We start from the raw sequence: 56189 nt of genomic DNA on the forward strand, positions 1-56189 counted from the left end.
GGGAGTTACCGTAGGCATCGTTACAAGGTGTACGGATATCCTCCGGGGTCGAAACCTGTTCAGGGCCGGTACAAGGGCTTTTCCACGAGGTACTCAGGGTCTTTTGAGGAAGCTCCTGTCGATGCTTTCGGAAGGGAAGATGGTGAAATAGTGGTTAATAAGGAGGAACTGGTTCACCAGCTGGTCCAGGAGTATGGTGAGGGCCAGTTCTATGTCTACAAATTCGGCGGCAATCCTGAGCAGGAAACCCTGTTCAAGGGTTTTGTAGAGGTGGTATCATGATAGAGTTCGCTGAACATCACTTGCTGATCGCACTTGCAGCAATGATCGTCATCCAGGCCCTGACCGTAGTGAACGGTAGAAAGTTTGGAGGCGTCATCATGGGTTTCATCGTGGGTACGTTGATCGGTGCGTCAACCTTCTGGATCGTCCTGATATTCTTACCTCAGGTGATTTAACACAGTGAGATGGACCGATGTCAGAAACTATGGAGTAGTAGTGATTCTTCTAATCATCGGTAACTCGTTTTTAGAGATTATTCCTTGGGTTCCGCACTTTGCAGGCCTCATGGCGTTGCTCGTCGGAACATTCGTTTACTACAAGATGGGCGGTTCTGGATGGGATTTCACGCTGGACAATGTGGGATCGGCTTCGGGAGACTCTGAGTTGGAGGTGCAGGTGGAACCCGAAGAAGCACCACGAAAATTGAATCAGAAGGTCAGAGATCATCCTGCACGGAAGGAAATCACGATTGACCGGACCAATAGGGACAGCAGTGAATACAGCGATGTAGCCCGCGAAGTCACGATCAACGGCAAAGAGAAACTATTCTGGGGTGTTATCGCAAGGCCTCGAGACTCTAAATACAGCGAGAAGATGCGGTACATCTACAATCTGACCGACGACCGGATTTACAAGTACGATGGCGATATCCCGAGTGTCGAGGGACGGCTTGACCCGTTCTACGGCTACACATGGCTCACAAAGCGAGGAGTTAACGCCAAACGGGATTCTGCAAGCGGCGGAAGGAACCAGATCATCTTGGACCAACGTGACTCCGATAAATCATCAAGGCCTAGAAACGGGTCTGGAGGTGAGAGTCAGCAGTGAGTGTTCTCGGTCCGTTATGGGATATCGGGGATGACTACCATCGTAACCGTTTGAAAGAGGTTGAAGAAGAAACTGAAGTCGACTACAGCAACGGGATCCCGGTTGCTCGGAACGTTGAGACGGGAGAGCTCATCCGCATCAAGTTCAACGATACTACGAGAATAGCTGCCTTCGGTGCTTCAGGTTCTGGGAAAACGGTAGGTGCGAAAGCGATCCTCTCCCGGATCTACGACCACGGCTGGAACGTGATGCACTTCTCGGATGTGAAGCACGATTTCCAAGATATCTCCTATAAGGGAGGCGTCAGTAAGGAGTTGATCAGGAAGACAGCAGGTCTTGTTCCTGGAGAAGAACCTCACAGTGTTCCACGGAAGATCTTCCAGCCGTGGTTTTTGGCCGACGAATATCCAAAAGGCAAGCCCAGTTACGTAGAGCAGTTCACACTCGGGTTTGAGGATATCGAGGAATCTGATTTCAAGTCTCTCGTCGATCCTACATCTGAAGCTCAGAAACAGACATTGAATAACTTGATTTCAGGCCTTGATTTGGAGGACGAGACGTTCTCCACTATCAAGTCGGAACTGGATCACTTGGAGATTGAGTATTCTGGAGGTGACGCATTGAAAGGTGCTCTAAAACGGAGCATTGAATCACTTCAGAATGATAACATCCTCAGCTCCAGGCTCAGGAAAGATCCGTTCCGGTATGTTAGTTCTTGGAGGTGCCATACCTGTGATGAGTATGTTTTCCCGGACAAGAAGGGCGGCCATGAAGGACACAATTTAGAGGAGAGACGGGCTGTTCTTTCCCTAGGGTTGGAGAATTACGATAGGTATACGCCTGATGAGAAGGAGAAATTCCAGTTCTATGTTGCCTCGATGATGGATAACTTCATACAGGCCTTGCGCCAGGACCGGATTCAAGGACCTTACGTGGTTTTCTGTGATGAGTACCATGAGGTGGTTCCTCGTGATGAAGAGTCACCGGTTAAGGATAAGTTCCAGAGGATCCTCGATGTCTCCGGAAGACAGAACGATATTGCGACTTTGATTTCTACGCAGAGGCCTTCGCAGGTTCCAATGCCTGGAAAGAAGTCGCGGTTCGACTTTATCGGAGATTTGGATCATATCTTCATCTCCGAAAATCTGAACGCAGAGGAGTGGAGCGAGGCATTGAATGCCTTCAACTTTTACAATCCGTCGCACCAGCAGAAATGGAAGGACAAGATCTCGTCGATGGATACCCACCAGTTCCTATATGTGAACCCGAACAAGCACGACAGCGTGGAGGACTGCCCTGTAGTGGAGTTTCTAAGTCCTCTTTGGAGCCACACTGGATGAGGCCTCTTGTTTTTTAAGTAGTAACTTTCAATTCGTGGATAGGAGGCTCGTTTTTCCATGGCACAGAAATACAGAGTAAAAGCTGGGTGTGAGGAATGCGGTAATATCTGGAAGACCCAGGCGAAGAGTGATCGTTCAACGCCTAACGAGTGTCCTGAATGCGGCAGTACGAAAACCTACAGTATCGATAGTTGGCCGGTGAATACGTAACGTGCTTGATGCCTTGGTAGAGTGGGCGTTCTGGAATGCGAATATCGTTGTGATCGCAGCGTATCTGGCAGCAATAGGTTTAAGCTGGAAGCGTATTCCGGCGACTGTACCTTTCCTGCCAGGTCTGTACGTTACAGGAGCGATGTTTCTGGGTGCTTCGCTGTTTTACTTTTTCGCAGTTCCGGACCCAAGCACACCGGTAGAACGGCTGCTTCGGCAGATCGGGGATGCAGTATTTTTCGGTATTGCAGTACTCGGTGTCAGAGAAGCGGTGAAGATTAAAAGAGGGTGATACAAGATTAGGACGACACGAAAAGGATACTCAGGACTTCAAATCTTAGGGGTAGTAGCAGTACTTGTTGCAGGAGCTTTTGCTGTTTCTAATTTCGTAGATCCCGGCCAGTTGAACGTCGTAGATACGGATGATGGTTGCTGGCGTCCAGCTCCACCGCTTGATAACAATACTTTCAGCTCAGAAAATGAGTTGAGAGATTACGCTTCACAGAACGATATCGACATTCCCGGGAATATCTCGTTCAAAACCATCAATGACACTCTGTACCAGGAGTGCAACAGGATAGGTGGTAGCAGTGGGTAAGAAGCTGAAGGCCTCGATTGTAGCAGTATTCTTCTTATCTTTGGTTGCTTCGAGTGCTGCTTCTGTGGACTCTGTTGATACTATTACTTTTGAAGAGGGCAGTCAGAAACTGCATATCGGCTATACTTCCAGTTTTACAACTGATAAGATCAACGTGTACCTTGGTGAGGACGATATCGAGTCTGAAACAGGTGCCGTAGCAGAGGACCCGATCTCATTCAGTGTCTCTAATCAGGAGACCTACGCAAAGTACCCGACTCAGGATACAGGTCTTGAATCGATCACTGGTTGGGACGCAGTAAAGACTACTGTAGGTTCGAAACAGGAAGTCTGGGATTGGGTTACGACGAACTGTGCTGATGTGGATGATGCCGGAGAGACCACGATTGACGGGTATGGTACGACTGGTGCTGATGCTGTAGCAAACAAGTGGTTCAATTACTATTCTTACAGCTACAGTTATGATCTGTACTGCTGGCAGAGAAACGACTACTATGGGAATGTGGCTGATATCGGTTCTCCTGATGAGATCTTCCGGACAGAGTGGAGGCTGCAGTCCGGAGACAAGAATCCGCAGACGGCTGTGATCACGAACGGTGTTGGCGGTGCAGGAAGAACTTCTAACCTTGGTAGACACGCAACAATCCGCTGGGATGGAAGCCTGAAAACCGGTGAGAATCCTCCTCCGGTCGATGATGAACTAGCTCTCCATAGCAATAACTACGAAAATGGTTGGAGAGTGATAAGTGAGGATAGATATGATGAATATACAGACTGGGTTCAATTAAAGGCCTATGAGAAACTTGAGACATGGGCCTCAAGTGATGTGCAAGATTTCACTGAAGACAATATAGAGAACGAAATGAATAATAAGGCTGAGCAGGCTGCTTCGGAGTTCACTGAGTCACCGTTATCTGATTCAGAGGTCCTGGACTCGAGCTTCCAAGACGGTGTATTCAAAGTGGATATGGCCCGTACCAATCAGTACCCGGAATTTGATATAGAGATAGATGCTGGTCAGCAGGCCTATGCCTCCGTGTACAGGCCTGTTGGGAAACCTGAGATTGTCGGTACTTCTGGTGCTGAGTTCGGTGAACTCGGTCAGGGGACATTCTCCGTCCAGGTTAAGAATGCTGGACAGGATGAAGGCAGTTTCTCGGCCCGTATCGATTCCTGTGGTGACTATTTCAGCGGGAACAGTTTACAGAATACTAAGGAGGTCTCTCCGGGTGAGACTGCGTCGTTTGATTTCCGGGTTTCGTTTACTTCGACGAGCTTGACTCAGAGCGAGTTCTCTGACCAATGCAGGGTAGTTGTGGAGGATACTGGTAGTGGTGAAGAGGTATCGGCCAGTGTCTCTGTCACGGCGACTCAGGAGGACGAGTGTACACAGGGAGATGAGACGAAGCGTGAGGAAGAAGTCAACGGTGAAATGGTGGATACCATCTACAGCTGTACTAACGGCCTGAAGCTTGAACAAGACGAGGTCTGTGATGTAGATGAGGAAGCACGGTACATTGACGACGATGTTCAGTGGGAATGTCGTGATAAGGATTCTCCTCCAGGAACCGGCGGCGGTGGCTGGACTGTTCCAGGCCTTGGATGGCAGGTAGATAATCCGTTCGGAGGCCTACAATCTATTTGGAGCGGGAACGCTGGTGCATTGACGTATGCACAGCTCCTGCTGTCCTTCATAGGGTTTCTCGGAGGATTTGCTCTTGGAGGGGTGTTCATCGGTAAGTACGTTGACGGGCTTACAACCGAGTTTATCCCAGTCGGTGATTCGGCTGTAAGACTTGGGTTAGGCCTGATAATCGGCGGACTAGTGTTCGTGACCGTGTACCAGTTTGTGACGGATCCTCTTGGCTTCCTGCTCACCGTGTTAGGCCTGATTGGGATCGGTTATCTGTACATCAATGGGAGTACTCCGGATATCACCTTGTAGCAGGAACTCCGGTTTCTTTGCCCTTGTTTTAAAAGTAGTAGTTGTTATACCGTTTATAGAAATGTATCCTTTTTTCCAAAACCGGTTAAAGGCAGGCGGGGACCAATACAGGGCCTTGCTTGGAGAGGGTTTTGACCTTCGCTATTCGGATCTGCCCAGGAATGGTAGAAAGAACACACTTGGTGTTCGATGGCTTGGAGCCGGCCAGTTGAGAACAGGTGTGAATAATATACGCCTGGCAGCGGCGACTCCGATAGCATTTCTAAATTCTTTGGGTCGAAGTCCTATGCTTCAGCAGGTTCAGTCCCTTGCTTGACCCAATCTCATGGAGGTGACAAATTAAATATGGATGCAAAAACAGGAGTAGCACTTAGTCTCGCAGTAGCAGTGATCGTGGCTGTAGGAGCCGGTACCAACGGCTTCGGAATGCTGAACGTAACCGGTGGTGACAACGGTGGAGATGATACTCAACCAGCTCCCTCTGGCGACACAGTCTCAGTCAACGACTGGGGTGTAGATGGTGAAGTAACCCTTCCACTTGATGTATCGTCAGCAGAAGTGTACAAGTTCGAACCTGGTGTAGATGTCCCGGATGTTGGTGATTACGACGACTTCTCGATCAGTGATGCAACAAGCGGTCTTCAGGCCGGAGTTGACTATGAAGTCGTGGAGATCAGCAACGGAGACACAGCGACTTTAAGCGAGGTACAGCACAATGATCAGCCGTACCAGTTCGTCCTAGTGGACAACAGCGATCCAAGAGAGTACCACTACAGTTTCTGGCAGGAATCAATGCCTGAGGAAGTAGGAACGGCATTTGCCGAAGCTGGAAAGACGATCAACCTGGACGACAACGCCAACTTTGATCAGTGGGCAACGTATGGAACAGACTCTGCTGGTTACAAACTTTCTGACAGTAAGTACTTCAGCGCTGGAAGCGATCTAACCATTGAGAGCAACGGTTCTAAGACAGTGACACTGGAGAGATCTGTCGAAGTAACACAGGGAGTTGCCTACCTCGGAGACGTCGAAGTCACGGGCTTCAACGATGGTGAAGGAATTTCCGAAGTCGATATCTCAGTGATGGTCGATGGAAAAGAAGTCTACAGTGACAGTCTGAAGGACGGTTCCACAGGACCTCTATCAGATGAGACCTCAGTCAGAAACGCTCTCACGAACAGTGACGCAGATCTAAGCATGGATCCACAGATGGCAAGTGATACTGTGGAGATCCAGGTCGAAGTTACTGGAGAGTTCGACACTGACGAGAATGTCGACGGCGACGGCCAGATCGGGCCTGGTGAGTCGATCATCAGCCTGAACGCTTACGACATCTTCGACAACGCAGTCGGAGATGGATCTGCAGTCTCTTTCCAGGGGTAACTCTGGATGAGCTGTAGGTTTATTGGCCCAAGTAAAAGGCCTCACTTCCCCCCTTTTCCCTTTTCTTTTTAATTACTATATGAGTTCACTTGTGTTCATATCTATCTCCGATTTGTCTAATACCTGATGTTTTATAACTAGTTCTGAATAATTTCTCCTTGTAGCAGTGAGTCTTCCTGACTTAAAATATGTAGCTGTAGCATTGTTCGCACTACTGGGTTTAGGCCTGATTTCGTTCTCTCAGTTTTCTCTCTCCACTGTTTCTGGTCAAAGTACTGTAGATCTGACCTCGAATAGTGACTGGACGGGATACAGTAGTTTCTATGAAAGTGCTGAGATCTATGGATATTCTATTTCTATGGAGAATATGGGGAACTACGGTGGAAACACAGCCAATGTAGCAAAGTTGAATTTTGATGGAGAGAGCATAATGTTAGATGCGGGAGAGAACTATATAGAGGACGGTATTAAGATATCAAATGTTCGTGGCACCGGACAATGGATGTCTGGTAGTTGTGAATGTTACTTGGCCATCAGCTACAGCTTGGGTATCGATGTTCCTGATGACCGGTTTTCTATCGAGATGAGTGAGGTGCAGGTCAGTGATACAGGTCCTGGACAGAGAAGTGTTGAGTACAACGTTTCGGTCCAGAATGATTGGCACCGGTTGAATGTTGGGCGTCTCTATGCTGATGTCGCCGGCGAGGAGATCGTTTTGATGGAGGATGCGTTGTTGCCGAGCGGGACTACCGAGTTCACAGTTACAGATTCCATCAGTGACTACAACAGTTCCAAATACATTGTTGAGGAATCGATGGAGAAACAGACTAAAGTCGTTATCGAGGATCCGTCTATACCGGACGGAGAGAAAAGAATCTACGGTGATAAAGGAAGTAAGTCACCTGATTTCAACTTGGAGGATATCGAGACAGAACCGGTTTCCTTCAATGTGGATTACCAGTTCTGCGGTGAAGCTGCTACCTATAGAGATGGGGAGTGTGTTCTCGACGAGGATCTTCATTTACGGGGTGATACCTGCTTCCTGCCGGAGAACTATACGATTGTTACGGAGACCTTCAGTCCTGGAACCTACGACAGAAGCGATGTAGCACCTGACCCTTCTTACTTTTGCAGTAGGCATCCAGCCATCGTAACAAATGACGGAGTGCAGAGTGACAGGATCTTAGGACCTTACAAATCTCTTGTCGATAGTGAAGACTTCACTGTTCCGCAGGGTCAGACCTACACCCTGTTCTGGGTAGTCAATGCGAATGAGGTAGAGGTGAACAGGGTCTGTGAGGAAGGGTCTCTGAATAAGACGACCGGTAATTGTGTCGTGAAGCCGGGCGTGGTCCACAAATGCTCCGAGGGTCAGTGGAGTGCTGAACAGGGCAGCTGTGTAGTAAACCCTGATACGAAGAATATCTGTGAGAAAGGCCGGTATAACAAGGAACTCGGTGTCTGCGTATTCAACCCTCCTAATCAGGCCTCGTGTGATAGAGGGGAGTATGATCCAGATCAAGAGAGCTGTGTCTATACACCAGAGACGGAAGCTGAGTGTGATAGAGGAGAGTTCCAGTCTGATACTGGGACTTGTGTCTATGAGCCTCCTGTAAAGCCGGAGTGTCCGATCGGTTCCACACTGGGAGACGATGGTGTCTGCTATAGTCAGGCCTCTGTACAGCAGGTTTGTCCTGACGGGGTTAACGGCAGTATTCAGGGCGGTCGTTGCGTGACTGACGCTGTTACTGTTGCGCGGGATAATCCGTTGTCCAGCTTCCGAGTCTTCGTATTCGACGCTCAAAACTGGTTTGAGGAAAATATAGTCAAATCGTTGCCTTGGATAGGGTAGGTGATCCGAGAATTTATAGAGCAGTTGCTGTGGCAACCACGGTCTTTCTCTTAATGAGCCTGTGGATGATCTCCTCGCCTGATTTTAGTGGTGATGCTGTTATTGAGAAAGAGAACCTGACTTTTCATCTTGAACAAGGTTACAGGTTGACCGGTGAAGGTGGAGAGGCTCTCAAGGCCTACGGCGCTACCTATCCTGAGAATGGTTCGCATCAGGTCCGTTTAGCTACTAAGTGGACTCGAACTGGTATTTACTATACCTGTCTCCACGAAATGCAGCATGTAGAATTAAGTTCTGAGAACCTGTCTTACAGCGAGGAGCACTCTAAGATCGGGATTTTCCCAAGGTATGACTCTAGATGTAATTTCTTGCTGTGGCAGAGTCCTCTATAATCCCAGTGTTTTATAACTTATTTTATCCCGTTTTTAAGTATGGGTTCTCACCGAAAGATCTCCTACCTAATAGCGATGGCTGTACTTTTTTGTCTGTCAATATCTTCTGCAGCTGCTGAAGATCTTACCGTCTCAGACGGCCAGACTACAACTCTTTGTGGCAATGTTACAGACTCCAACGGAGATCTCTACGAGAACGCGGTGATCAATGGTACGGTCGAAGTCTGCGAATATGACGGTAGCTCGGGGGGAAAGCTCAATCTCACTGTACAGAACACCATCAAAGTACACGGCACAATCAACGCAACAGGAGCAGGATACCAAGGCGGTGAGAATAATACAATATCAAGATCAGGATATGCCAGTTATAAGGATTATCAACCAGGAAACTCCGGGTCAGGTCAGGGCTCTGGTGGAGCTGGCGGAGCTGAATACGGAGACCCAAACGCTGCCAACGGTGGAGGCGCAGGTTTTGGAGGAGAAGGGGTTAAAGGAGGAGACCCTGCTGATGGAGACGGTTCTGGAGGGCCAGCCGGTTCAACCTACGGTACAAAAACTCTTGATGACCTATACTTAGGATCTGGAGGAGGATCTGGAGGAGTTGCCATAGAGTCAGGAGAGTTCTACGGGACTGCGGTTTCAGGATCAGGAGGAGATGGAGGAGGAGCAGTCTATCTAAATGGCTACAATCTCAGTGTATCAGGTCAAATAGCTGCTAACGGCGAAAAAGGCCGTAGAGGAAGGATACACAACGAATCCTCATATGGGGTGACTGTATATGCTGGAGGCGGAGGTGGAGGTTCCGGAGGAAGTATTAAAATTCATGGATACGACGTTAACCTCCGCTCTGGCTCTGTTATTAATGCTTCCGGCGACTATGGCGGAAAAACCACCTGGGGCCAAAAAAATACAGAATATGGCTGTTGTAAAGGTACGGGAGGAGGAGGACGTATCTCAACAAGTTATGGCCAATATGAGGCCTCTGGAACACTTGATGTGGAGGGCGGAAATCTCGGAACAACCTATGAAACAGCCGGATATCCGGGGAACCATACGATCACAGATGCACGTTTAGAATGGACGATAAATGACTCGAAGAAACTAGTTTTAGAATTTGATGACTGGGGCGAGAAAGACATTGCATCCCATGCAGCGGTGGACTTTGGTGATGTTTCTGAGTTCACTAATAGTACTCTTGTAGTGGAGAATGTTACGACGCCGTTTGAATGGCAACCAAATATAGTGGATCAGAAAGGCCTGAAAACAGATAAAGACTGGAACATCAGTGTTGGTACTGAACTTGATCCGTCTAATTCCGGTCTTAAACACATTGTCCACAGCAGGTCTAATACAAGCACTCAGGTTCTTCGTTCGACAGCAAGAGTCGATATTCGGGGTAGCCGTATCAATTATTCAGTTAAAGCCACACCTCCGTCTGGTAACTTCACATCCTACCTTGGTGAGGATAATGTGTCTACTCAGCAGGGCGAGAAGGGTACAGTAGATCTTGAATGGGACTGGGGTATAGATGAGATAGAAACTACAAATACGCTTGAGTTCCAGAGCTACTCGGTATTCGGGTTAGCGAACAGATATGCCTTGAGGTTTGAAAACACGGGGGAAAGGGATTTTGTAGTCCCTTCAGGTTCTTTAGAGCAGAGTTTGAAGCCTGTCCCGCCTGAAAATGCGGAGTACTGTTATGACTGCGAGGATAACACATTCAATCTTTCAAGCGGTGAAGAAAGCTCGGAAATTCACGTTAGAACGTACAGAGACAGGTTTAACAGAAGTATTGGAGAGTGGTATGCTACTCAAGATTCGGTGGCAGGGGACACAGTCTCGATCACTCTCAAAGAAGTGAACTTCTCCTACAACGGCAGTGAGACTCTCACCGATTTAGACTGGAAGGGATACTCATATGTTCTCTCAAATATCCTCACATTTGGTTCGATCCCTCAAAACCTAGGTCTGACAAATGACGAAGTAAACCTAATCAGAGGTGAGGGTTCAGAAGGATCCGGACTAGAGGATTCTTGTTCGGAGATCAATCCAGACAAAACGTACACTGCAGGAAATTCGTACCAGGTGGAAGACGTTGTTACCTGTAGCGGCAACCTCGTCACAGGGGAAAGGACAGGGATTGAGTTAACGGATTCTACCGGAGCACCCAGTGTAGGAGAAGCGCTTGATTACTCGATGACGGTGAAGGCCGAGAACCTGTTGAATAGAAGCATTAATGTCTCTGTGAACAATTCTATGTTCCTCCCAGAACACTCGGAACTCCAGTCTTCAGAGACCTCTAGTATCGATTTAGCTGCTTCAGGAGAACAGGGAGATACCTATGAGAACAGCAGTGTCCAGTATCGACAAGAGACGGTTCACAGGACTGGTGCTGATTGTCCAAGTGCTTGGAATAAAAGTGGGTCGGTGTGCAGTGTAAGACTGGATGAGGACAATACTACAGAGTACAAGTACAGGCATTATGTCGAGGTCGAAAACGACAACGTACGTTCTCTTCCGATCAAGGGACAGGTGGATACCTCCAAGTTTACGGACTACAACAATCGAGAGAACGTTACCTGGAACATCAACGGGACACAGGACAACGTCAGATATGATCCTGCCCAAGGAAACTGGACCGTGGAAACCGATTTTGGCAACAGCAGCCTTCATCAGGGAACATGGTACTTTGAAACCAGTTACGGCGTAGAGGACAGTACTGAGGGCTACCTAGGCGGTAGTCGTCCATCAGGTGAAAATGAGACGAATTATTCTGTCCAGTTCACGAGTCAGGAGTACTACACCGTTGCCCCCGGATCAAGCTCAAGAATCTACTTCACGGTCTGGAACTACGAGAAGGATGAGAACACAATTTCCATAGAGACACGGGATACGCAGGCCTGCAGCTACTTTTCCTTGCAGAGTAATTTTGTAGGAGATGAGTTCAGCAAAAACACATCTCTCAACATACCTGGGACCAGGCAAGATCTTGGAGCTGGCGGTGCCGATGTTATATTAATGGCTAAAGTTAATCTTCCTAATAGGACGGAGCTTCAAAACCAAGGCCTTGGTGACACCTTCACTTGCCGGTTCGATACAGGTGCAGGGATCGGTGAGGCCCAGCCTCTTAACTTGACAGTAAACGCTGTAGATACCACGCCGCGTTGGGTGAAAGGAGTTCGGCAACTGCTTCCGGAACTGCCTGATACTGAGTTAGTAACTCAACAGGAGATCTGCCTGCCACAGGGAGGAGAAAATACTTCCCGCCTGCAGCAGGTGCAGAGGTATTTGGAAGAAGGGCAGTGCAGCGGCCAACTGTACACTATTCCAAGGCCTACAGGTGAGGCCTCGGCCTTGATCTTTGGAGCTTTCGTATTCGCAGCAGGTATCAGAAGCTACCGTGGAAGGGTGATCTAAACAAGTGGGAGCAGTTACAAGCATACTCGTACCGGGAAATAACAGCGAACTGGATTTCGTCAATATTTTCGGAATCCTGGGAGTCCTGATTTTCTCCAGTATCATGTTCGCCGTATACGGTACTCAAAGCGGCAACATCGATCTCGTGGTTCTCGGGGTCATCTTCGCCTTGATGGGTGTCGCCGGCGTCCTGTTCGTCGAGTTCGGCGCAGGATCATTCTTTACAAGCAGTTCTACGATCGCCGAGGCATCGTTTTCAATGTGGGTGGGTATGCTCGCCTTCAATATCCAGACCTTGGTTGCTGGGATCCGTTTGAACGCTTTTGCTCCGCCGACTCAGGGCTATGCGTTTTCAGCGTTGTCCAGCCAGCAACCCAGCGTGAAGGGGATTGTGAACGGTGTCTGGGCACCTGGCGGTGAGAACTTGGCGTTGCTTGGGTCCGCTGCTGCACTCGTCATGATTATCTACCAGAAGACGGAGAACATCTTTCTCTCTATCGTGGCGGGCACTACGCCATTTGCCGTGTTATTCGCGTCTCTGCACGGTGAGACAACTCCATCGTTCTGGGTTTTCGCTGCCTCTGTAATGTTCGTGATGGGAGTATACCTGTTCGGAACAGATCTCGGTGCCGAGCTGCCGTTAGCCCAGTACATTCCGGTCACATTTGGATTGTTCTACGGCGTGCATAGAGGGATCAATATCTCGAACTTTGGAGGCCTTGGCAACTGGTATACTACGATCCTGCAGGCTCCAGAGCCGTTGATCTACGTCTCTTACCTAGTGATCATCTTGGACGCGGTGATGGCCTTGTTCGCCGTGTTATACGTGGCTGACAAAGTGTACACTGTTAGGGATATCTTGGGCTAAAGAAGAAAGGAGGAGAGGGAGGTTACTCCTGTACCGGTTTGATGATGTTTTCTCGGATGTCGGAGAGGTTGTCTTTGAATGTTTTCTCATTCATCCCTGTCACCTGTGCCAGTTCATCATGGGTGACTGTCTGTTTTCTACCAGTGTCTTCGACTGCGGCTTTGAGACAGGCTCCGGCGACCGCTGCTTTGCTTCGAGACATTCCGGGCCTGCTTTCAACGACTATGCAGTAGGCCTCTGCCGCCTTCAAGACTCGTTCACCTGGGTCAAAATGCAGCTGCGAAGAGATGTACTGTAGATAGTCCTTGCTACGGATTACCGGTACGTCGACATCCGGCATCTTCCGCAGTTTCTTCACGTTCTCCCGTATCCTGCGCTTCATGTTGTCAGGGCTGGAATCGAAATAGTGATCCTCCTTTCTCAGATAATCCAAGATCATCTTCTGAGTCCGAGGCTGACCCTCGATTCTTGAAGCTACGTGGACGGCTGCCGGCGGAAGATGCTGGTCATTCGGCTTGAAATGGTCTCCGTACTCTTCCAGGAGTTCTATCGCCTGTTCCAGGATGTCTTCACTCAAGTCAAGGCCCAAACAGATATCTTGGATTTTTTCGGGCCATCCTTCTACTCTGTCGTCGCCTGTTTCAACGTCCAAGATCTGGCTTCACCTCTTCGAACTCTTCACGTATCTCGATTTGAGAACCCTCCAGATACCGCCTGAAGTATTTGACCTGGAGGTGAAGTGCTACAGAAAGAGGAACCGTCAACACAAGGAACTGAGCCCTGAGCAAAAGACCAGGATAGAAAAAGTCCGGATAGACTGTGTAGGCGAGAAGAGAGATGAAAAGGTTGGAGATTATGAAGGCCTGAGCAGTGCCTTTGAGTAAGGAGTAGATCTGTTGCTTCACTCGTTACCACACTCCCTGTCTATGACCTTCTTGATGGTTTTCCCGTTCCTGTACCAGTGGCTTGGAATTGTACCTGAGACGAAGGCGTTGTGCTGTTCTTGGCTGTCGTCCTTTCTCGTCTCTATTTTATGCGTGACTGCTTCCTGACTCTCGTATACAGATTCTCCACCTGCTGGACACTCTGTACAGATTATTTTGTGCTTCCTGTCGTAATACAGGTTGCAGAACTTGAACGGGCCGAATACCTTGAAACGGTCTTCTTCCTCTTCTTTCTCGATTCTCTCTAATCGGTTCCCGTCCTTCGCCTTGTGATTTGAGAGCTGGTTCCACACTGCCTGGTACTCTTCATCCTCAGCCGAGGCTCTGGATCCGAATAGTATCTTGGTGGCTTCAGGGACGGATATCGGTCCATGCTCCTTCCGGTACTCCTGGAACACCTTGAGGACCTCTGCCTCGACGCTGAGATCCTCGTCCTTTCTCAGTTCTTCGAGGCTGTACCGTCCGTCGTTGTCACTCAGATCCGGTCTATCGTTGTCTGTACTATCGCCTTCTGACTCGGGAACCTCTCCTGCTTCGGTGGGTTCCGGCTGTGGAGCTTCTGGCTTTTCTGAAACTTTTGTTTGAGGAGTCTCATCTTCCTCGACCTCCGTGGCTGTCTCTGATTCAGCTTCACTGCTTTCCGAGGAGTCCTGGTCTTCTGATTCTGGGAAACGGTATTTTCTGCTGCGGCCGTCTTTCTCTTTCTCTAGTTCATCCCTGAAATCCTGCATCACGTTCTGGACAGCTGTGTAGGCGTCCGTGCCTGACTTCGCTTTGTATCCGAACAATTTCCCACAGATCCCGGAGGTACCGATCGGCTGGTTTTCTCTGATGACCTGCTTTATTTCGTCGGCCCTCTGTTCCGTGCTCAAGTTTCTGAAAGCGGAGACAGAACGGAACAGGCCTTCAGCTGCTTCGTCTTCCTCCTGGTCTATGGTATCGCTTTCAGTAGTGTCCTCTTCGTCTTCACTCTCGTCGACGTCGTCTTCTTGCTCTGCTTGTTTTTCTGAGGCCTCTTCTTCTCTTGTCTCACCGTGTGATTCGGTGAACTGCTGGTTCAAATTCTCGACCTCATCTTCGACGTCGTCAACGTACTCTTCCAGTTCCCGCACTTGGTCACGTATCTCTCCGAGGTGCCGGGAAACATCCTTCGGCAGTTCCTCTAATGATTCTTCCAGTTCCCAGATCCTATCCATGACTTCTCCAAGCTGGCTATCCTCACCTCCTCCGAGTTCATCCTCGACCCGGTCAACTCTCTTATCCAAGGCCTCCAGATGATCCTCTACAGTACCGAGGTTCTCATCCAATTGTTTAAGCCAGCCGAGTAAATCCTTGTCTGCTTCAGGTAAGACCTCCTGCGTCCCCTGGTCCTCTACCGATCGGGAAAGTACGTCTGTGTCGAAATCCTGCCGGCGGGCCAAGAGCTCGAGGTTCGCAATAACTGTCTCCAGGTCCTCTTCCTCCTCGACCTGGATATCGGCCTCAAGAGCTTGTGGTACATTGATTTTGATAGAAGGTTGTTCAGCCGTGTCCTCGTTGTTGACGGCCTGCTTAACTCGTGAATGATCGTCTTCGTCGTCTGCCAAAAATATCTACACCTTTCTGCGTGTTCCCTGCAATTTGTTGGAGGAGGTTCTTCACTCGGTATTTTCGAGGTCTACCGGTGGAGGGTTTTCTCCAAGTTTCCATTCCCATGCTGGACGTGAGCTTTGGCTGGGTACTGTTTCTGTCTCCACCCAGTCTTTTTCCACCAAGGTCTCACGTACATCCCCAAGGGTTCGATGCAGAGATCCCTGTGAGGCGTAGGGGTTTCCGAGTTCTTCTATGATATAATCTCTTAGAGAGTCCGTGGTCAGAGATCCTTCCTCTTTCAAGGCCTTGACTACCTTCTCTGCGAGTTCCTGTCTATGGCCTCCGAGGTCAGAAGGGCTCTGAAATGAGTTGTTTGACATGGTATTAGAAGGTATAATTGTTCTTATATATGTTTTCCATAGAAGTCTTTAGTTTCAATAGAACACTATAGAAAGTAGGAAAAATAATTCCAAGATTCTCAACTCTCAAAACACAGCTACAGAGAAAAACAGAAAAGCAGGTTAGAAAATGGAGTGTTTTACAGATAACATAGAGTTAAACAAAATAGATAAAAGGACCACATCACCCCTACACTACGTGACCCAATGGGACGAAAGAAAAACAAAGACGTTGAAGACCTCAAAGACAACTTCATAAACTGGATAACCACAAGAAAAACCGGGAACTCCATAGACACAGCAAAAACCTACTGGAACCAAGTCAAAGACCTCCCGCACTCCAACCTGATAGAGGACTCCCAGATCCTAATACAGTCCAGGATCAACGAAAACATCGATAATACCCACCAGCAAAGTTCTGCCCGCCAATTCCTGGAGTACCTCTTCGAGAACGAAAAGGAGAGAATCAGCAATGGAGACTACTCCATCCCGTACCTACTGGAGCACTTCGATGAAGAAACAGTGAAGCACAAGCTGATGTCAGCTAAAGAAGCACAGGAAGTAGACAGTCTTGTAGAAACAGATGACGTCGAACCTGAGGATATATACGATGTCTGCTCAAGCCTTCTCAGAACCAAGAAAAACAACATCAAGGTCAACATCGAGATCGACCAGTCACAGAAAGGCGACGACAAAGGCCCCAACATCAACTACCACTTCATACCCAAGAAAGAACTCGTACAGCTCCTGCAAGCTGCCAAGCCGAAAAGAGCGAAGTTCTGGTCTCTACTCTACTTCCTCGGCTGCAGGTACGGAGAACTGAAACGACTAGAATACAGCCAGATCAACTTCGACTACGGGGAACACGGAAAACTGGAGATCCCTGCCGAGAAGACGAAAAGTAAGGCCAAGAGGCAAATCGAGTTCGAGAACCCTGTGACTCCTCGCCTATTGAAGGATGTGTTCGGGAAGACTGAGGACAGTAAGGGATACGTCGGTACGTGGGAGGACCAGAACAGCATCGAGTGGGAGGACGTGTGCTTCCCTGAAGTGAAGAACAGTAGTGAGAACTACCAATTGGGGAAAGAGAAGGACGGAACCCTGTACGGCCTCGCCATGAAGGAAACCGGTTTACAGCAGCCCAGAACAATTCACTCTTTCAGGCATACCCGGATCACTGACCTGATCAAAGGAGAAGAAAAGGACTGGGAAGTGGTTCAGGATCGGGCAGGTCACTCAGACCCATCCACGACAAAATACTACCAAGAAGCTACGTTCGTAAGGCCTCCACAGTCCATCGAGCAGTACTGTGACCAGAACGATATTGACCTCATGGAGGTGATAGAGAGTGAAAGCTGATGTAGAACTGAGCATCGATTGGGAAAAGGATGTAGTGGAAATAGATGAAAAGACGGTTCGCTGGTTGTCTTCGATATTTGAGCGCGTGGAGTCTCCTCAGGACTACCCCTTCCGAGAAGTCAACATCACTGAGCACATCTTAGAGAAGCAGGAAGGAGGGCGTTATCACGGCTGGCTTGTCGTAACAGGCGTTCTGTCCAGTCTTGAGAAACTCGATGACGAAAGCAAGGTAGCTATAGAGAAAAATATCGGGGGAGGGAGGAAGAGGCCTGACGCTATTATCAGAAGCCGTTCTGCAATCGTTGAAGCAGGCGGTGTATCAGCAAACTCCCTTGAAGAAAGAGGAAAGCAGATCGTCTTTGCATTTCTCCAAGATAGAGACCACTTCTCGAATCTATTAGACTGGAAAATCATCAACGTCCCTAAGGACTTCTTCCCTGGCGATAATGAGTTGACTGAAGATAAGATAGATAAGGAAAAGCTGGGGGAATTAGAGGTTCTGAAACCTGAGACAGTGAATTTAGAGATATCTAACTCAGAGCTTGGGTACTACCTGCCGGGCGTGACCGGAGAAAAATACTCAGCAAACTTCTCTACTTTAGGATCTTACCAAGAGGTGGTTTGATGGGGATAATCCATGCTATGGGTTTGGACTATCACGAGGTGCTTGATATCGAAGAGATAGAAATCAAGGAGACTTGGGTAAAAAAGAGCGAGAAAGCCCTTCCAAACAGAACGAAAGTAGAACATGGAAAAAGCGATGTCTATGACTCTGAAGAAGATCTCTATACGTCTCTGGAAAATAACGCTGAGCTGTATCAGAGGTATAGAAAGGCAGACAATCTCCAGATGGAATTAAAAGGTGGTAGGAACCATGCCCAGCTTATGCTTCAAATACATAGCTATCTCTACGGAGAATACAGGCCTGACTTAGTAGAGAAAAAGAACATGGATCTCCTCGATTATGAGAATAAGGTTGTAGGTGAGGCGGGGAAAATTTCTGCTGGAGGTACTGCAGGTGCGAGGTTCGCTCGGTTTCTTGGATTCAACGTCTATGACAAGCAGCCTGAGAAGTGGAAAATGGTTCACAACCCATACGGCACAGATCATTTCAAGGTCTACAGACCCACGGATGAACTTCTAACGGCGCTTGCTAACCGCCCTAGTGCTCCTTATGACGGCTGAACTGAGGTTTTCTTGCTCCCGATCGGTTATCCTCTCTCTTTTTCTTTTGATGGTTGTTGAGGATCGCAGTTGTGGAAACATATATAAACAAATAATTCCAATTTACTGGTAACAGGATCACAAGACCTCCCGAGGCACTCTGTCAAACAGATTGCTGATGACGCTGGAGGCATAGTCCTGGAAGGCCTTGTCGAGTCTTTCTACCCAGTCTATAGCTGTGGAGGAAAACCATTCCCTCCCCCTCTTTGGATCTCAGTTACACAGCATGAGGCCTGGTAGAGGCTCTGTGCAAGGTATTCTTTTCTGGCCTCTCTCAGGTCCGGAGTTGTACAGCTGCAGTTTCAAGGGTAACCTGGAAGGTGCCGCAGCTGGCCACTCCATTCCTAATCACCTAATCCCTCTGTTTGATCCCAGAGGCCTTTCCAAGGACTTGAGACACAGGCTTGGGAGGCAGAGCCCTAAAGTAGCGAAAATCCGTGGCTGTAAGCAGGATCACATCCTGCCTGTCCCTCCTTTGCCCCCCAGTTGTTCACAGGAAAATAGCTCACACGGGCATGTTAAGCCCTAGTACTGCCGAGAACCGGCGTGTGATGACACGTTGATCTCTAATCGGGATCAAGTGTGGGCAGACACCACGTAGTACACCTCCCTGAAGGACTGCGGGGCCTACTATTCAAGCCACCTTAGCTCAGCCTGGTTAGAGCGGGAGGCCTATTCGGACGAAGCCGTAAGTAGTTGCACAGGACGCGAGTTCTGTGGTGAACACGGCGGACACCTCCATGTCCCGAGTTCAAATCTCGGAGGCGGCGTTTCATCAGCCGGATAACTGGTCTTAGACCCTCAGGAAACGATGGTCCAAGGCCTGACATAGCCGTCACCTGGCCTATAGTCCGGCTGTGCCATATTGTTTCAGCGGTAGGTAGCTCAGTCTGCTCAGAGCGTCTGGTGTGAGAAACAGGAGCGGAAAACCCTGTCCGGCGACGGAAACGGTTCCACACTCTGGAGAAACACTAGGATCGACGAGGGTTGGATTCCCTCCCACCGCATACCCTATGAGGTGTACGACGTAGAATCTATGCCGCCGAACACGAACGCAGCTCTTGTCGGATATGCGATGGTCGGGATTGAGGCAGCAGGCCTGACCCGGCTTGTCCATGGGTTTTCCCTGGGGAAATTGGGATATCTCTTAGGTATAATCTGCGTTACAGCTTCGTTCATTGGCTGGTTCTACTGGATGCACCTCTACGGACTCTACGACGACGTTCCAGAAGGTGAAACCGTAATTGACTGACGACTTACCCGACTTGGACCGTGAGGAGTTGCTTCGCCGGCTCCCAGAACTACAGAAAATCGAGGACGAAAAACTGAGAGAACAGGTCATCAATATATTTTTGGAACATTGCCCGTCGTATTTCTGGCAGTGTCCGGCCTCTTCCTCCGGCAAACATCATCCGCCGGATACCCGAGGCAGACACGGACTTTGGCTCCACAGCGTTCGAGCGTTCCATGCTTTCGAGGATTTGGCCCGTACTGATGTAGAGATGGGACTGATCAACGAGAAGGAATTGGACTATGGCCGTGCTGGAATCCTTCTCCACGACATCTTCAAGCAAGGTCACGAACCGCGTGACGAACAACATACTCGGGAGAACCATGATAGGATTGCTGCCCGATATCTTGGTCGGAAGACTGACCTGCCGGACAAAGTACTTGGATTGATAGACAGCCACAACGGGGCTTGGTATGAGGGAAAGAATCCGGAGAACGAGTTAGAACGCCTGCACCACCGGGCGGACTACATAGTGTCACGAAAAAGATGTCACTACGAGATCCCGGATCCGTGTGAGGAACTGCAGGAAGTCATCCAGGGGCGGAAGACCGACGAAGAAGAGGAGATATTGGAAAGGCTTGCTTCACTTCAGGAAGCGTCGAAGGCTATTGATTTCGTCGAAGAGTTCACTCTTCCCGGTCGAGGAAAGGTTCCGTCATACAGCCTATCTAAGATTGTAGACTACATCGCCAACGGAGGGGAACAGTAATCGAAATCAGAGATACAAGCCTCGAGGCCTACAACCAGCTGAAAAGGGACGAGAAGATCTCGGAGCGTTATGACTTCGCCTACAAGAAGATGCTCGAGTTCTACCGAGAGAAAGGATACTGGCCTACTGCGAAAGAAATGGATATCTATGTTCGTATAGAGAAAGAGTACGGCCCGGCGATCTACAACGGCGGTAACTACCTGAAGCCTCGTTACAGCGAACTACTTCCTCGCTCAGACAAAGGCCCAGATCTTGTGGAGTACGAAGAGAAGAGGGAGCAAAAATACTGTAAAAAGGCTGTGCATGGCGATGTGGACGATATCCCGGAAGACAAATTCGATGACATGGATGGAAATAAAATGCCTCAAGCGCACTCTGTGAAGCCCTTAGAAGAAAACGCTGAACAGGAGGTTGAAGAGCTAGGTTCGGATGATGAGGAGAACGAGTCTGATGATTCTGTGATAGTCCCTGAAGAGGAGTTAGAAGGCTCCGATGAAGTAGAAGAGGAGGAAGATGAGGAAGAGGACCAGGAGTTAGATACTGGTGACGTGATCTTCGGCGGTGAAGACGACGTCGACGAAGAAGAATCCACCAGTCATGACGACGAGGAGGACTCCGGTGAGGAAGACGGCGGACAGGATTCGATATCGATAGACGGCACTGAGTACACGGAGAAAGAGGATGGTCTCTGGGTCAGTGAGGACGGCGAGGACTATGTTTTCCCACCAGGCAAGGATGAAGATGATTACGACCTCGACGAGTACGGAGACGATTCAGAACCAGATAAGACAGCTGGGCAAGATGGCAGCGAGGAAAAGGAACAAAAAGAGGCCTCACTCAACCAATACTGAAGGTGAACACATAATTTCATTCCACGTAGAACATCCAGATCGACTGGGAAACGCTAAAATCTGTACAGAAGAAGGTAAAGGTGCGTTCTGACTTTGGAACAGGTTCTCGACGACTTCTACATAGGAGAATCACAGAGTGCGAAGAAGCCGCAAGGAACGTTTCAGGTCTCGGGTATCCTCGATCTGTCGCAAGAGTATAGTGGACAACGACTGCATGAAACCCGTTACACGTACAGACCTCTGGACCAAGAGAGACTGGAATCCGTGAGGACTGGAGTAAGGGAAGCACTCGACATACTTGGAACAGATACAAAGGCCTTGGTCGTAGCTGAGGACGTGGAGGATGCTCTTCTCGTAGTGGCCGGAGCCTTGGCGATCCACTGTAACACCTCAGTCAGTGACGCAAAATACTTCCTAAAACAGCGATCTTCTATCTCAGAGGTAGAGACAGAGCTTCTTCGGAAAGTGGAGCAGGCCTGCCAACTCGTACTGGGCGAGTGCGTTCACTGCGGAAACCTGGTGCCGCCACATAGAAAGGCCTTCTACGGCGACAAGGTTTGTCATTCGGTCTGCGGTGCATGGTGCGCTGAAGCATCTGAAGAACCGGGAGAGTTCGAGCTGTGCAGAGGCAGCCAACTAAAGAGGTGATATCGAAGTGAAAGATGTCCTGGTCCAAGAAAGCCGCGAGGATATCAAGGGCAAGTTGGCACCGAATTTTGACGGCCGGTTCTGCTACTTCAGAGGTCTCGACGGAAAACCTGAGAGGACGAAGCCTGGTAAGAAGATCTTGTATTCTACTGGTCAACGAGTCATAGCAGAATCTACTATCATCGAGGTTGAAGAGGACTATCTCCGTTTTGACCCGTTGACTCCGGTTTCCAGGCCGAACCCGGCAAGTCCAAAGGCGAAAGGCCTCAGATACGTCGACGCTGGCGACTGCGGGAAATACGATATCAAGATCATGGGTATCGAGCACAGCTACAGGAATACTCACAAACTGGTCCGTGGCATCCTCGAAAAAAGGCCTCAGGCCAGGAACGACCGAGATCTTCTCAAACACATCATCTGGACCAAGGCCCAAGACTTGGATCTCAATGACTCCAGTGAGTTCCAGGAACGAATCGAACCGGGGTATATCCACAATGTTGCCAATCAGATCCAGCTGCAGAACTGTGCCTACCCACCTACCGACCCAGAAACCTTGAGGTCGATGTTCAAGCATTCGAGTAAAGTTAACCGGCACTTCCAAGACTTCGAGGATTACGTGACTTCGGCAGTACAGTTCTACGACAGAGAAGATATGGGTGGTGTGGCGAAGAAGATCAACTCTGCTTTTTCCTTTTCCAGCTCCAGTTCTTTCTCGGATTCAGCAGGTATCGATATGGAGGAAGTGAAAGAGAAAATAAGGCAAACGGTCTGACCGGATTTCTGCCTTACTTACCCTACCCCTTTCTTGACGGAGACCCTGTTCGATGCACCAAACCAGGTCACGCGGATCGGAAGACGCAGAATAGTTAGTTTTCCAGTCACAATTTCAACTATCTAGATGCCCGGTAGCTATGATTTCGATAGAACTGTAGAGTTCAATCCAAGGAAGGAGGAGTACCGCACCAGCATTCACCAAGAAGGAGAGGAGAAGGTGAGCATGGCCGTCATCGAAACCGTGGCCACAGTCAAAGAAGTAGATCCACTGGAGCTGGAAAAGCTGGATCAAAGTGTTGACCCAGAATCCTTGGAAGCCATATTCGAGGATCGAGATGCAACAGGACGTAGAGAAGGCCTCGTCCGGTTCCATTTCGAAGGCTTCCAAGTGGATGTAGACTACAACAAGGGAGAGATCCGTCTTCAACCAGGCAGTGAAGTTACTGGCTCCTCGTAGTCCTTGGTTCCGCACCAACGGCAGTTATCTAGTTCGCAGTCTTCCATGATCAGGGCGTCACAGTTGTCGCAGTGATCTGCTTCCTCGTCGAGCCTGTCATGGTTCTCCGGGATATCTTCATCTGGAATGACTGTGGTGACTGTATTGTCTTCGGAGACGAGGAAAACTGCTCCTATGTCTTGGTTCCAGAGGCCTCGGTTGTATCCGCCGGAGAGGTTCACACGGACACTGTTATCGATGTGTTCCTGGTTCAGATCTTTAGAAGGTTGGATACGCATCGTCCAGCGCAGCTTGACATGCTCCGTGATTCTGTAGTCTGTGCCGTTCTTAGTGACGTATTCGATCGGTTATCAAGCCTTACTTTATATTGTATATTTATCAGAACTTGTTTTTATGTTTTAGCACTAAAACGGCAAGGAAGCTCCACCGTTCACGGTGGAGAGGATGTCACTCAAGACGGAGACTTCCAGAACTGGTTGAACAACACTCAAGGCGACGCAGAATGCAGCCTATTGAAGACAGAGTACGAGAATACATGTTCTAATTCTCCACAGGATGCTCCCAGCGTAAAAGACGAAGCACAGTCAGAGTCTTGTGATTGGCCACAGACAGTTCCAAGTTGTGCAAGTGTTAATTAAATCCTAGATTCAGAAACTCTTAGCCACGAAGTAGTCCCCAATTCACTAATATCATAGTCTCCTCCTTGAGCAGTTACTACCTTATTATTTAGTTCCAGATTTGAGTACCCATGTCTCACGTCATTATTTTCTAGAAATGTAAGAGCATTATCAGCAGCCTGTGCCTCATTGAAAGACCATGCGCCATTCTTTAGTCCTTCCTCAAAGTCCACTGAAGACATCCCAATTTCTGGTTGATAGGAGCTCGTACCTGTTGACGGCATCAAAGCATACCCCGGTCTTTTCATAATACTCAAACTGTCCTGAACATCTAACTCTTCAAGACCTCTTTGCGTTACCTCAGGAAGTTCATACCTATTATCATTGGTTTCCTCAAGTACTCTGAACATGAGATCTCTCTCCCGAGATGTCGAAGTCGTATCTCCTCCTAGAACTACAACGTGCCTATCATCTCCAACAGCATGAAAACCATCTTCTCCAGCGTATACCTCAAAATCCCCTCTCTCATGCTGCATTGTATACCCTGAATCCTCTAACTGCTGTACAATATCCTCCTCAGAAACATTATTCGGTAACTGATCTACTTTGAATCTTGAAAGCCAAGGATCAGCAGCATGCTGAATATAAGTCTCAGGAATATCTGTATGATAAAAATCGAAGACTTCATATCTTTCATCAGCACCTATATCATCCGCCAAAGTAGTATCGTGAATTTCAGAAACCTTTGATGGACTATAGGCTACAGCCTGCAGATATTCTCCCTGGTCATCAGGGAATATCATCCATTCTGTGGCCATATCGACAGGATTGGCATGTTCGGATTCGGGTAGACTGTAGTCAGGTTCGGGCTCGGCAGTCTCTTCTGGAGTAGTATCCACATCAGAGTTGTTTTCCTCATCAGGCTCATCTGAACCGTCAGAGCCATTTCCTCCAGCACATCCTGCAAGGCCTGTTGCTAGAGCTGCTGCACCTGTTTGAAGCAAGTATCTGCGTGGGACTTGGCTGCTATCTGAAGTCATTTACCCGGTATTTGTTGAGCAGTGGCACAAAAAAGAGTTGGAGTGGGTTTTGGCAGAGTTTTTCTGACACCGGGTTTGACTGTCTGAAGCAGATACAAACATGATAGTGCTGCACGCTTCTTTCCCGATCCAAGGGGAGAAACTGGACGAGGCGTTGGAGTTGGCGGACAACCTCGTCGACGAGTCGAACCAAGAACCGGGCATGATCGACTATCGGGCAACACAGGATATCCAGGACGAAACCGTGATTCGCTTCTTCGAGCAGTACGAGGACGGTGAGGCCTTCGAATCACACACTCAGACAGATCACTTCCAGGAGTTCGAGGAAGAATTGGGAGATCTCTTGGCTGGTGAACCTGAGATCCTCCGGTTCGATGTAGCTGAGGCCTCGGAACTGGAACTGTAGAACAGTCTATTGCGAACTATTTTACCGACTTAATTGGTAACTATGTTGCATGGGAGACGATTCGGGCTCAGAGAATAGTTCTAGCAGTGATTCCAGCGGGAAGGACTCTGCAGAGCTTTCTGGCGAGAAAAATCCGCGAGCAAACGCTGCACAGAAGGACAGCAGTAGTTCTCAGGAGGTAAAGAAGAGCGGAAGTAAGGAGTCTTCTGGCGACTCAGCACCCAGTGCAGACGGAGAAAGCATTCCACGCAGTGTCCGTCAATCGAGCAGTTCTGACGGGTCAAATAGTTCTGACAGCGATTCCGGTTCTGACAGCTCTGAGTAGGCTACGGTATTCATGGCTTTGCTTCCCAGCGACATCATCTTCTACGTCGTTCTGATTGCTCCGGGGTTCGTGGCCGTGATGACTGCCGTGAGTCTGGCAGCTATTGAAGACGAGATCTCTCAGCCGGTTCTACTGATTTGGAGCCTGGTATCCAGCGTCATCATTGACTCTCTGTTTCTCGAAGCCTATCAGGTTCTTGAAGGCCCGATTGAGTCATTTGATGTACTTCGCACCCTCTTCTTCACACCTTCTTTCCGGGCTGACCTGATCTTGTTGATCCTGTTTTTCTCGGTCGTCGTGGGCATCGTGTACGCTGTGGGGATTTTGGCAGATCTTCCGGGGCGGCTTCGACGCGGGATCCAGTCAACGGCGCATATCAAGTACAATCCTCGTCAGCCTTGGGAGAACTTCATGAAGGGCGCACGGTCAATCCGCATCAAGACAAGCGATGACGAGCTGTATACGGGGGATGTTGTCGAATGGAGTCGTGCTGGTAAGCCGAAGGAAGTGAGGGTTGACCACCCCTACAGATACAGCTTGGAGGAAGAAGACTACGAATGCGTTGGTGGAGATTCTATGCTGTTCTTGGAGGAAGATATCGACCGGGTGATGCTGCGGGAGGAAGACGACCGGCCTTCTATGATTCAACGTATCAGTTCGACGCTGGGCCTTTCTCCTGACGAAGGAAGTGGGGGTCTCGGTCTTTCCACATTGAGGGATGGATATGAGCAGTACAGGGAGGCGGATTCGACGATTACCTACCTGTTGATGAGCTTGGTGGCGGCAGTCTTTCTAATTGAGATCTTGGTTACTGGTTTCCGAGGTCTTGGGAGTATCCAGGTCTTCGCTACCGGTGTCTTCGGTGTCTACCCGTGGATCGCATGGCCTCTTTCCCCGGTCCTCCACAAAGGTATCTTGCACTTTGCTGCGAGCCTTGTCGGCCTCCTGGTCGTAGGTGTTCCTATCGAGACGCACTGGAATTGGAAACGCTACACAGTCTTTCTCGTACTAACAGGGTACGCAACGATATTGGCTGGTGCAGCAGTCCTTGGATGGTTTTCTGACCAGCAGGTGGCTTTCTACGGGACGAGCGGGATTATCTACGCTCTGGCCGGGTATTCTCTTACGCATCTTCCTCGCAAACATGATGAATTGAGTTTGGTGGAGAAGTTCGCTGTTTTCATCGGTGTCGTCGCCCTGCTTTCAGTGCTTATCGATCCATTCACCGGGCCGTTCTTTGAACCTCGGTGGATCAACGGAGGACATACCTCTGGCTTCCTGATTGGCGCTGTAATTGGTTGGTTTAGCGGGAACTGCTCTTAGAGGAATCGGAGGAGCTTTCGTATCGTGAGGAATCCTGTTGCGGCGATTAGGAACAGGGCGAACCCGTGGATAGCATTCCTATTCTGCTGGTAGTAGATCTGCAACCATTCCGGGAGGCTGCGTTCGATGGGGACGGGTTTGATGATGGTGAGTGGTCCGTCTCCGTCGATGATTCCGGTCCCGGTGCTTGGCTGGGTCTGGTTTTGTGTTTGGTTGCCGGTGATGTCTTGGTAGCAGGGGCTTCCGGCCCAGCAGATCTCTTCGACGTCGACTGTGGTAGAAATTGTTTCGGTGATAAAGGCTGCTGTGTTGAGGCCGGTGGATACTCCGATGTCGGTGGATATCTGTGTGGAGGCGTTGGCCTGTGAACCAGTGTTTGCTTCTATGTTGATCGGGGTGAGTATTTCTGCGAATTTCTCTGCGTAACTGGAAACGGTTTCTGTAACCTGTATTGTGGCAGACTGCTGGTTTGAGGTGTTTGCCTGTGTCTGCACGGTCTCAGCCAGTGTGTAGTTGGTGGATAGGCGGGTGTGTTCTGTGACCGTGGCTATGGTGTCGTCGACGACGTTGACTGCGGAGTCTACGGCGTGATCTACAAAGGTCTGTGAACGGGCCTCTGTGCCAACACCGACTGTAGAGTTGAGGAACTCGCTGGCTGAGACACCGAGGACCTCCATATCTGTGGTGATGTCGAAGGCAGTGGAAGCAGTGTCTGATACCTTGGCTTGGCTCTGTGTGGAGGAGGTGACGGCGACGGTGTCGTTTTGCTTGTCTTCGGTGTACCCTTGCGAGTCCAAGGTAAGGGAGATCGTGAAGGGCGTGGATAGTTCCTCGATCACAGAGACAGTATCTGAGACAGTACTGGTTATGTCAAACTGGGTTTCCAGGTAGTCTGTGACGGTTGCTGTGGACGAAAGTGCTTCAGATAGGGATACTGCTGCACTGCTGTTCCCGAAGAAATCTCCGTAGCTACTGGTTTCGTCAGAAAGAGCGACTGAGTCGGACAGACTCTCAGTCAACATACCCATAACTTTTACCGTCTGAGTGTCCGTGACATTCCAGTTCCCAGCTGTATCTTTCGCCCAGATCCTGTAAGCTAAAGTACCGTTGAAAGACTCATTCTTCCAAATATAGGTGGAGATCTCCTTTTCACCGCTATTCCAAGACTTAGTGCCGCCAGTCCAGTTCTTCCATTCCCCAGTTTCGTTAGTCGCTAATACTGCTTTATTGAGTCCTGATTCGTTGTCTCTCCATTCTGCACTGATGTTCAAGGATTCTGTGTGGAAGATCTCACCGCCGGAGGCGTTCGTCTTCAAATTGAACCAGTTCGGTGGATCTTGGTCAGTGACGTTGAACTTTGTAGAGTTCGTATCAGAGGCCTCTGCTGTGTCCTCGGCGTAGACCGTGGCATTCCAAGTGCCGAGAGAAGAAGCCTCCCCGGGGATTTTGAAGCTGTAGTAGTACTCAGAGGCTTCTGCTGTGCTATTCGTCATCGAAGCATTATCCACCTCGACACTGCCATCAGGACTCAACAAGGAGGTGTTCACCGACCCCAAGTTGCTATCCGGGTCGGAAGCGTTCACAGAGACATTGACCTCGGCCCCTGCCGGAACTGGAGAAGAAGGCCTCACCACTGGCTTATCTACTTGAGGCGGCTGATTCAGTATCACAACCTCCTGAGTCGTCGACGAAATGTTGTATGCACCTTGAGAATCCTCTGCTTTGATCTCCAGTGTGTAGTTGGCCTCCTGCTCCGGAGTGTAGAAATTGTTGAGGCCGTAGTAATCTCCTGAGAGACTGTTTGCCTGCGTCCAGCCCTTCACCACATTTCCTTCCCGCAGCATCCGAGCTCTAACACTCGCCAAATTCCCATCCGGGTCAGAGACCGAAGCATTCCAATCAAACGACTCTCCCACAGTCCAGTTTACAGGATCGGAATTAATTTCCCCGAAAGTAGGAGGGTTATTTTCTACTTCAGCTACGGCTTCAAAACCATCATGCCACATTTCATACCCTCCTGTACGCCATTCATAGAAGTTGTAATTCTCTACGTTAACCTGTTCGATATCAACCCCCTGTTTTAAAGGCCGATTATTGAATGTCTCTACGCTCCCTGATCCCATATTCTCCCAAGTTATGTCTACGTCGTTATTTGTCCAATCGAAATCGTATTCAACTCTGTACCAAGTGTCATAAGATCCATATGCCACTTGTTCAATGCCGTTGTTATCATCTATCTGTAACTGAGGGTTAGCGGTTGCAACACCTATCTCAAAATCACCATCGGAGTTAACAAGTCTAACTCCTCCACCGGCACTACTGGATGTTTCTTGGTAATAGTAAGAAAATGTATCTAATTGCTTTCCCCCATTCGAGATAATATCATAGGCCTGAGTACTACTGCCAAGACCATTATTTGAATAAACAGAGTAGGTACTTTGAAAGGATCTATCGCTTACTACACTTAGCTCATTAACCGTCCAGCCATCTAGGCTGCCGTCCTCGAATCCTTCACTGTATATTACTTCTGTAGTTGAACCTCCGCCGCTGCTTTCGTATGTTGTGGTGCCTCCGATGGAGCCGATGACGTACATCTTCAAACCAGCAACGCTGCCTTCTCTCTCTGTCACTATTTCTGAGGTCAGTTCAGGGGTTGAGTCTGATGGCAGGGTGACGTTGTAGGCCTTGAATCTGTACCCGGAGATCTCATCTTTGGGGATCAGAAGATCTTCACTCAGGTTGCTCTCGAGGACCTGCTGCTCAGCCTCACTGTACCATTTGGAGGCCTCAGAAACCGGTATAGCGTCCAGATCTCCGGATGTGAACTGGTCGAAGCTGTAGTTATCCGGGTAAGCAGTTAAGACTGTTACTTCGTGACTGTCTTCGTACTGGTTATCCGGGCTGCAAGAAAGACTCTGAACTTCTTCATTGACCTGTGTACCACAGTACTTGAACGGCAGTACATCAGTCTCCTCCCCACTGTACACATCCTCTGTCTCCCAGATAACTTGTTGAGTAGTATTCGTAGTCCCGTTAACACTCTGGGTAACGTTCTCTACCAACCTGTATTCGATGATCAGATGCTCATAGTGGCTTCTGATATCGATATCCCAGGTAACACCGTTGTCTTCCAGAGAAGTGGAGAGAACACTGCTCGAACCGTTCTCAGGGTTCAAGTCAACACGCTCCCCACGCAGCTGCCCGCTGTTCCCTTTCTCGCTGCCATACATCCAGCCCTGTAACTCCTCGACAGGTACATCGCCGCTGTACTGGTAGGCCAAGTTCAAACTTTCACCTGACTGCCCCGGCGGCTGGAAAACAAGGATACCGTCCTGTCTGCTTCGAGGCTGTCCAGGTGTCCTGACCTCGGTGAGAGAAGACCGTAGCTCATCAGGAACCAGCACCGTGCCATAAGACAAGGACTGGTCCATGTACTCAGTTGTAAACCTGATACCCTGATCTCTGAAAGACGTATCCACGTCTCCCATTTCAAGGCCTTCAACCTCCAGGCTTTGAGAAGCAGCTGAAGGCACGAGAAAGCCGAGGAAGAGTAGTGCTGCAGCTGCAGAAAAAAGTCTCTCACCGATTAGCCTCATACCACATAATTGTCAAAAAGTAATTAAAAAGCCTTCAGCATCAGTCAAAGGTGACTGATTCCAAGTTCCGGAGATACCGCGTTTTATTCGGCTCTTCAAACTCCTTCTTTTCGTGAGACAGATAGTAATCGAATAGCCTGTCGATATCCTCTGTGCTCACGTCAGTTACTCTATCCAGATCCTCGAGTTCCTCGGGCTCGTGGGCATGATTTGAGGAGTGAGAGATCATTCGGTGAAGATGTTTTCGGAACGAGTTCTGCTTGTTCTTCACGTCCTGATGGTTCTGATCCATCAGCTCGTGTAAGTACAGTAGAGATCTCATCGGGAAATGGCATACCGTCCCAAACTCTGAGTCGAATCTGAACCCTCTCTCCTCTAATCTCTGTTTCAGCGTCGGTAGATTCGAGAGCTTCACCTGTGGTGAGAAGATTACGAACCCAGCTAACCCGCCATATTCATCGGCATCAGATTCACTCTGGAAAGTATCCAAGTGATTCTTTATTTTGTGGTGCTCCCCGGATAGCTTTGTCTGGCCTTTCTCCCAGTTCTCAACGAATTTTGCATCCCACACATAGATATTCTCACCATCCTTCCAGCTCAAGGTCAAGGCACCGTCCGGAACTTCTACACCGCTCACATCCTCTTCGTACAAGACAGAGGTAAACAGTATGTCCTTCAACACTGCCTGTACGATCCGTTCATAGTCATCATCAGTCAGGTCCTCTTTCTTACGTTCATAGAGATCAACCCCGACATCCGCTTTCTGCTCAATAGACCTCTGAGGGAACTTCTCAAGAGCGTTTTCAAGGACTGGCTTGACCACGTCTGATTTGCTCTCTGAACCCACCAACTCCCCGAAGGTGATATACGGAATGTTATATTTCTCTAATCGCTTCTTGTGACGGATTGAGTTGCCTGTAAGGAAGATAACCACAGGCTCATTATAGACAAACATGCAGTCAATGACATTCACAGAGACATCCTCGAAAATCAGAGGCATCAGAACATGCTCATCCTCGTATTCCATCTTCAGAACAAGGTCAAGATCTGTGTTTATGTAGTGACGAGACTTTGTCCTCCCTCTCGGAACTTCATTCAATATCTTCACCGACTTACGGACGTAGTCCCGGATATTGCCTTCATCAAATCTTATTCGGTGTACCGGTTCTCCGGTTTTCTGTGACAGATCGATGTGTCTATCGCAGTCTGGGCAGTTCGTATCTCCGGTTCCTTCTTCCACCTCGAAGCTGGCGTTACAGTCCTTATTGTGGACAAATTGATAATCCGCGTCGTCTGGATCAACGCACTGGTACCTGACAGACTCTTCTAAAGATACTTCTCCATCGGTCAATTCGTCGTCTATTAGATCTCTTATCTCCCGTAGCTCTATACGATTCAGTTCCTTCCCAGAGAGCAGCAGGCTATCTAAATTCGTCATCTCTTCTCATAGATAACGGGGATCTCCAGGAGTTCTTCCGCTTGCTCTTCAAAATCACGTCTTTCAGAGTCGCTCAATCCTTGGGCACCATACTTGACGATCCAACCGTCATTGTCGGATCCGCTCCCAGCTGGCTCAGGATACAAGTTGTAGGTCTTACCATCATACCGGACATCAAATCTCTCGATGTTCCCTATCGAGTCTGTGAGGTCGTATCCTTCTTCACGAAGCTGTTCAATAGCCATCGAAATATCTGACTCACCCCGGATCTCAACAGACGGACTTCCATGCAATGGCGAGCTCTTGTTCTTCAGCCCTCTCAGAGTCATCTCAGAAGGAGAATCTCCCTGAGTACTGTCGAGCTTTGAAACCGCATCATCTACATTACCACTGTCCGTAGATGGAGGGTCAATATCTATGTCAAAATCTTCATCTGACTTACCCAGTCCGCTCCGCGCTCTTGAAGCGACTTTCCCGGATTCAGCCATAACTTCCAGACTGCCATCTCTAGTCCGAAGAGTGACAAATTTCGCAGGTGCTTCTTCCTGATTCTCATCTACTTGTTGCTCGACATCATCACCGATCTCCCTTGATATCGCCACATAGTGCTCTCCCTTGTGCTCAAAGTCGTGCCAGATGTCAATATCCCTATCTTCGAATTTTTCCATATGGTCTGTAATTTCGTCTGCCTGATCCACTATTTTTTCTGCCTTGTCAGTGTTCCCGATAGTGGCCTGCGTACTTGGAGTCTGACCGTGGCAATGGTCTAAGACAATGATATCTTTCAATAGCTCGGGGTCTATGAAGTGGAGGAGAGCTGCTCTCGCAACTTGGTCAGGGCTTTCAGAAATATCGTCGTACAGATCTTCATAATCAGTGCCGTCAACTAGGCTTTCACACCGGTCAAAACACGATTTTATCGTGCTTGGACTGGTGATACAGTATTTGCTAAAGTAGACGACAGCATACAAGTCATATTTCAGTTTTTCATTCTCATCCAGAATCTTCTCTAAAGCATCTTCCTTCTTGCTGATCTTTTCATCTATATCCAGATATTCGTAATAGCAGAGTAGAGTCAGTTTCTTCACGCCAGGAGTTCTCTCAAAATCGTCCTCCAGCTCTGAATCGTAGATAGAGTCCCACTTGTCTTTGATTTTCCCGAATGGGACTATCAGTTCCTTCCAATCGTCCTCTGATATCGGAAGACTAGATTTAGATGCGGTTTGTTGACTCATTACTGCAGAAGATGTAGCCTCCCCTATTAAATTCAAGGTGGCAGTATACCCACCTTCTAATCCCTGATATCCGACTTAATGACACACAAGAACAACGTCTAGAATAGGAAGTAGGGAAACCAGCAGTTGATTATGTCTTCTGGAGAAAGATGTGTGAGGAATTTAGTTGTAGCAGACGCTCCACGACTGACGATATCTATACGAATCTTGTAATACTTTGCTCGGAGAGAGCGAGGCTTCTGCGACTTCGACTACGTTATCGTCGACCTGTGTGTCTCCGGTTTCGTCAGCTACGAACAGGCCGGTTCCTTTGATGCCGTCCACGTAACTGTCTGCGATCCATGTTGCTTCGATCTCGAGGCATCCTGTACCGGTTCTCTGTCTATCGTAACTGGCGTCTCCACGAGTCAGATTAGTAGAGCTGGCTTCGATTTCGCCTTTGAGGTATCCCCGGGTGGCGGACGCTGAGAAGCTTGAGGCGTTACTGAGGCCGATGTGGCTGATGGTCTGGTCTGAGGCTTGGCCAAGTGAACGGTCGGCAAGATAGTCACGGCCCTCTTCTGTCACTAGGTTTTCCTTGTGGAATCTGTGGATGAGGTCACCTTCCTCGTTATAGATTTCACCGGTAAGATTTCCGTGCCAGCTAAGTGTATCAGCCTGTCCAACAGATGGCTTCTCAGAAGTCGGTGTCTGTGGTTCTCCTGTTGCTATCTGTGGTACTGCTGCTATTGAGAGAACGAGGAAGACTGCCAGGTATTGTTTAGGTAGTTCGATTAGTGATTTCACCTGTAACTGGGGAGGGACTGCGTTTGCTCTGTAAATGAAACCGGCTTTACCATTTATAAAACATTGAGGTCAACGGAACAGGACATACAAGACACCCGCACCCCACGTAAACAGGAAAGCATAGTGCAACTGGGCCACATTCACGCCCCACTTGTACACCGGCAGCCAGATCATGCCGAAAAACTTCTTCTCAACCTCAGAACTAACGTTGGTACAGATCTCAATTGACTCAGAGATTCCTTCACCGCCCACATTGTTACGGGAATTGTCTGTTGAACAGGAATCTCCGAACTGAGGGCCTGAAGTCATCAAGAAGAGATACCCCGGAAGCAACGCCAGCAACAAGACCAGTTTCAAAAGTTTGCCCATCTACCCTGCTCCACACCTCTCTACCATCGAATTTCTCACAGCTACTTTTAAAACCACAATAGGCTTTCACCGGAAGCCGAGGCAGCAAAGGATGGAGGACCAGCAACGTCAGCGATCAAAGCGAGGAGAACCCTAGCAGTCAGAAAGTGGTGCCCTGATCAGCGTGGTACGTCCCAACGATCTGCGTCGACGCCAAGACCTCGGCATTCATCGCAATAGCGGAACCGACACGGGTCTTCCGAGTCTCTGCCGGGACACCCAATTCAGAGTCAATAGCGACCAGCTTGAAACGGTAGCCATGACTTCCTTCTGGCGGGGACGGCCCGCCATATCCGTATTCGAGGAAGTCGTTGTGGCCTTCAGTCGCGTCTCCACTCCAGTTACGGGGGATGGTTCCGATTTCGGGGTCGATGTCCCATGCGTACCAATGGTCCCAGGTGTGGCCGGCGACCGGCTGTGCATCCGGATCATCCACAACCAGTACAAGGGACTCTGCACCGTCTGGGACTCCGGAGATCTCGAGTTCCGGGTTCTCGTCTTCGTTTGCTTTCCCAGTCCAGTCCGGCATCTGCTCGCCGTCCTCGAAGTCGGGGCTGGAAAGCTGTAGTTCGCCTTGCTGTTCTACGTCGCCGTTGAGGATTGTCGAAGGCATGGAATCAGTCGAGCTGTCGTCGTCGTTCTCTTCAGTGTCTGTGCTGTCTTCTTGATCGGTGTCGTCGCCGTCGTTGTCGTTGTTGTTTTCTGGAGTGTCCTCGTTGCTACTGCCGCTGCAACCAGCTAACGCAACCGAAGCGGTTGCTGCAGTAGCTCCAAGGACTCTGCGTCTATCCCACTTCTCAGTCATGTATCCGTTGTCACCTCTTGACACCAGATGCTACAGTTTATGTGTCTACCTAAATTTTGCATCCGCATTAAACAGTTGGCTAACGCATCCAACTTATTAGTTATTGAATCTGTCTAGCTTCTCCCTCATTACCGGTCTCCTTCTTCCAAGACGGTCTCACGGTTCATAGAATATGAGCCAAGTGCCCACTCACCGTCCTCAATATTCGGCGTACCGTCCTCACCGAACTCACGCCACACTTCATCTAGTATCGGTTCAAGATCTGCGATGACCTCCTCACTTCCTATCTGAAGTGTAGCGTACTCCGTCGTATACCGATCTGTCTCAAATGTCGCCGGAGTATAGCCGAATGCCCGTTGACGGCTATTCGGCACGTTAAGCTGGACACCCTCGGCGTCAAGGAAGGAAACCCATGCAAAGGCCGTACCAGAGAAACCCATCTCAGAAAGTTTCTCCATCGTACTCCTTGCTGCTAACACGATATGAGCGTCGAGACCTATACCGATGGATGACTGGATATGACCCTGAATCCACGTCTCCTCACGCTTCTGTATGAAAGCAGAGGCAGATGCAGATTCGTATAATCCGTCGTTCCTTAGTACGGCGTAGGAGCCCTTTTCATCGACTGTGCCGTTATTTCCGTAAGCAATCGTGTACTTACCCTTGGTCTCGCCGTACGTCGTAAGATCCTCAAATAGAACGGAGGGGTCGGGGATGCTTCCGGGACTGGTCTTGCTCTTCGACAGTATTCCGTTCGGGATGATATGGAGGACGACTGCAGGGCCTTCGATTAGTTCGCTGGCGTAGCCTTCTCGTGCCCGGATCTGGTCAAGCCGATTCTCACAGAGATCCTCGATCTCCTCGATGTGGTCGTGGTCTTTCTGCAGGTCGACGTCGAAAAAGTCCTCAGCCAATCCCTGACTGTTCTGCCGGAGCTCACCGAGGATATCTTTCCTGTGGTGGATATTCAGAGTCCAGCCGTACTCCTCCCGGATCTCGTCCTCCATATCCATTTCCTGAACACCGCCGACATCCTGGTTGGTGACAAAGACAAGGAGGTCGTAGTCCTCTCCCCGGTCCTCCTCAAGATCAGCTACTTTCTCTGCATCGCTGCGGAGCTTACGTCTCCACGTTTCTTGGACGCTGGCGTGGGCGATACCGTTTCGATCGCCAAGTCTTATTTGTGCGTCCCATCCCCCGTCTGGCCCGGATTCCCCGCTCTGGTGGACGTTGTCGTAATCCTGTTCTCGGAGAAAGGCCATGGCAAAGTCCTCGAAAGCGTGGCCTCGGATATTTTCTAAGGCAAACTCCAGCTCGTCCATACTACTCCTGATTTTGCTCTCCACGCCTCAAAATGGTTCGCAACCCGCCAGTTCTAGGAAGAGGCCGAGAAGTGTTGTCGCTACTTTTGTAAGACCACCTACCCGAAGTAGGGATAATAAATGCCAAATACCAAACTTGAGGCGAATCTCCGCGGGATTGGAGACGGCGCTAGACTCGAAGAATTAGCTGTTGACCTGTTAGGCCGAGAAGACTATGACGTAGATCCGACCGGTGTTCGGGGACAGGACAGTGGTCGAGATGCTCTTCTTGAACGATCTGGGAACCAAGGCGTTTTGCACTGCAGTATTCAATCTAACAGGATCGAAGACAAGATCCGTTCAGACGCAGAGACAGCAGCTGGCCTTGCCGAAGACTTCGACTTCTTTATTTTTGCCACCACTACTCAGATGGCGGGTGTTACTCGTGACCGGTTGGAAGATGACTTGGCCAGCGAGTACGGGTGGCGCGTCCATATCAAAGATTTCGCCCGGTTGAGGAAGGACCTGATGGATATCGAGAATCACGACCTCGCCCAGGAACATCTAAACGTCGACCCGAGTAACGCCCTTGACGACCCAGAAAAGGACATTGAAGAACTGCACCAGGATCAAATCAGCAGGCTTCAGGAACGCAGGCCACGCCACGGAGAGCTAGTTGAGGACCAGCCTATAGTCGCTGTCCACATCATCCCACTTGAGGCGGTTTCGGATCCGCGAGAAATGATCGCTCCCGAGCTACCTGAACCTCCAGAGTTCCGTTCAAGGTCAGCTGGTGCAGAGGGATTCGGAGATTTTGTAGTTACAGCCCCCTATACTGATCTGTCGGAAGGCCTGTTTTCAGAATACGTCTGTCTGGATGGAGATGGATGGGTAGAGGCAGTGACAACGAAACTGGTTATCGAACGTAAAGGCCGAGAAGGGATAGCGTGGTACATCGATAAAGAGATCGTGGAATTGGTTGACCGCGTCTGTGAGATGTACCAGGATTCAGGGTTCTTCCCTCCGTTCTATGTTTATATCACGTTGGTTGATGCAGGGGATTACACTATTGAAAAGCCTGAGGACATCTATGGACCGGACACTACCCGTCCGATCAACGACGACGTGTTTCAGTTGAAACGTGCAGAGATAGAGGATTTTGACTCTGATGTCGAGTCGGCCTTGCGTAAACCATTGTGTCAGCTGTGGAACCGGGTAGGATGGCGAATCGGTTCGATACATTATTCGCAGAAAGACGATGGCAGCTTAGAATGGGATCCTTACGAGCCCTGACACTGGGTTAGACAGGCTTTCTCTACATCCCCTTCATCGCTACTTGTAGCAGGTTCTGTACGGCACGGTAGATCACGACACCGAGGAAGAACACCAGTCCGTACTCTTTCAGGAATACATCCAAACTGAACTGTAGCCATGGCATCTCCCCAAGAATCCAGAATATACCGAGGAAACCTCCGAAAGCAGCGAACGTGACAACGGCCTCAAACAGGAGTCGGTAGGTGATAGGATTATCTAGATAGTCGGTCCAAGCCATATATCGTGTTTGTCAGATACTATTTTTAAAACACGAGGTCCGGAGGCCTCAGTGATTCTCTCTGCACGACTCTTTGAAATCCTCTGGTTCAACCACAGTGTACCTGTCAAGACCTTGCCTCCTCCGAAACCCACTGCTTCTGTACACCTGCTCGACAATCCAGGTATCCCTCTTCGGGCTGTAGTCGGTCACCACCACCGTCTTCTGATGGATGAACAGGAAGCGTTTATCTTCAGTGTCGTACAGCTGCAATCCTTTACCTCGATGAATCCATTTCTCTACGACTTCCTCAGGGAGACTGCATTCAGATTTTTCGCTACCTACAGCCACATCAAAAGCACCGTCTTCAAACTCTACATCTGTAATAGAGAACTCACCATGTACAACAAATTATGATATACAATTGATAAATGTACTCTGGTAGATATGCCTGTAGCATATTTAGGCAAAATCATAAATAGTATACGTCAGGCCTTGGACTGGTTCATAACGTATGGCTACGGTTGACAGACCTTCCAGTCATCGGGAAGAGTTGAGTTTGATGATTGAGTCTGCAGGGTCGCGTTTCGCTGGGATAGGTACCTTACTGTTCCTCGGTGCTCCGATCGCGGCGTACTTGTCGGGCGATGCCAGGATAATGTTTTACGTGCATGTCGCGTTGGGCGCGTTCTGGTTCGGCCTTGATTTCTTCTTCAAATTCGTTCTGGGTCCGAGCTTGGACGAGGTAGCGGACGAGGTCTCCGGTACCGTGAACCAATATTTGGTGCCGAAGATGGCGTTGGTGGCGGAGCCGTTGAGTGTCGGTGTGGTCGGCTCCGGGATTGGATTGGCGGAGATGATGGGATATTTCAATTCGCCAAGTATCTGGATTCACGGCGCATTGGGAGTCAGTGCGTTGATGCTGTTGATCGGTTTTGGACCTATCCACTTCACCACCGCTAAGATGAGTGTAGAGCTATCGATGCCAGAGCCTGACGGTGAACGGATCGAAGACCTGTTCGGGACCACGATGAAGTGGGGCCTGGTTCAGACTGTGTTGATGCTGTTGATTATCGCTATGATGACCGGGATCCGCTGGCAGATCTGAAACAGTTACTTGAGTCTGTAGCTGGCGATATCTTCGCAGCCGCAGTCTGGGCATTCCTCTGCTTTTTCTTCCAAAGTGCATCCGCAGCGCCGGCACTCGTAGATCTCGTAATCGTCAGATTTCAGGAAACGTTTGACCTCGTTGAGCAGGTATGGGCTCATGTTGGGTGTACCACCTCGCCGCAGCCCGGACACTCTGTCCAGGCCTCTTCTTCTCCTGATGTGGTTTCGTACCTGATTAGGACATGTCGTGGAAGTATCTCTTCACCGCATGATGGGCAGACACCGAGACGGGGTGATTCCTGAGCAGCCATACTTGGTGACCTCCTGAAATGTGAGGGTGAACAGGGGTTCGAGGGTTGGAGCGTGTGACATTGAGGGCCTCCGATAACGCCCTCTAACAAGGCCTGATGACTGGAACCCACAAATAGGTCAGCCAACCACAGTGAAAGTAGAGGCGGGGAAGGTGCCGACAACAGAGAAACCAATAATTGCACAGGGTCGTTAGCTACTATGTCAATGCCGGGCCAAGAACCGCGTCAGAAATACATGATCAAAGCCGAGCTTGCAGAAGAAGTTGCGGACATGGTCGGCATCGATACCTACGACCCGGAAAGAGAAGCGCATGGGCCGGCTGACTTTCGACGAGAAGAAATCGAGCAAATATACAAGACAGTAACCGGAGAATCCGGAGAAGAGCTATCCCAACGTGAAATGAACAATGTGATGATGAGAGAACTGGGTACTGATCTTCACTCGAAGTATCCATTCGATCTCTCACGACAGGATCTCAAAGTTCTCCATAAAGCGATTTCTGAGGACTGAGGTATACAGAAAACCTATATCTGGCCTTGGAAGTTGCCTACGAAGTCCGAATAACTAGATATATCAATCTCATCGAAGTCAACCGTATCGAACTCTGACTTTGGGATCATTAGAGTTTGAGTTCTTCCACCAGTCATGCCTGGACCGCCACCTTGGATCTGCCAAGCTGAAGAGCGGACCACGTCTGACAGCCGTATTGACTGCCAGTCCACGAACTCTCGGTCAAATACGTGAAGCTCCTCTGCCTCCTCTACTTCCCGGACGATGTAGATCGGATCTAGACCCTTGGTAAGTGCCACTCGCAACATCACGATCAACCGGCTTACGTCCAGTCCAAACAGTTCTGTTGAGTCCTGATATGCTGTCTTCTCCTTGATCTCGTAGGGTGTGATTTCAGAATCGTTGACCAAGAGGCCATCAACGTCGAAATAGGTGCCTGTGAAGCTATATGTGTCCTTCAGATGGTGTGAGAAAAAGTGCTCCTTATAGAACATCTCTTTCAGAACCTCATCGGAGAAATCAGAAACCGCATCGGTGAACTCATCAAGGTATTCGCCGTCATCTTCAGGGCTTCTTCCCCTTGTTCTCCAGGCCCCGGTTTCGTCCTCGATATCCACCTCTTCAAGTTCAGAACTGCCAAAGTCGTAAGAACGCCATTCCCACTCCAGCTGGTGCTCAAGCGGTGTATCTCCAGACCCACCTCTGAAACTGTTTAGCCCTGATTGATCGCTTTCCTCTACAGAAGGGAAAATAACCGTTGTGCCAGCGCTTTCCATTAATCGTGCTGTCTCTATCTGTCCCTGAGACAGAGTTTCTTCTTCTGCTGCGTCCAAAATGAAAGTGTAGATGTTTTCCCAAGGCTGAAACTCGTCGTTCTCGGGCTTGGGCTGAAACAGCATCACCTCTGACACCGACTCAATATCAGTTGCTTCGAAACGGTTTAGAAAACGAGCCTCAGCAATCATCCCTACTGCCTTTTGCTGCGCCCAATACCTATGGAGATATTCGAGGTACTCCGCCCTATCTGTCATAACTGACAGAAGAATTTCTCGGCCCGAAAGGACAGATTACATTATGCACACAAAATAGACACAGAAAACCAGCAACTGTATCTAAAATGTGTTCAAAATGTAACCGATTCTCATTGCATTTTGCTGAGTCGTTGCCAGATAGATGGCAGATTATTCCGGAGACCCCTCCGAGTTCAAGGTGTACTGGTTCGCCAGAGATCTTGTTGCCTCCAGCTACGGAAGCTATGCTACCAAAGAGACAGCAACGCTCAAGCAACTCTCCTCACAACTCGGAAGAGAACTTGAAGGAGAAGGACTCCTGAATGAGACAGATCTTGAGACACAGAAACAGCAGATAAGAGACACCATCACCGGCTCTGTCAACAAAACGTATGGTGGCGACATCTCGAAACGCTACCGCCAGACAGAGGACCTTGTCGAAAGGATCCTGCGGCGAATTGAAGAAGAAGATGACGTCCGTGAGTTCCGAATCGCCATTGATGCAGTGGTCCGGACCAGCGAAATTCTGGATACAGCACCTAGTTTCGACAAAACGGAGATCATAGAGATAGTCAATGAAACCCTTCAAACTGAGTCAGGATCTCTTGACCCGACCAAAGCCTACGATGCCTTGTTCAACGTAGACTTTGAGGGAGAAGCCTACCAGCTGGGAGCGCAACGAGAACCACTTATCGACTACATCCACGAAAAGATCAACGAGCTACGTGCTGATCCTCACATTGAGAAGAAAGAGGTAGCCCGAATCATCTCAGGAATAGCTCAAGAGTACGAACGCCGTGCAGGGCAGAGCCGGGCGTCAACTGCCGGAAACGTGCTTGAAACTGGTCTTCAGCACATCTTCAATCAGTTCCAGATTCCTGCCACTGGAGACCCTGCACACTTCGGTGATCTTGAGATCGACAACATGGTGGACGGTCCAGAAGGCAGCATTGGCTTCTCCTGCAAACGAACCCTCCGGGAACGTTTCCGCCAGAGTCTTTCCAGAGAGGCTGAGATCGGAGTAGATGAAGTTTGGTTCGTCTCCTTACTGATGGCTGATGTTTCCAAGGAGAAGCTTCAGGATATCAGTAATGACGGGAGCAGGATCTACGTACCCCGCGATTCCTTCGTCTGGAATCGATACAATGAGGATAGTGATCTGTCCTATACTCTACGTCCTGCCGACCAGTTCATTTCAGATGTAACCGAGTTCACGGGTGTTTCTGCGAACCTATGAACCAAGACGTGAAAAACCGGATTGAACGGTACACCTACTGGGATATCTTTGAGGAGGATGTCAACCGCAGAAGTGACCGTGAAATCCTCACAGATATAGAGGGCCTGATGACAAATGTGGTCGACGAGGTTACAGAACGAGCACGAGAGAACGGAAAAGACGTCTCACAGGTCCGATCCAACGTCGCTGGGAATTACTTCCAAGCACTGGTATCATACGCTACTGCCGATGTGGCGGCGGAAAACGGGTTAAGACTTCTTCACAGCAAAAAGCTGGAGTCGACAGAACTAGCGGACGCAGTTCCCATAATCGGTGGAGAAGACGAGACTATTCTATCACCAGACTCTGACATTGTCTACTACGATCCGGATGGCGGACCCATCTTCATAATCTCGTGTAAGACAAGCTTCCGGGAAAGAATGGCTCAGAGCGGCATGTGGAAACTAATGTTCGAGGTTGCGACCCACTCCTGTACCGATCCTGACTGCCCCACCCACAACTATTCTTTCTCAGGAGAGTTTGAACGGGATATCTACATGGGATTCGGCACGGTAGATTTCTACGACGACGTCGAATCCAAAGACATTGTAGAACTGTTCGACTTCGGGTATGCGCCTACGGTGGATGAAGGGACTTCTGGGGTAGCATATCCTATGGAAAGACTGCTCGATCACATCGAAAATCGGTGGAGCAGCTTTAGATAGTTTCGCCCCACTGTTTCGCCATCGCTTCTGCTACACCAGGGAAGAACCTACTTCTTTCTTTACTTCTTTCTTCGCTGGGAGGCATTCTGTGAACCCTTGCTTCTCTTTTGTCTTTATCCTCGATTACGTCTGTAGCCTCGAGTTTTGGAAGATTCTTCAACCATAGACATATCCCTTTTTTCTCAGGTTCTCCGAACTGCCACGGTTGTATCGTTTGTTTGTCTTCCTCAGGGTAGTCTTCGATTCCAGCTACTTTCTTTCCCCATTTGTGCATAACAGGATTCTCTACTGCGATGTGGGGTATTTTATCGCATTTCAGTAGCTTTCTGAAGAAAACTCCCCCTTCAACCATGTCTTGCCATCTCTCTTCTTTCTCATAGAGCCATCTGACTCCTGAATTGCTTAGGTATGTACAGGGAGGATGTGCCACCATCAAATCAAATTCTTCCCCTCGATCCTCTATCAGTTCTAAGACATCGCCCTTGATATGGTGTTCAGGATTCTTCTCTGTTTCTCGCAGGTCACAACTGACAGCATCAAAGCCCTCGTTTCTGAAAGCGTCTCTAACCACTCCAGAAAATTCGCAGGCAACAAGTACTCTACCGCGATTGCTCTCGGACGACATATCTAATTCTCTTCGACCTTCTGCGGTTCTTCTTCCTGAACAGACTGATTGAAGATCTCCGTCCGAATAGCCGTCCCGAGGGCCTGGGCAAGCAGGCAGGGGACAGCGTTACCCACCTGCTTGAAGGCATGAGTACGGGACACAGGGAACTCGAACGTATCTTTGAAGGACTGAAGCCGGGCAGCTTCCCGGACTGTGATTGAACGGGCCTCGTTCGGATGGATGAACATGTGGCCGTCCTTGTAGAGATGGGCGACGATTGTGGTGGACGGCTCTTTCGGGTTCTGCTTTTTGAGCTTGTCAGGGAAGATATCAGTCCGGTATGGCTGGTGCTCTTCCGGGATATCTCCGATGATATACGAAGTTCCCTCTCCCAGAAGCTTGTAGAGGGTCAGGTCCCGCATATTGTGACCACGGCATTCGTGGTTCAGTAGGTCCTGTTCTTCCCAATCCTGATCCTCGTCGAGATTGCGCACCCAGTACTGATACTCTGAAACAGGTCCTAATTCGTACTCTTCTGCCTTGGTAGGCGGCGTCTCACCTTTAGGGGAGACAGGAGGAAGTTCGAGGATCGCATCAGCCACAGTATTCCAAGGCCGTTTGTTCCGCTTGTTCTTACGGAAGGTAGGGAACTCCTCTTCTTCCCGATCATCGACGAAACCATCGAGGGTGTGCTGGTCCTCTTCAGATCTCTTGGATGGATCCCTCTTGTACTTGATTTTCTTCTCTTCCTCGTTCTTGGGAGGGCGGTGTGTCTCCCACTGTTCCATATCCGGGTTTTCAGCGCCGATCCGGTTGCCGATAAAGAATAATCGCTTCCGGTGCTGGGGTACACCGTAGTCTGCGGCGTCCAGAAGCTGGACCCTGACATTGTAGTTCAGGTCCAGATCCATATCCGCTACTTCCCTTTCGCCACGCATTTGTTCCTTGATGGTGTCGACAACAGGTTTGCCGTCCTCGTTTTCTGCCGAGAGCATCCCCTCGACGTTCTCCATCAGGAAGGCCTTGGGCTGGTAGTGGTCGACAAATCGAAGGAACTCCTCGTAAAGGAGGTGACGGTCGTCGCTCTGGTTGTCACGTCCTTCAATCGAATTGATCTTGCTGCGGCCGACGAGGGAGAAAGTTGGGCAGGGTGGTCCACCTGCAACGACGTCAAGTTCGCCTTCTTCCAAGCCCAGGTCCGGCGGTTCTTCCTCGCGGATGTCCCCCACCGTCATTTCGCATTCGTGATTTGCATCGTAGGTGGGCTTCGTATTTTCTTCGTGGTCAATGCCCCAGAGAACTTCGAACCCGGCGTCGTGTAGGCCTTGAGATAGGCCGCCGGCCCCGCAGAAGAGGTCGATAGCTGTGAGACGTTCCTCAGTCATCTGTTCGGACGATTGTAGCGGCGGTCGTTTAAAGTTCCTATTCGGGGCATGTGTCTATCTTGTGTGTATATTGTAACCAACTTAAATACTTCGCCTCGGTCAATCCTCTATACTGAATGGACGTCGAGGAATATTCGTGGGTGAAAGCCAGCGAGTACCGTGAGAACCTTCTGCTATCTCTTGAGGACAAGCCTCGAACGCCGAAAGAGCTCTCAGAGATGACCGATTACTATCTCAGCCACGTCAGCAATGTCCTCTCCGACTTGGATGACCATGGACTCGCAGAGTGCATAACCCCAGACCGGAAGAAGGGGCGTCTATGGCAGGCGACCGAGAAAGGGGAAGAGATAATTGAGGATCTGAAAAGGTGACTCAGAGATCAGTACTACCGTTTGGCAGGACCGAGGTCTCCTCTGAGGAACTTGAACAGCTGATCGATAAAGAAGAGGCCGCAATACAGGCAGAAAAAGGAGAAGTAGAAAATGCCGTCCAACAGGTCGAAGATTTCGTTGATTCTGTCCCAGATCTGTTGAAATGGCTTGAACAACAAGGGAGAAAATATCCTTGGAGAGCGACAAACGATCCGTGGAAGGTCTACTTGGCCGAGATCCTGCTTCAACGAACAAGAGGTGATGCCGTCGAAAAGATGTACTCCGACGTAGTCCAGCGATTTCCAAACCCGGAAGCACTTGATGAGGCCTCGGAAGAAGAGATCAAAGAGTTGGTTCACTCTCTGGGCTTCGTAAATCATAGACAGAAAACTCTGAAAGAGGTCGGCAGTATATTCACCGAGCAATTCAATGGAGAAGTGCCGGATTCTGTTGAGGAACTGAAGAAACCGTGGCGGGTTGGCGATTACTCAGCTCGGGCAACTCAGCTATTCGCAAGAGGGAGATCTATGGCCTTGGTTGACGCGAACTTTGCCAGAGTCATCGGCAGAGTTTTCGACTACGAGATGCCACAGCAACCTCACAAAAGCAAAGATGTCTATGCCCTTCTGGAGGCGCTCACACCGGATGAGCCAGATGTTGCACGCAGTTTCAATTTAGCCATCCTCGATCTCGGTGCTCTCGTATGTACACCAGATGACCCAGATTGTGAATCATGCCCTATTAGCTCAGCCTGCCACTATTACCAGTCAACAAGGATGGAGGGTAACTGAACATGGCATACTTCTGGCTGAACCAGAAAGGCACGGACGGAAGCAACTATCATGACGAGGTCGGAGAGGTCTACCATTACAGAGGAAATACGCCGGGAGCAAACCAGCTTTCCGAGGGAGACCACTTCGTCTACTACCGTCCCGGCGATTACGTGATATTCGGAACTGGAGAGATAGATCATATTGAAAGAGAAGAACGAGACCTTGACTCCGAGTCCGGTATTGCAGTGGAGTACTTCGCACACATCACTAACTACCAGTCTTTTGATCCGCCGATAAGACTCAAAGGAGTCAACGAAAGTGCGGTAAAGAATGAAATTTCCTTCCTCAAGGACAAGCCCGGCCTGACAGGAGTTCCTCAACATAGCATACACCAGATGTCCCAAGAAGACTTTGAGGCAATCATAGAAGCAGGAGAGAAGGAAGTCGGGCCAACAGGGGCAAGAGAATAGGCCTCTTGGTGAGAGGGTTAACCTATGGGACAATATGAAGTCGCCAAGTTGATCCTCGACTCTGATGCAGGCCTAGAAAAGTCACAGCTTGTCCGTCAGATCGACCTATCGAAGAGCGCCATCGAGGCGAGTATTAACGATCTCTTGGAAAAAGACTACATAACGAAAACTGAAGACGGACGGTTGATCTGGAATCCAGATATTCCCGAGGAGAAGATAGAGAGTATCCGTCCACGCTCGTTCAGTGAACTGGATTTCTGAAGCCGTTATTTCTGAACCGGCTCTTCTTTGAGTTCCTCGAGAACTGCCCATTCGAGTCCAGCAGCAAGAGATAACGCGGTATAGTCATACCAGAACTCGAAATTTTGCTCCTCGTCGAGGTACTGCATGACATGGTCGTTAGCCGCTCCGTTGTAGAACTCATCAGTGTAGGCCTCTTCCAGTTCCTGAAGCTCCTTGAGAATATCACCGGTGGTATGCTTCATCAGATAGGACTCATGGGTGAGGCTGTGAACCACATCCTCTACGGACTTCTCTTCCGTTTCTGCTTTCTTCTTTGCGAGCGCAGCGAACTCTTCCACCTTCTCTTCCATCGAGTCCGCTGTCATTACAGGCTCCCATTCCTCGTTGTACATCGCTGATAAACTGTAGAACGGGACTAGATAAAGTAGTTGTGCTGCCTTTAAAACAGGCTGTATACCATAGCATCAGTCAGAAACTGCTGAGAGTGCTCTGTCCAGTGTCCCATAGTTCGTAGGGCATCACGGGTTCGTCTTCTTGTTCGACTACTTCGTCCAGGTACTGCTGCTGTTTCCCGATCCCCGACGTTTGAGAGAACGGGTATTTCACGTCCGGCGGACTTTCGTCGAGGCCTTGGTCGTCAGCGCAGGGACGGCACACGGTCAGGTCCTCGATACCTGCCAGAGAGAATTGTACGTTGTCGCAGTAGTCGCACACCAAGTCTTCGAGGTCCCCGGTTTTCTTGACGGGATCTCGGTAGATTACCCTGACCTTCTCGTCGTATTTTTCCCGGTCGATCTCCCGGGCGATGAAGTCCTCCCGCTTTTCGTGCTCCTTGTCGAGGAGCTCGAAGAAGTACTGGTTGAACTGGAAGACGTCGGGGTGTTCCGAGGTCAAAGAGTAGGCCTGGTTCAAGAAGTCAGGGACTTTCTCCCCGACGTGCTGACTCCACTTCTCTTCCGCGTTGCTACGCCACTGCTCTTCTAACTCCGGTCTCGCCAATACTCATCTCTCACCTCATCAGAGTCTTGGTGATACAATCCTATTGCGAAGAGAAGATATCCGCCACCGATAACAGTCAGACCCACCGCTAAGTTGATCGTGACAGCTGTTATCGTTCCGAGAACGAAGTAGAACATCCAGATACCGAATAAAAACATGTTTGAAGGATTCTCATTCTCTGTACTCAGCTGGTACCACCCTCTGCACGATTCTTTTTCTGGCCGAGGCGGATCATCGAGATCTCGTTGATTTCTCCGCAGCTGCTGCACACCGCTTTGATCCAGTCAGTGTTAGGCCTCTCGACAGGGTTAACGTACAGAGTTTTCCCGCAGCCGTCGCAGTCCGGCGAGATCTCCTCCCGGTTCACTTCGATACCACCGCCTGGCCTTCAGAGCAGAAGGAAGCACCTCTGCTTGCAATGTTACGAGCAGCGTTAAGATCTCGATTCAACTCAACACCACACCCATCACACCTGTATTGTTTTGCTGCTCCAACATCGCTTTCCCCTCCACATTTTGAGCATGTCTTAGAGGTTCTTCGTGGGTCTACATATTCTACAGGTATGCCCTCTGCCTCAGCTTTGTACTCTATCTTATCCATCAGATCCCGATACGCCCAGCGGTGCAGCATTTCCCGCAGGGTCTGAGACGGCTTGCCTTCACGGAGGCCTGTCAGATTTTCAACTGCTATACTATAATTATAGTGCTTAGCGGTTTCGACAATGTCTTTGGAGACTTTGTGGTTGATGTTGTGCATGAAGCGTTCTTCTTTCCCGGAAACCTGCTTCAAGCCTTGGTATTTGTTGTTGCTTCCTGATTTCTGTTTTTGAAGAATCTTCCATCTCTGGTCAAGTTGCCTTCTTCGAGATAGAAGTTCGGAGCCGTAGAACTCGTTCACCTTCCCATTCGGGTCGGAGACTACGGCGATCTGCCGTATTCCAAGGTCTACTCCCAGAACTCCATTTGGTTCAATCTCGTCCTTGACAGGGTATTCAACGGAAACGTAGGCATACCACTTACCGTCCTTTTTCACTACTTGGAGACGGCCTTTATCCAGCTCACGGTACTTTCCGAAGTAGCTGGGCACAATCAACGGTATCCATACACGTTCTTTTCCGACTACTGGTATGCCGATGTTCTCACCATCGTATCGGACATCGACGGCTTTGAAGCTCATCGAAGAGGCCTCGTATTCAGGGAGAGAGCCGTTCCTGTTGCGCATTATTTCGATAGCCCGGTTCATCGCCTCCTGAATCACATTCGAGTACAGTTTCGGAAATTCGTCTTTGATGTCGTGGTACCCGTATTCGTGGGTGTTCCCTCTCTTCGGGTACTCATCCATTTCGTAGATCTTCTGAATCCATGCGTTGACACAATCCTTGAACCGCTGAATAGACTTCTCCAACTGCTTTTCCTTCCCTGTATTGGGTTCCCTAATCTTTAGTTTGAACTGCCGGGTCTGAGTCTCCATAACAAAAATAACTGTTAGTAATATTTATAAATTTTGCGTGAAGTTTCCTTCATAGATGGGGAAAGCAGTCATATAAGGCGAGGATTGAATACCCTCGTCGGCTGTTAGTACCGGCGTCCTGCTGGTGGGACGATCACAGGATTCCCGTTGGAAGCAGTCTCCCTGTATATCAAAGACTGTGGTAGGTGAAAGCCTAAACCTCAATTCTTTCGGGATGTTCCCGAATCCGTCCTTCAGGGCGGAGAGGACATCAGCTTCTCCTATGAGGATTTTTCGTATTCCTTTTCAAGCAATTGCCCGAGCAGTACCTTACTCGTCCATCCGGCACCGGGTTCCTGCACTTCTTCCTCTTGCATTTGTCCCGTTTCTCGAGGACATCGTCGGACCCACATTCAGGGCAGGAGACCTCGTCAAGTGATTTGTACGTTTCTCCGTCCACCTCGTACAGTCCATCCTCCCGGATCTTGAAATCGAAACTGTGGGCCTCGTCCCGACATGCGAACGTCAGGGTAGCGGGAAGGCACTTACTGCAGAGATCGATGAACACCCAGAGACACCCGCCCCCACAGGGAGACTGGTCGGTGCATCCACAGCTGCGGCACTCCATCAGGCAGAGTCACCTCCGAGCATCCTGGTCTTCAAGCGACGGAACGCTTCTGGATAAGTCAGGATCTCATCTCTCGTCGGAGAACGCTCGAACCACAGCGGCTTCAGGCCTCTACTGAAGTAGAGCAGCAGAACAGCCGGATAGGAAACGATGTTCAACGCACTGCCGACATACGGCAGGAAAAGCTGCGTGAAGTTTCCGATCGAGAAGGCTGTGAAGAGGAGCATCGCTATCTCCGCAACTACTGGAGTCCTATCATAGGCCACGTAGCAGAAGCCGAGAACTACAGGTATTGTGGCCATCGTAGCAGCAGGATGCCCCAGGGACGGTGCGAGATACTGTATCATCGGCCCTATCTCTACCTCCCAGCCATACTTCGAGGCCATGAGTAACGTGCCCGTGATGTCGGCTATCTTCCAGAACAGGATGTAGGCCAGGTACCGGGTTTTCGACTCAACGAACCACTTCATCACCGAGACGGGCCACCTTTTTGTTCTCTGAGTCTCTCGAAAACGTCCTTCTGAAGCTTTTCAACACTACGCAGAGTCGAGAAGTAGAAACCTCCCACAACAACGGCGAGAAAGAGAGCGACCCATAACGGAAGCTCAGGACTTCCTGTAATCACTCCGGAGGCAAAAGCCAGGACCAACGTAGGCCAGATCCTATTATCAATCCAGTGTCTGAAGCAGTATCCGCTGCCTGGAAGCTTTTCCAGGCCACATCTACCCATCATACAGTCTGAACGTTTGTCGGTATCTGTATTGCTCACTCGGAACAACCTCCTCCATCTGAGAACTCGGATAGCGTGGTATCTCTCAGCTCCTCGAAATCGACGTCCGGTGTTTCCGCCTGCTCCTGTTCTCCTGAGTTTTCGCTTTCCTCGACCTCGTCCTCTGGCTCCTCCACGACCGCGTTGTAGGGATTCGTCCACTGGTCGTCGTCCAGTTCGTAGACTGACCCTCCGAGAGCGCTGCCTTCCGTAGCCCACACCGTGTGGTAATCCTGAGTCAGGGAATCTCCGTGGACCACGTATCCATCCATGTTGAAGAAGCACAGGTTCAACGCGGCCATCTTCGCGCATGTTGAGTCTTTGTCGACTGCGTAGAACTCGGCCTCTCCAGCGGGCAACTGTTTTGCTGCGGAGATCAAGAGGCGTCCGCTTCCTGCCGCCGGATCCATCACACTGTACGGCTCATCCCTATCCTCATCTGGGTCTTCGTCGATCACCATCGAGGCCTTCATATCCGACAAGTTGTGCGGTGTGAAGTGCTGGCCGAAGTGATCGCTGCTGTTGCCCAGTTCCTCGTAGACGACACCGAGGACATCGTGATTAGCCTCAGCACTGGCTTTCATCAGTTCTCCTAAGGCCTCACTGTACAGCTGAGCCTCTTCCTCACCATACGTGTCCATCACGTCAAGATAGTTTTCGTCGTCTCTTTGCAAGGCATTCAGCGATAGATCAAGGAAATCGTCGAACACCTGGTGCCTGTTGTACCCGCCAACGAACTGGATCTGCTCCAATTTGTCGACAACAGGCTGTGCAGCATCCTTGTATCCTGGCCCAGATGCTATTCCGCATCACCCTCGGAAGAAGCTTCAGCTATCACTTCTTCAGAATGCTTCTTATAGGTCACTTCGTACAGTTCTGCAGAACCGTTCCGACACTCAATCCGGTAGACTATTTCCTCCTCCTTGTCGTTCCTGTCCATCATCGAGAGATCTGGGAAGTTATGTTGGATAGGACTGTGCCAGACGACAAAAGGGTCCGTTGCTAAGCTGATTGTGGCGAAAAATCCGGTCACGATCTCTTTTCCTGTTCCGTAGGGGATACCGAACCGTTCGATATTGTAGTTGAAGCCGAGACCTCCTGTTTCGTGGTCAATCCACTGATTTCTACAGTGTCTCTTTAGCTCCCGTACAGGGTTATCAGCATCCCAGATCCCGGTGAACAGGTTCTCGGGTTTCCAAGTCTTGAATCCCTTGAGAACCTTGTACTCTTTCGCCGGATAATCGCCGTAGTCTTTCTCCTCTTGGATTACAGCGTTGTCCTGAAGCGTTTCTGAGTCGATGGAGACTTTCTCTTTGACTTCCTCCCATTTCTCCATATCAAGGATTCTCGGAGCATTGTTCACTGGGTTGTCCTCGTCGTCAAGCCGTCTCATCTGCGAGTAACAGGCTGTGAAGCTAATCAGATATCCTCCTCTCTGCTGGTCCAGTCTTCCAGGTTTTCCGGGCCGTAGTCTGCGATCTCGTCCAGATAGTCCTGGAGGTCGTCGACGTCGTCGTAACCGGAGATCGTGAGAGACTCTACCTTTTCATCGTCCTCGTTGAATACGGCGTACTCAGTGTGCTCTGGGTGCGTCCAGTCCACTTTCTCTACGCTGAGGCCTCTATACTCCAGAGACTCGCCGTTGCCCATCATCAAGGCGTTCTCGTAGAGGTCTTCGATAGAATCGAGTTCCACTACCGATTCTCACCTTCCTCTGTATACTTCTCATCGAGGTTTGGCAGAGCTACATCGGTATTCGGCAGCTTCTCAAGCCGATCCTGCCGAGCATTAACCTTCTCACTGTATTCGAATAATTCCTCTTCTACGTGACGGAAGGCCTCAGTAACTCGGTCAGGGAAAGAAGGCATGTTTATTTCAAAATCCGTAGTGTAGCCTTTTCCATTAACAAATAGGCCTATTCCGTAGGCTCGGGCAGCTGCCACTATCTCCCTCTGCATCTCTCTGTGGCTGAATCCATAGGGATGGTTGAGTTGACCTGCCCTCTCGACATCGGAGATTTTCTTTACGAGTTGGAGGACGTTTTCTGCTTTCTTCAAGCGGTCATAGTACCTTTCTATGGTACGCCATTTGTAGCTGTCAGCAACACTCTCATAGTGATTGGAATGCTCCGAGTTCAGAACCTCTTCGTAGTGCCTTTTCAATTTCTGAACTTGTTTCAAGGCCATCTCGGCCTCTGTCTGATGCCTGCCGTGGGTCATACTTGTTTTGTAAGGAAAGTATAGGCCTGGCTTCCCAAGGAACTGAGTCACTGTCTTGTGAAGAATCTCTACATGGTCTGGATCAACGCTAGTACGCCAATGCAGAACCGCACTCGATGTATCAGTAAACACTACCGGTTCTCACCTGCGGCCTTGTTACCGAGATTTTGAAGTTTGTCGTAGAAATTCCGTGGTCCGTGTTCTGTCATTTGTATCGTCCTCTTTTCTCCTGTTTCTGCATTTCAAGATCCATTATGTCGTATTTCTCCTGGCCAAGATCTTCCTCCAGGACTTCTCCATCGACTTCTAAGTAGTACTCTGGGTGTCCCTTGGGATTGATATCGCTGTCCAGCGCTACCTCTGTCCCGTACTCCTCATGCTCCATCGACAAGGATTGGAAACGTCCGTTGGACCAAGGAGAGACCGGAGAATAGTATCTCTCCTCAAGAACCTCCCAACCCGACTTCTCCTTGATATCTTCCAGCGTCGTCACTCTGTATCACCCTCTCCGTCGAGCATTTCTGAAACGGGTTCTAGGTCGTAGTCTTCTCGGGCATTGTCCACAGTACTTAGATTGGTAGACGGTCCTGAACCAAGGAAGACCGCCTTCTTGGCCTCAAAAACGTCGTAATCATCTTCAATCCCGTACTCCTCGAGCACGTCTTCGATCAATTCCTCCTGCGTATCCTCGTCGAGGAAGTGTTGGAGGTAGATCGGCGGACCTTCTTCCGGCTGATCTGCTTCTTCGACCATATCTTCCAATGAGTCCAGTTCGACGCCGGGAACCGCCTCCCTGTAGAGGTCGGTCATAATATCTGTGTAAGCCTGTTCCCAGGCCTCTCCATACCTGTCCCCGAGACTCACTGCTCGCTGTCACCTCTGTCTTTGAGGTGTTCTCGGAGGCATTCTTTGCTGCAGAAGAGGCCGTGGAAGACATCTTGTTGAATGTGAGCGTTACCGTGGTCAATGACGACTTCTCCTTCCGTTACTTGGATGCCTTCAGTTCCCTTGATATCGTTCTCACAGGGATCTCTGTCGCATTCAAAACGGAGCGGCATTACAGAGAGTCACCTCCGACTGTGATTTCTTCGAAGCCGAGGCTTCTGACCTGATGATAACTGTCCGGAAGCTCGACGACATCACCCACACTCATGGAGCGGATGCCGTGGACGTAATCCGGCTCCCCAAACTCTTCCTCAGGGTCGTATCCGTGGTTCTGGACTGCGTGGGTTACGGCTTCGTCGCTGCCTTCGATGTAGCTGTCACAAGGCTCGCAGTACCGGGCCTCCAGGAACTCGTCCCACTCGGTGAATCCAGTGGCCTGGAATCCCTTGTAGATCTCCTCCAAGTCGTCCTCTGAGAAATCTCCCTGCAGTACCGCTACTTCGTCGTACAGTTCGTTAAACTCGCTTTGTGTGAAGGCCTGAGGCGGTTGCTCGTCTTCCTCAAGCTGATCAGTGACGTGGTACTTGTGGAAGAGCTCTGAAGCAGGACCATGCCCTTCGTCTTCCAGATGCCAACCGAGGTAGTGAACTGACGCATCCTCCATTACTGATTCTCACCCCCAGATTCAGAGTTCTCGACCTCTCGTGCTTTGTAGCAATACAGTAGTTTAATCGGGTCAGCAAGATTCTCGTCCTCAGAGATGTACTTCCAAAGCTGATGTCGCTCATGCAGTCCTTTAAACACCAGGTAGAGCAGATATAGAGCAAATGCTCCAATAAGGAGAAGTAGTGTGACGGCTTCATAAGTAGCTGTTTCTGCTGCCATTACTCATTCTCACCTTCTGTGTCTTCTATGGCCTGCCTGATATTGGAGAACCTATCTCTCATCAAGTACAAGGCTATTACAAGACCTAAGAAAGATACTCCGCCTATCACTGCCGCTGGTGTATAGAGGTTGAAAATCGCCAGCATAAACATACCTATCACTATGCCGACTAACTCTCCCAGGAGAAAAATGGAATCACGATAGTCTCTCAGTTCTTCCTTGTCGACAACTGCAATATCGCTCACTGCTGGTTTTCACCCTTCTGCTTCAAGGAAATCGACAAGTGCCTCTGCTTTTGCTCGGCCTTTCTCAGTAAGACTATAGACTTTTCTCCGGCCCTGCTTCTCTGACATGACAAGACCCTGTTCCTCAAACTCGTTTAGCTTCCCTGTTGCGTGACTGCTCGTTGTTCCTATTTCGCGAGCGAGTTTGAATCCGTAGGAAGGGTTTCCTGTTAGTTCTGTCAGGAGTTTTGTGCTTTTTTCGTTTAGGAATATTTGGTCGTCCTCACCGAGTTCTGGCGAGGTATGGCTTGGTTCTGTTGAATATCTTCCTTCGATACAATCCACCTTACACAATCATTCCCACACATCTTTTTTATAGGTTGGGACAGACCTGAACGACTTCTAAGAACCCGTGAACCGGAGTGGTCCATCACACAGCTGGAGAACATACTGGGCGTAGGCCTCCACTTGAGCATCTGTCCGAGGTAAAGACGGCTGTTCAGACGATACACAGAGACAACCGTTTCTTATCTGTGGCTGGCAACGAACCACTTCTGTAATATCGTCGCCGCCATCGACAAACAATTTCACAGCAACTTTACCCTGATTTTCTCGTTGATATGCCTCAAGAATATAGCTCTGAGTCTCTTTGAAGAATTGGCCTTTTGGCGTCGTGTACCCCGACGCCTGGTCTTCTTCCAAACTCTCCAACCTCGCCCTCATACCCCAATATGATTTAGGTTTCTACGTAAAGTCTAAGGACAACCTTCTCGACCGGGGTTCTATAGGTACTCGTCGGGGACTTCAGGATACCCAAGGAAATCCACTTCACCGCCGTACTTTTCCTCAAACATCTCAACAGCAGCAGGGTAAACCACGCCAAGAAACTCTTCATCACTCATCTCAGGGTAATCCATGGACAAGGTCATATTCGCCGTAGCATCCAGGTCAGGATCTCGCAGCCACTCGCTGTTCGTTGCATACACCAAGAGTTCCCAGTGCTCATCCCCCTCAGAAAGCGGCTCGTCTTCAGCGATATCTTCAAACTCTCTATACCATGGATCCAGCATTACACCCATCTGCTCGTCATCAACACCGAACAAGTCCTGGTAGTGCTCAATCCTGTCGAATGCGTAAGCCGCAGAGTCCCGTTCTATACTGATCGCTGATTCTCACCTTTACTGCGTGGAGTTTGTCGAGTTGATGTTATCGCCGGGTTGCTCAGGGCCGCTGATGACGGGAAGGT

67 protein-coding genes and 1 tRNA gene (2 of these 68 only partly in view) are annotated in these 56189 nt (G+C 49.6%); 32 read left to right on the plus strand and 36 right to left on the minus strand.

The window, feature by feature from the left end; translation table 11 throughout:
• From NMP98_RS01815 to NMP98_RS01860, 10 genes are all read left to right on the plus strand, one after another.
• A protein-coding gene (locus NMP98_RS01815) for a hypothetical protein (RefSeq protein WP_254859841.1) crosses the window boundary here: on the plus strand, positions 1–282 show its 3' portion. The gene continues 129 nt to the left of window position 1, outside the view; only the last 282 of its 411 coding nucleotides appear in the window; the start codon falls outside the window, past its left edge; its stop codon occupies positions 280–282.
• Entirely contained in the window at positions 279–458 is a 180-nt protein-coding gene (locus tag NMP98_RS01820; RefSeq protein ID WP_254859842.1) for a hypothetical protein, read from the plus strand. The genes NMP98_RS01815 and NMP98_RS01820 overlap by 4 nt, the downstream gene beginning before the upstream one ends.
• A 40-nt stretch (positions 459–498) precedes the next feature.
• Positions 499–1110, plus strand: coding sequence for a hypothetical protein (locus tag NMP98_RS01825; protein WP_254859843.1), 612 nt, complete (start codon positions 499–501; stop codon positions 1108–1110).
• Positions 1107–2450 carry a helicase HerA domain-containing protein gene (locus tag NMP98_RS01830; protein WP_254859844.1) on the plus strand — a complete coding sequence of 448 codons (1344 nt, stop codon included), beginning with the start codon at positions 1107–1109 and terminating at the stop codon, positions 2448–2450. Before NMP98_RS01825 ends, NMP98_RS01830 begins: the two co-directional genes overlap by 4 nt.
• 211 nt (positions 2451–2661) lie before the next feature.
• On the plus strand, positions 2662–2952 hold the full coding sequence (locus tag NMP98_RS01835) for a hypothetical protein (protein WP_254859845.1): 291 nt from the start codon (positions 2662–2664) through the stop codon (positions 2950–2952).
• A 298-nt stretch (positions 2953–3250) separates the two neighbouring features.
• Positions 3251–5203 carry a fusexin 1 gene (gene fsx1, locus NMP98_RS01840; protein WP_254859846.1) on the plus strand — a complete coding sequence of 651 codons (1953 nt, stop codon included), beginning with the start codon at positions 3251–3253 and terminating at the stop codon, positions 5201–5203.
• A 345-nt stretch (positions 5204–5548) separates the two neighbouring features.
• Entirely contained in the window at positions 5549–6586 is a 1038-nt protein-coding gene (locus tag NMP98_RS01845; RefSeq protein ID WP_254859847.1) for a hypothetical protein, read from the plus strand.
• A 166-nt stretch (positions 6587–6752) separates the two neighbouring features.
• Entirely contained in the window at positions 6753–8438 is a 1686-nt protein-coding gene (locus NMP98_RS01850) for a hypothetical protein (protein ID WP_254859849.1), read from the plus strand.
• Between the two features lie 431 nt (positions 8439–8869).
• Positions 8870–12247 (plus strand): hypothetical protein, encoded by a 3378-nt coding sequence (locus tag NMP98_RS01855; RefSeq protein ID WP_254859850.1) that lies wholly within the window; start codon positions 8870–8872, stop codon positions 12245–12247.
• Between the two features lie 4 nt (positions 12248–12251).
• Complete coding sequence (locus NMP98_RS01860) at positions 12252–13115, plus strand: hypothetical protein (protein WP_254859852.1); 864 nt, start codon at positions 12252–12254, stop codon at positions 13113–13115.
• Positions 13116–13137: 22 nt separating this feature from the next.
• Here the strand turns inward: NMP98_RS01860 and NMP98_RS01865 are convergent, their stop codons facing one another.
• Genes NMP98_RS01865 through NMP98_RS01880 form a run of 4 tightly spaced genes read right to left on the minus strand, consistent with a single transcriptional unit; the run spans position 13138 to position 16011 of the window.
• Positions 13138–13767 carry a transcription initiation factor IIB family protein gene (locus NMP98_RS01865; protein ID WP_254859853.1) on the minus strand — a complete coding sequence of 210 codons (630 nt, stop codon included), beginning with the start codon at positions 13765–13767 and terminating at the stop codon, positions 13138–13140.
• A complete protein-coding gene (locus tag NMP98_RS01870; protein ID WP_254859855.1) occupies positions 13757–14020 on the minus strand; it encodes a hypothetical protein in 264 nt (87 codons plus the stop codon). The genes NMP98_RS01865 and NMP98_RS01870 overlap by 11 nt, the downstream gene beginning before the upstream one ends.
• Positions 14017–15645, minus strand: a complete 1629-nt coding sequence (locus NMP98_RS01875; RefSeq protein WP_254859856.1) for a hypothetical protein — start codon at positions 15643–15645, stop codon at positions 14017–14019. The genes NMP98_RS01870 and NMP98_RS01875 overlap by 4 nt, the downstream gene beginning before the upstream one ends.
• Positions 15646–15696: 51 nt before the next feature.
• Entirely contained in the window at positions 15697–16011 is a 315-nt protein-coding gene (locus NMP98_RS01880) for a helix-turn-helix domain-containing protein (RefSeq protein WP_254859858.1), read from the minus strand.
• Between the two features lie 225 nt (positions 16012–16236).
• On the opposite strand from NMP98_RS01880, the gene NMP98_RS01885 reads away from it, so the two are divergent.
• The 10 genes from NMP98_RS01885 to NMP98_RS01930 all read left to right on the plus strand — a co-directional run bounded on the left by NMP98_RS01885 (position 16237) and on the right by NMP98_RS01930 (position 23342).
• Positions 16237–17388 carry a site-specific integrase gene (locus NMP98_RS01885; protein ID WP_254859861.1) on the plus strand — a complete coding sequence of 384 codons (1152 nt, stop codon included), beginning with the start codon at positions 16237–16239 and terminating at the stop codon, positions 17386–17388.
• Positions 17378–18013: a hypothetical protein gene (locus tag NMP98_RS01890; protein ID WP_254859862.1), complete on the plus strand. Its 636-nt coding sequence runs from the start codon at positions 17378–17380 to the stop codon at positions 18011–18013. The genes NMP98_RS01885 and NMP98_RS01890 overlap by 11 nt, the downstream gene beginning before the upstream one ends.
• A complete protein-coding gene (locus NMP98_RS01895; RefSeq protein WP_254859863.1) occupies positions 18013–18573 on the plus strand; it encodes a hypothetical protein in 561 nt (186 codons plus the stop codon). The genes NMP98_RS01890 and NMP98_RS01895 overlap by 1 nt, the downstream gene beginning before the upstream one ends.
• Before the next feature lie 677 nt (positions 18574–19250).
• Positions 19251–19382: transfer RNA gene (locus NMP98_RS01900), tRNA-OTHER, on the plus strand.
• A 266-nt stretch (positions 19383–19648) separates the two neighbouring features.
• Positions 19649–19864, plus strand: coding sequence for a hypothetical protein (locus NMP98_RS01905; RefSeq protein ID WP_254859865.1), 216 nt, complete (start codon positions 19649–19651; stop codon positions 19862–19864).
• Positions 19865–19877: 13 nt separating this feature from the next.
• Entirely contained in the window at positions 19878–20612 is a 735-nt protein-coding gene (locus NMP98_RS01910) for an HD domain-containing protein (protein WP_254859868.1), read from the plus strand.
• Positions 20613–20701: 89 nt separating this feature from the next.
• The gene (locus tag NMP98_RS01915; protein ID WP_254859869.1) at positions 20702–21463 is read left to right on the plus strand and encodes a hypothetical protein; all 762 of its coding nucleotides are present in this window, start codon (positions 20702–20704) and stop codon (positions 21461–21463) included.
• 93 nt (positions 21464–21556) lie between these two features.
• Positions 21557–22111 (plus strand): hypothetical protein, encoded by a 555-nt coding sequence (locus NMP98_RS01920; protein WP_254859870.1) that lies wholly within the window; start codon positions 21557–21559, stop codon positions 22109–22111.
• A gap of 7 nt (positions 22112–22118) precedes the next feature.
• Entirely contained in the window at positions 22119–22883 is a 765-nt protein-coding gene (locus NMP98_RS01925; RefSeq protein ID WP_254859871.1) for a hypothetical protein, read from the plus strand.
• 126 nt (positions 22884–23009) lie between these two features.
• Positions 23010–23342 (plus strand): HalOD1 output domain-containing protein, encoded by a 333-nt coding sequence (locus NMP98_RS01930; protein WP_254859872.1) that lies wholly within the window; start codon positions 23010–23012, stop codon positions 23340–23342.
• Here NMP98_RS01930 and NMP98_RS01935 read toward each other — a convergent pair.
• Both NMP98_RS01935 and NMP98_RS01940 read right to left on the minus strand, forming a co-directional pair.
• Complete coding sequence (locus tag NMP98_RS01935; RefSeq protein WP_254859873.1) at positions 23309–23563, minus strand: hypothetical protein; 255 nt, start codon at positions 23561–23563, stop codon at positions 23309–23311. The genes NMP98_RS01930 and NMP98_RS01935 overlap by 34 nt on opposite strands.
• Before the next feature lie 413 nt (positions 23564–23976).
• Positions 23977–24999: a hypothetical protein gene (locus NMP98_RS01940; protein WP_254859874.1), complete on the minus strand. Its 1023-nt coding sequence runs from the start codon at positions 24997–24999 to the stop codon at positions 23977–23979.
• Between the two features lie 100 nt (positions 25000–25099).
• Between NMP98_RS01940 and NMP98_RS01945 the strand changes: the two genes are divergently transcribed.
• Both NMP98_RS01945 and NMP98_RS01950 read left to right on the plus strand, forming a co-directional pair.
• Positions 25100–25405 carry a putative quinol monooxygenase gene (locus tag NMP98_RS01945; protein ID WP_254859875.1) on the plus strand — a complete coding sequence of 102 codons (306 nt, stop codon included), beginning with the start codon at positions 25100–25102 and terminating at the stop codon, positions 25403–25405.
• A 337-nt stretch (positions 25406–25742) separates the two neighbouring features.
• On the plus strand, positions 25743–27053 hold the full coding sequence (locus NMP98_RS01950; protein WP_254859877.1) for a rhomboid family intramembrane serine protease: 1311 nt from the start codon (positions 25743–25745) through the stop codon (positions 27051–27053).
• Here the strand turns inward: NMP98_RS01950 and NMP98_RS01955 are convergent.
• The 7 genes from NMP98_RS01955 to NMP98_RS01985 form a co-directional block, all read right to left on the minus strand.
• The gene (locus NMP98_RS01955; protein WP_254859878.1) at positions 27050–30649 is read right to left on the minus strand and encodes a phage tail protein; all 3600 of its coding nucleotides are present in this window, start codon (positions 30647–30649) and stop codon (positions 27050–27052) included. The two genes, NMP98_RS01950 and NMP98_RS01955, sit on opposite strands and share 4 nt — an antisense overlap.
• 40 nt (positions 30650–30689) lie before the next feature.
• A complete protein-coding gene (locus NMP98_RS01960) occupies positions 30690–32087 on the minus strand; it encodes a hypothetical protein (RefSeq protein WP_254859879.1) in 1398 nt (465 codons plus the stop codon).
• A complete protein-coding gene (locus NMP98_RS01965) occupies positions 32084–33322 on the minus strand; it encodes a hypothetical protein (protein WP_254859880.1) in 1239 nt (412 codons plus the stop codon). The genes NMP98_RS01960 and NMP98_RS01965 overlap by 4 nt, the downstream gene beginning before the upstream one ends.
• 162 nt (positions 33323–33484) lie before the next feature.
• The gene (locus NMP98_RS01970) at positions 33485–34108 is read right to left on the minus strand and encodes a hypothetical protein (protein WP_254859882.1); all 624 of its coding nucleotides are present in this window, start codon (positions 34106–34108) and stop codon (positions 33485–33487) included.
• A 69-nt stretch (positions 34109–34177) separates the two neighbouring features.
• Complete coding sequence (locus NMP98_RS01975; RefSeq protein ID WP_254859885.1) at positions 34178–34477, minus strand: hypothetical protein; 300 nt, start codon at positions 34475–34477, stop codon at positions 34178–34180.
• 139 nt (positions 34478–34616) lie between these two features.
• A complete protein-coding gene (locus tag NMP98_RS01980; protein WP_254859886.1) occupies positions 34617–35321 on the minus strand; it encodes a YbhB/YbcL family Raf kinase inhibitor-like protein in 705 nt (234 codons plus the stop codon).
• A 128-nt stretch (positions 35322–35449) separates the two neighbouring features.
• Positions 35450–36643, minus strand: coding sequence for a restriction endonuclease (locus NMP98_RS01985; protein WP_254859888.1), 1194 nt, complete (start codon positions 36641–36643; stop codon positions 35450–35452).
• 120 nt (positions 36644–36763) lie between these two features.
• On the opposite strand from NMP98_RS01985, the gene NMP98_RS01990 reads away from it, so the two are divergent.
• Positions 36764–37915, plus strand: coding sequence for a hypothetical protein (locus NMP98_RS01990; RefSeq protein WP_254859889.1), 1152 nt, complete (start codon positions 36764–36766; stop codon positions 37913–37915).
• Positions 37916–37937: 22 nt separating this feature from the next.
• Here NMP98_RS01990 and NMP98_RS01995 read toward each other — a convergent pair whose 3' ends face one another.
• Positions 37938–38174: a hypothetical protein gene (locus tag NMP98_RS01995; RefSeq protein ID WP_254859891.1), complete on the minus strand. Its 237-nt coding sequence runs from the start codon at positions 38172–38174 to the stop codon at positions 37938–37940.
• A 51-nt stretch (positions 38175–38225) separates the two neighbouring features.
• Here NMP98_RS01995 and NMP98_RS02000 point away from each other — a divergent pair, with 51 nt between their 5' ends.
• Both NMP98_RS02000 and NMP98_RS02005 read left to right on the plus strand, forming a co-directional pair.
• Positions 38226–38570, plus strand: a complete 345-nt coding sequence (locus NMP98_RS02000; RefSeq protein WP_254859892.1) for a hypothetical protein — start codon at positions 38226–38228, stop codon at positions 38568–38570.
• A 145-nt stretch (positions 38571–38715) separates the two neighbouring features.
• The gene (locus tag NMP98_RS02005; RefSeq protein ID WP_254859893.1) at positions 38716–39261 is read left to right on the plus strand and encodes a hypothetical protein; all 546 of its coding nucleotides are present in this window, start codon (positions 38716–38718) and stop codon (positions 39259–39261) included.
• Between the two features lie 5 nt (positions 39262–39266).
• On the opposite strand, the gene NMP98_RS02010 is transcribed toward NMP98_RS02005, so the two are convergent.
• Positions 39267–39422, minus strand: a complete 156-nt coding sequence (locus NMP98_RS02010) for a hypothetical protein (RefSeq protein WP_254859894.1) — start codon at positions 39420–39422, stop codon at positions 39267–39269.
• Complete coding sequence (locus NMP98_RS02015; RefSeq protein WP_254859895.1) at positions 39419–39574, minus strand: DUF7837 family putative zinc-binding protein; 156 nt, start codon at positions 39572–39574, stop codon at positions 39419–39421. The genes NMP98_RS02010 and NMP98_RS02015 overlap by 4 nt, the downstream gene beginning before the upstream one ends.
• A 199-nt stretch (positions 39575–39773) precedes the next feature.
• Here NMP98_RS02015 and NMP98_RS02020 point away from each other — a divergent pair, with 199 nt between their 5' ends.
• Positions 39774–40085 (plus strand): hypothetical protein, encoded by a 312-nt coding sequence (locus tag NMP98_RS02020; protein WP_254859896.1) that lies wholly within the window; start codon positions 39774–39776, stop codon positions 40083–40085.
• Between the two features lie 14 nt (positions 40086–40099).
• Here NMP98_RS02020 and NMP98_RS02025 read toward each other — a convergent pair whose 3' ends face one another.
• On the minus strand, positions 40100–41116 hold the full coding sequence (locus NMP98_RS02025; protein ID WP_254859897.1) for a hypothetical protein: 1017 nt from the start codon (positions 41114–41116) through the stop codon (positions 40100–40102).
• 142 nt (positions 41117–41258) lie between these two features.
• On the opposite strand from NMP98_RS02025, the gene NMP98_RS02030 reads away from it, so the two are divergent.
• Both NMP98_RS02030 and NMP98_RS02035 read left to right on the plus strand, forming a co-directional pair.
• On the plus strand, positions 41259–42332 hold the full coding sequence (locus tag NMP98_RS02030) for a PDDEXK family nuclease (RefSeq protein WP_254859898.1): 1074 nt from the start codon (positions 41259–41261) through the stop codon (positions 42330–42332).
• Positions 42329–43036: a BsaWI family type II restriction enzyme gene (locus tag NMP98_RS02035; protein ID WP_254859899.1), complete on the plus strand. Its 708-nt coding sequence runs from the start codon at positions 42329–42331 to the stop codon at positions 43034–43036. The genes NMP98_RS02030 and NMP98_RS02035 overlap by 4 nt, the downstream gene beginning before the upstream one ends.
• On the opposite strand, the gene NMP98_RS02040 is transcribed toward NMP98_RS02035, so the two are convergent.
• Both NMP98_RS02040 and NMP98_RS02045 read right to left on the minus strand, forming a co-directional pair.
• Entirely contained in the window at positions 43029–43661 is a 633-nt protein-coding gene (locus tag NMP98_RS02040; protein WP_254859900.1) for a class I SAM-dependent methyltransferase, read from the minus strand. The genes NMP98_RS02035 and NMP98_RS02040 overlap by 8 nt on opposite strands.
• A gap of 2 nt (positions 43662–43663) precedes the next feature.
• The gene (locus NMP98_RS02045) at positions 43664–45028 is read right to left on the minus strand and encodes a DNA cytosine methyltransferase (protein ID WP_254859901.1); all 1365 of its coding nucleotides are present in this window, start codon (positions 45026–45028) and stop codon (positions 43664–43666) included.
• 116 nt (positions 45029–45144) lie between these two features.
• Here NMP98_RS02045 and NMP98_RS02050 point away from each other — a divergent pair, with 116 nt between their 5' ends.
• Genes NMP98_RS02050 through NMP98_RS02065 form a run of 4 tightly spaced genes read left to right on the plus strand, consistent with a single transcriptional unit; the run spans position 45145 to position 46903 of the window.
• Positions 45145–45399, plus strand: coding sequence for a helix-turn-helix domain-containing protein (locus NMP98_RS02050; RefSeq protein WP_254859902.1), 255 nt, complete (start codon positions 45145–45147; stop codon positions 45397–45399).
• Positions 45396–46190: an HhH-GPD family protein gene (locus NMP98_RS02055; protein WP_254859903.1), complete on the plus strand. Its 795-nt coding sequence runs from the start codon at positions 45396–45398 to the stop codon at positions 46188–46190. Before NMP98_RS02050 ends, NMP98_RS02055 begins: the two co-directional genes overlap by 4 nt.
• Before the next feature lie 2 nt (positions 46191–46192).
• Positions 46193–46642 carry a hypothetical protein gene (locus NMP98_RS02060; protein ID WP_254859904.1) on the plus strand — a complete coding sequence of 150 codons (450 nt, stop codon included), beginning with the start codon at positions 46193–46195 and terminating at the stop codon, positions 46640–46642.
• Positions 46643–46666: 24 nt separating this feature from the next.
• Positions 46667–46903 (plus strand): MarR family transcriptional regulator, encoded by a 237-nt coding sequence (locus NMP98_RS02065; RefSeq protein ID WP_254859905.1) that lies wholly within the window; start codon positions 46667–46669, stop codon positions 46901–46903.
• Positions 46904–46908: 5 nt separating this feature from the next.
• Here the strand turns inward: NMP98_RS02065 and NMP98_RS02070 are convergent, their stop codons facing one another.
• The 17 genes from NMP98_RS02070 to NMP98_RS02150 all read right to left on the minus strand — a co-directional run.
• On the minus strand, positions 46909–47277 hold the full coding sequence (locus NMP98_RS02070) for a hypothetical protein (RefSeq protein ID WP_254859906.1): 369 nt from the start codon (positions 47275–47277) through the stop codon (positions 46909–46911).
• 76 nt (positions 47278–47353) lie between these two features.
• Positions 47354–47884 (minus strand): hypothetical protein, encoded by a 531-nt coding sequence (locus NMP98_RS02075; RefSeq protein ID WP_254859907.1) that lies wholly within the window; start codon positions 47882–47884, stop codon positions 47354–47356.
• A 184-nt stretch (positions 47885–48068) separates the two neighbouring features.
• On the minus strand, positions 48069–48251 hold the full coding sequence (locus NMP98_RS02080) for an RNA-binding protein (RefSeq protein ID WP_254859908.1): 183 nt from the start codon (positions 48249–48251) through the stop codon (positions 48069–48071).
• Positions 48248–49354, minus strand: coding sequence for an RNA-guided endonuclease InsQ/TnpB family protein (locus NMP98_RS02085; RefSeq protein WP_254859909.1), 1107 nt, complete (start codon positions 49352–49354; stop codon positions 48248–48250). Before NMP98_RS02085 ends, NMP98_RS02080 begins: the two co-directional genes overlap by 4 nt.
• Positions 49355–49960: 606 nt before the next feature.
• On the minus strand, positions 49961–50431 hold the full coding sequence (locus NMP98_RS02090; RefSeq protein ID WP_254859910.1) for a hypothetical protein: 471 nt from the start codon (positions 50429–50431) through the stop codon (positions 49961–49963).
• A gap of 295 nt (positions 50432–50726) precedes the next feature.
• Complete coding sequence (locus tag NMP98_RS02095; RefSeq protein ID WP_254859911.1) at positions 50727–51482, minus strand: N-6 DNA methylase; 756 nt, start codon at positions 51480–51482, stop codon at positions 50727–50729.
• A 47-nt stretch (positions 51483–51529) separates the two neighbouring features.
• The gene (locus NMP98_RS02100; RefSeq protein ID WP_254859912.1) at positions 51530–52123 is read right to left on the minus strand and encodes a hypothetical protein; all 594 of its coding nucleotides are present in this window, start codon (positions 52121–52123) and stop codon (positions 51530–51532) included.
• A 26-nt stretch (positions 52124–52149) separates the two neighbouring features.
• A complete protein-coding gene (locus tag NMP98_RS02105; RefSeq protein WP_254859913.1) occupies positions 52150–52425 on the minus strand; it encodes a hypothetical protein in 276 nt (91 codons plus the stop codon).
• The gene (locus NMP98_RS02110; RefSeq protein WP_254859914.1) at positions 52425–53000 is read right to left on the minus strand and encodes a hypothetical protein; all 576 of its coding nucleotides are present in this window, start codon (positions 52998–53000) and stop codon (positions 52425–52427) included. The genes NMP98_RS02105 and NMP98_RS02110 overlap by 1 nt, the downstream gene beginning before the upstream one ends.
• A gap of 154 nt (positions 53001–53154) precedes the next feature.
• A complete protein-coding gene (locus NMP98_RS02115) occupies positions 53155–53442 on the minus strand; it encodes a hypothetical protein (protein WP_254859915.1) in 288 nt (95 codons plus the stop codon).
• Positions 53439–53813 (minus strand): hypothetical protein, encoded by a 375-nt coding sequence (locus NMP98_RS02120; RefSeq protein ID WP_254859916.1) that lies wholly within the window; start codon positions 53811–53813, stop codon positions 53439–53441. The genes NMP98_RS02115 and NMP98_RS02120 overlap by 4 nt, the downstream gene beginning before the upstream one ends.
• Before the next feature lie 193 nt (positions 53814–54006).
• Positions 54007–54498: a hypothetical protein gene (locus tag NMP98_RS02125; protein WP_254859917.1), complete on the minus strand. Its 492-nt coding sequence runs from the start codon at positions 54496–54498 to the stop codon at positions 54007–54009.
• Positions 54498–54719, minus strand: a complete 222-nt coding sequence (locus NMP98_RS02130; protein ID WP_254859918.1) for a hypothetical protein — start codon at positions 54717–54719, stop codon at positions 54498–54500. Before NMP98_RS02130 ends, NMP98_RS02125 begins: the two co-directional genes overlap by 1 nt.
• Positions 54719–54964 carry a hypothetical protein gene (locus NMP98_RS02135; RefSeq protein ID WP_254859919.1) on the minus strand — a complete coding sequence of 82 codons (246 nt, stop codon included), beginning with the start codon at positions 54962–54964 and terminating at the stop codon, positions 54719–54721. Before NMP98_RS02135 ends, NMP98_RS02130 begins: the two co-directional genes overlap by 1 nt.
• A 9-nt stretch (positions 54965–54973) precedes the next feature.
• Positions 54974–55288, minus strand: a complete 315-nt coding sequence (locus NMP98_RS02140; protein ID WP_254859920.1) for a PadR family transcriptional regulator — start codon at positions 55286–55288, stop codon at positions 54974–54976.
• A gap of 437 nt (positions 55289–55725) precedes the next feature.
• Complete coding sequence (locus tag NMP98_RS02145; protein ID WP_254859921.1) at positions 55726–56046, minus strand: hypothetical protein; 321 nt, start codon at positions 56044–56046, stop codon at positions 55726–55728.
• A 75-nt stretch (positions 56047–56121) separates the two neighbouring features.
• Positions 56122–56189: the 3' end of a hypothetical protein gene (locus NMP98_RS02150; RefSeq protein WP_254859922.1), read on the minus strand. The gene runs 337 nt beyond the window's last position; the window shows 68 of its 405 coding nt (coding positions 338–405); its start codon lies beyond the right edge, outside the window; the stop codon is at positions 56122–56124.

It is taken from the genome of Natronomonas gomsonensis (assembly GCF_024300825.1).
Taxonomy (GTDB): domain Archaea; phylum Halobacteriota; class Halobacteria; order Halobacteriales; family Haloarculaceae; genus Natronomonas; species Natronomonas gomsonensis.

What these genes read in the sequence shown, in the direction of transcription:
- NMP98_RS01820 (WP_254859842.1), top strand. Translation starts at nt 279, where the DNA reads ATGATAGAGTTCGCTGAACATCACTTGCTGATCGCACTTGCAGCAATG.
- NMP98_RS01845 (WP_254859847.1), top strand. Translation starts at nt 5,549, where the DNA reads ATGGATGCAAAAACAGGAGTAGCACTTAGTCTCGCAGTAGCAGTGATC.
- NMP98_RS01855 (WP_254859850.1), top strand. Translation starts at nt 8,870, where the DNA reads ATGGGTTCTCACCGAAAGATCTCCTACCTAATAGCGATGGCTGTACTT.
- NMP98_RS01880 (WP_254859858.1), bottom strand. Translation starts at nt 16,011, where the DNA reads ATGTCAAACAACTCATTTCAGAGCCCTTCTGACCTCGGAGGCCATAGA.
- NMP98_RS01885 (WP_254859861.1), top strand. Translation starts at nt 16,237, where the DNA reads ATGGGACGAAAGAAAAACAAAGACGTTGAAGACCTCAAAGACAACTTC.
- NMP98_RS01895 (WP_254859863.1), top strand. Translation starts at nt 18,013, where the DNA reads ATGGGGATAATCCATGCTATGGGTTTGGACTATCACGAGGTGCTTGAT.
- NMP98_RS01905 (WP_254859865.1), top strand. Translation starts at nt 19,649, where the DNA reads ATGCCGCCGAACACGAACGCAGCTCTTGTCGGATATGCGATGGTCGGG.
- NMP98_RS01915 (WP_254859869.1), top strand. Translation starts at nt 20,702, where the DNA reads ATGCTCGAGTTCTACCGAGAGAAAGGATACTGGCCTACTGCGAAAGAA.
- NMP98_RS01930 (WP_254859872.1), top strand. Translation starts at nt 23,010, where the DNA reads ATGCCCGGTAGCTATGATTTCGATAGAACTGTAGAGTTCAATCCAAGG.
- NMP98_RS01940 (WP_254859874.1), bottom strand. Translation starts at nt 24,999, where the DNA reads ATGACTTCAGATAGCAGCCAAGTCCCACGCAGATACTTGCTTCAAACA.
- NMP98_RS01945 (WP_254859875.1), top strand. Translation starts at nt 25,100, where the DNA reads ATGATAGTGCTGCACGCTTCTTTCCCGATCCAAGGGGAGAAACTGGAC.
- NMP98_RS01950 (WP_254859877.1), top strand. Translation starts at nt 25,743, where the DNA reads ATGGCTTTGCTTCCCAGCGACATCATCTTCTACGTCGTTCTGATTGCT.
- NMP98_RS01955 (WP_254859878.1), bottom strand. Translation starts at nt 30,649, where the DNA reads ATGAGGCTAATCGGTGAGAGACTTTTTTCTGCAGCTGCAGCACTACTC.
- NMP98_RS01960 (WP_254859879.1), bottom strand. Translation starts at nt 32,087, where the DNA reads ATGACGAATTTAGATAGCCTGCTGCTCTCTGGGAAGGAACTGAATCGT.
- NMP98_RS01965 (WP_254859880.1), bottom strand. Translation starts at nt 33,322, where the DNA reads ATGAGTCAACAAACCGCATCTAAATCTAGTCTTCCGATATCAGAGGAC.
- NMP98_RS01975 (WP_254859885.1), bottom strand. Translation starts at nt 34,477, where the DNA reads ATGGGCAAACTTTTGAAACTGGTCTTGTTGCTGGCGTTGCTTCCGGGG.
- NMP98_RS01980 (WP_254859886.1), bottom strand. Translation starts at nt 35,321, where the DNA reads ATGACTGAGAAGTGGGATAGACGCAGAGTCCTTGGAGCTACTGCAGCA.
- NMP98_RS01985 (WP_254859888.1), bottom strand. Translation starts at nt 36,643, where the DNA reads ATGGACGAGCTGGAGTTTGCCTTAGAAAATATCCGAGGCCACGCTTTC.
- NMP98_RS01990 (WP_254859889.1), top strand. Translation starts at nt 36,764, where the DNA reads ATGCCAAATACCAAACTTGAGGCGAATCTCCGCGGGATTGGAGACGGC.
- NMP98_RS01995 (WP_254859891.1), bottom strand. Translation starts at nt 38,174, where the DNA reads ATGGCTTGGACCGACTATCTAGATAATCCTATCACCTACCGACTCCTG.
- NMP98_RS02005 (WP_254859893.1), top strand. Translation starts at nt 38,716, where the DNA reads ATGATTGAGTCTGCAGGGTCGCGTTTCGCTGGGATAGGTACCTTACTG.
- NMP98_RS02010 (WP_254859894.1), bottom strand. Translation starts at nt 39,422, where the DNA reads ATGAGCCCATACCTGCTCAACGAGGTCAAACGTTTCCTGAAATCTGAC.
- NMP98_RS02015 (WP_254859895.1), bottom strand. Translation starts at nt 39,574, where the DNA reads ATGGCTGCTCAGGAATCACCCCGTCTCGGTGTCTGCCCATCATGCGGT.
- NMP98_RS02020 (WP_254859896.1), top strand. Translation starts at nt 39,774, where the DNA reads ATGTCAATGCCGGGCCAAGAACCGCGTCAGAAATACATGATCAAAGCC.
- NMP98_RS02025 (WP_254859897.1), bottom strand. Translation starts at nt 41,116, where the DNA reads ATGACAGATAGGGCGGAGTACCTCGAATATCTCCATAGGTATTGGGCG.
- NMP98_RS02030 (WP_254859898.1), top strand. Translation starts at nt 41,259, where the DNA reads ATGGCAGATTATTCCGGAGACCCCTCCGAGTTCAAGGTGTACTGGTTC.
- NMP98_RS02035 (WP_254859899.1), top strand. Translation starts at nt 42,329, where the DNA reads ATGAACCAAGACGTGAAAAACCGGATTGAACGGTACACCTACTGGGAT.
- NMP98_RS02040 (WP_254859900.1), bottom strand. Translation starts at nt 43,661, where the DNA reads ATGTCGTCCGAGAGCAATCGCGGTAGAGTACTTGTTGCCTGCGAATTT.
- NMP98_RS02045 (WP_254859901.1), bottom strand. Translation starts at nt 45,028, where the DNA reads ATGACTGAGGAACGTCTCACAGCTATCGACCTCTTCTGCGGGGCCGGC.
- NMP98_RS02050 (WP_254859902.1), top strand. Translation starts at nt 45,145, where the DNA reads ATGGACGTCGAGGAATATTCGTGGGTGAAAGCCAGCGAGTACCGTGAG.
- NMP98_RS02060 (WP_254859904.1), top strand. Translation starts at nt 46,193, where the DNA reads ATGGCATACTTCTGGCTGAACCAGAAAGGCACGGACGGAAGCAACTAT.
- NMP98_RS02065 (WP_254859905.1), top strand. Translation starts at nt 46,667, where the DNA reads ATGGGACAATATGAAGTCGCCAAGTTGATCCTCGACTCTGATGCAGGC.
- NMP98_RS02070 (WP_254859906.1), bottom strand. Translation starts at nt 47,277, where the DNA reads ATGTACAACGAGGAATGGGAGCCTGTAATGACAGCGGACTCGATGGAA.
- NMP98_RS02085 (WP_254859909.1), bottom strand. Translation starts at nt 49,354, where the DNA reads ATGGAGACTCAGACCCGGCAGTTCAAACTAAAGATTAGGGAACCCAAT.
- NMP98_RS02090 (WP_254859910.1), bottom strand. Translation starts at nt 50,431, where the DNA reads ATGAAGTGGTTCGTTGAGTCGAAAACCCGGTACCTGGCCTACATCCTG.
- NMP98_RS02100 (WP_254859912.1), bottom strand. Translation starts at nt 52,123, where the DNA reads ATGAGACGGCTTGACGACGAGGACAACCCAGTGAACAATGCTCCGAGA.
- NMP98_RS02125 (WP_254859917.1), bottom strand. Translation starts at nt 54,498, where the DNA reads ATGGAGGATGCGTCAGTTCACTACCTCGGTTGGCATCTGGAAGACGAA.
- NMP98_RS02130 (WP_254859918.1), bottom strand. Translation starts at nt 54,719, where the DNA reads ATGGCAGCAGAAACAGCTACTTATGAAGCCGTCACACTACTTCTCCTT.